Raw genomic sequence first — 57,671 nt, 5'->3', positions numbered from 1 at the left:
TCAAGCAGCTTATTTGGTTTCCACAAATCAAGCATGGGCAGTTGGATCACAGGATTATGATTCATTTTTATTTGGTGCAAAGAAGGTTGTTAGGAATTTATCAATGAATCGAACCAGGAAAATACGTTCTACTGTAGTTTCTGTAGATATTGAATGGTTAAGTTTGGAAAAAATTTTGGTTTCCAATAATCTTAGCAGGGAGCAATTAATTGATATTGGAATTTTAGTTGGTGTAGATTTTTTTCCAGGGATTAAAGGTGTCGGAATAAAAACTGCCTATAAATTAGTTCAACAGCATGGTTCTTTGGATACAATGCTTGAAAAGGATATCGAAATTAGGAAACAAAAAATCTCTAATCTTTTAAGTACAGAAACAGTGCAAGCAGTAAAAAATATTTTTTTAAATCCTGTTATTAATAGAAACATCTCTTCTTTAAAATGGAATACACCTAATTTTGATAAAATTAAAGAAATCCTTGTTGAAAAACACAATTTCAATCGCGAAAGAGTCGAAACTGGTTTAAGTCGATTGAAAAAACGAGGTTCTGCTCGCCAAAAAACACTTTCTGATTTTTTTTAATTTAGTCTTTAATTATATTTTGGAGCCATTAAGAAATTCTTTAAAAATTACACTCAATAAATGGCTTGATCAGAATTTTTTTACGATGGGTATCATTTAAAAGAATGAGTAGAAAAAAATGAGCATGAATGAAGACTCTAGTGGAAATAATCTTGGGAATACAGAATTAAAATTAAAAGTTCAAGAAGCAAGAAAACGTGATATTGGACGTTCTATTATTCGATTAGATTCTAAAACTATGAAGGAATTAAATGTAAATACTGGGGATATTATCCAAATTCGTGGTGATGATCAAATTACAGCTGCTATTGCATGGCCTGCATACCCACAAGATCAAGGATTGGAGATAGTTCGAATCGATAGTAGAGTTCGTAATAATGCTAATGTAGGAATAGACGATTATATTTATATATCTAAAGTTGATGAAATTCATGCAAAATCCGTCGTATTAGCTCCTATTTCTTTAAAAATAAAACCTAATACCCGATTTGAAAGTTTTGTCAAAAGAAAACTCTTAAATTTCCCTGTTGCAAAAGGAGATCTTATTTATATTAATATTGGAATGACAAAAGAAATTGTTTTTCGGATTATATCCATTAAACCAACTGGTATCTGTTTAGTAAAACAATCTACTACGCTTTCTATCAATGAAACCACAATTGATGAAATTTCACCTGGTATTCCCTATATTACTTATGAAGATATTGGTGGTCTTGATCGAGAAATTCAGCAAGTAAGAGAAATGGTTGAACTTCCACTAAAACATCCAGAATTATTCAATCGTCTAGGTATTGATCCTCCCAAAGGTGTCCTTTTACGGGGTCCTCCTGGTTGTGGAAAGACTCTATTGGCAAAAGCAGTAGCGAATGAAAGTCAGGCTCATTTCATCTCCATAAATGGTCCAGAAATAATGAGCAAGTTTTATGGTGAATCTGAAAAAAAATTGCGTGGATTATTCAAAGAAGCAGAAGAAAAATCACCCAGTATTATTTTTATTGACGAAATTGATGCCATTGCACCAAAAAGAGAAAATGTCACTGGTGAAGTAGAACGAAGAGTTGTTGCTCAACTATTAGCATTAATGGATGGTTTGGAAACACGTGGACGAGTTATCATTATAGGTGCAACTAATCGTCCAAATGCAGTTGATCCTGCTTTAAGGCGGCCTGGTCGATTTGATAGAGAATTAGAAATTAAGGTTCCAGGAGAAACAGGACGATTAGAGATACTTCAGATTCACACAAGAAAAATGCCATTGGATGAAGATGTTCAATTACATGAAATTGCTCGAATTACACACGGTTATGTCGGTGCAGATATTGCAAGTTTGGTGCGTGAAACTGGGATGTTTGCATTACGACGTTATCTTCCAGAAATTAATGTAGATGTAGAAGAAATTGATCCAGAATTACTAGATCTGATGTTTGTAAAAAGTATTGATTTTGAGCATGCTTTTAAGGAAATTATACCTTCTGGAATTCGGGAAGTTTTTGTAGAGATTCCCAGTGTTCATTGGAACGATGTTGGTGGATTAGAATATACCAAACAACAATTAATTGAATCTGTAGAATGGCCAATTAAAAATCCAAAAGCATATGAAAGAATGGGTGTTGCACCTCCTTCTGGTGTTTTATTATATGGTCCTCCTGGTTGTGGTAAAACTCTACTTGCTCGTGCTGTGGCTACTGAATCTGAAGCAAATTTCATTTCCATTAAAGGACCTGAATTGATCTCTAAATGGGTTGGAGAAAGCGAAAAAGCAGTTCGCGAAGTGTTTAGAAAGGCAAAATTGGCAGCACCATGTATTATATTCTTTGATGAATTAGATTCCATTGCTCCAAGAAGAGGATCAGGTAATTCAGATGCTGGAGTCACTGAGAGAGTTATTTCTCAACTTCTCACCGAATTAGATGGTATTTCACAATCTCATGATATTATTATGATTGCAGCTACAAATCGCCCAGATATTATGGATCCTGCATTAATTAGGCCTGGGCGCATTGATCGGATGTCTTATGTTCCACCTCCTAATTATCAAGATCGAATCGAAATTTTAAAAATTTTCACTAAGTCCATGCCTTTATCTAAATCTGTGGATTTAGAAGAACTTGCTCGAAAAACAGAATTCTTTTCTGGAGCAGACATAGAATCGCTTTGCCGAGAAGCTGCTATTCGTGCTTTACGTGAAGATATTCGCGCAAAAAAAATTAAACCACAACATTTTAATAAAGCTTTAGAAGAAATGCGTCCCAGTGCAACTAAGGAAGTTTGTGAGTCTTATGAAAAATTTGAAGAATCAATTAAGAGTCGCAAAATTGGTTCTTCTGCTAGTCATCGAGGAACAGATCTTTACACTTGAAAGTAAAATCTTGAACGTAAAATTTTTTAATTTTCATTCTTTATCATTTTATTAGTTAATACATGATTTTTTTTGATGCCTTTTTGGAATTAACTTACTAAAAAGCAATTTTTACACCAAATTAATAGATACATTATAAATTATATTATCCATGGCATCAATTATGAATACAACTGAATATAAATGATAAACAATGGCAAAACTAAAAAAATGGAATTCAGTTCCAATTGAAAACGAAATAATCTCTATTTTGATAAAAAATCGTGGTGAAATTTTAACTTCTGATCTACTTCGACAATTAGGAAATAAATATCAAGATTTCACAAAAGCTGATTTGGATGAATTTCTCTTTAAACTTGAAGTTCGATCATTTATCTTTGTGATTGCTATAAAAAAAGATGTATCTAAAGTTGAAATAAACTCTCGAGGAAACTTCAGTCAACCAGTGCTTCAAGAGATCAGAAAATTTACTCATTAATTACAAAATAACAAATTTCGCAATATTTTCAATATTTTAATTGTTAAATAAAATTCTATCAATTATGTTAATCAAAACAGTAGATTTTATTATCCTTTCTTTAAACTTGAAATTTTTTTTGAAGATACCTCTAAAAATTACTCTCTTTATTAATTTAACTATAACTTCATGAAAATTTAATAAAATAACCGTTTCTATCAATTTAATTATATTCAATTTTAGATCACTCTTTTGTTAAAATCACTTTATTGTGAAATGTATTTTATGAAAAGAATAAATCTCATGCAAGACAACGAAAAAATAATCGAATAAATCTTATTATTTAATGATTCTAAAGTTAAATTTCATCAATATAAAAATCAAGTTGTTCAAATTGATTGTCTCCTTTTAATTGTTCAGGTTTTTCATCAATTTCATTTAATGTTTCCACTAAATTTTCCGTTTTGTATAATTTATTGCCTTTATTGTTTTTTTTTTCATTTCTATTTATATTCGGCATATAAGCAAAAGATTCACTTTCCAAAGTTGTTTCACTGTAAGCTCGTGAGAGTAATCTATGACGAACTTTAAAAAAAATAGGGTAATTTGTTGCACCACCGAGAATTACTGCATTTCCAGTGGGTAAACTCGAAATTACTTTTATAGATTCGCTTGTTAATGCCTCAGTTGAACTTTTAATATGATTAAGGTCATAAGGATTAGTAATTCTCATGATAATATGAGTGTTACATTGTGAAAGTGCTGTTGTACTTAATCTCACAGGGCGTTGAGAAATAAGAACTAACTGAGCAAAGAATTTTCTGCCTTCACGCGCTAGTGTTTCGAAAATTTGTTTAGCAATTGCATGTTTTCCACCCGATTCAGGAAGAAAGTTATGTGCTTCTTCTAAAAATAAAATAAAAGGTGCAATTTTTTTAGATCGACGATAGGAAAAGAGTTGATTAGAAAAGAAATCAACTAAGATTTGCTTTTTTCTCATGGAAAGAATCGAAGAAAAATCAATAATGGTTAATTTTCCTGGTTGAATCAAGTCAAAGATTGAAGGAGATGTTGTTTGTGCGAAAATGTTTAAAAGTGATAAATCTTCCAACCAACCAATAAGAGTTTCTTGAACTTTAGGGTTTATATTAGGATCTGATTGAATTCTTTCACAAAGAGAATTAAGATTCGATAATGGATTTTTGTTTTTTCTATCTTTTAAAATTCGACGTAATTCTCGGATTTGAGGTAATGAGATATTTGGTTGGTATTTTTTAAAATCATAAGCGTTCATATCTTCAATTCCTATCTGCATAAAGGAAGCATTGATAATTTGGATTTTTGATTGGATTTGTTCAATCTTTGATTGAAATATTCCATTATTTTCCAGTTTTTGTTTTAGAAACCGATATTCTCCATGTAAATCGATTATAATTAATCCTGGAGTCCCAACATCAAAAGGGCGAAGAAGTAATTCTTCCAGCATTACTGAAACTAAATATGATTTCCCAGCACCACTTTGAGCCAAGATGGCAACATGCTTATTGAAAAATTTATTCAAATTGAGCGAAACATTCATTGAGTAGTTTTGAAGCGTACCTATATTCAATCCAGAAGAATCAAAACCCAAAAAAGATTGAAGATACTCATTTTTTAGTAAATATACTTCATTTCCTGGTTTAACTGGGAATCCTGCTGGCTGTATATTTCGAAATTCCAATGGATTATGTATTTCTTGAACCTTTTTTCCTGTAGGTATATATCCAAGCACTTTTACTTCAACAATTTGAATTTCCCACTCGTCACTTGGGAAATAATGCTTTAAGTTAAGCTTGGCTAAATTGAAATTCTTGACAGTTTGAAAATCATGAAAGTAACTGTTTATTATATGAATTTGTTCAATAATCCCAACCACATTACCAAGATATGTATCTACAATGCAGTATTGTCCTTGATGCACAACCGTTTCATAATGATTTGGTGAGATCGAAGTTAAAAAAGCAAAATGATGAACTGATGGGGAATTTCCATCCACTTGCGAAATAACAATTCCAACAGAAGTAAATGTAGATGTTTGTTCAATAGTAATGGACATTTTTCTCCCGTTTCCCTAATTAGATAATAGGAAATTAAAAGCCATCTGGTCGCCAATTTTTTGATTTTATTGAAAACTTTTCACTCTTTATAACCTGATTACTTGATTAATTGATCACATTTTATAAGAATATAAGAGCGATCAAGATTTCATGACAATGGAAAGGATAAGCTATGAAAATTTCTGATTTCTTGTTAGAAAGATATTTCAATCGATATGAATTTAAAGCACCTTATCTTTTAAGTTCCAGCGATTGTGAATCAATAAGCATCCGAGATCTTTTAACTTTGGATAATTATAAAGAATCTTTAGAAAAATTACAAAATCTCTGGTTAGGTTATACTGAATCAGAAGGAAATCCTAAACTTCGAGCAGAAATTGCGAAATTGTATTCGTCTATTTCGTCTGAGCAAATTTTATGCTTTTCTGGTGCTGAGGAAGGTATTTTTGTCTTTCTAAATGTATTATTGAATCCAGATGATCATATTATCGTGCAGTATCCTGCTTATCAATCTTTGTTTGAAATTGCAAATTCCATTGGATGTAATGTTAGCAAATGGATTGTAGAAGAAACTGATACCAAATGGCAGTTTAATATTGAAACTATGAAAGATCTCCTTCAAGTGAATACAAAATTAATAATTATCAATCAGCCACATAACCCAACTGGATCCTTAATGTCAAAAGATGATTTTCAATCTATAATTGATATTGCTAAAAAACGGAAAATCTATCTGTTTTCAGATGAAGTTTACCGACTTTTAGAATACTCTCCAGGTTTTAGACTTCCTCCTGCATGTGATCTATATGAGAATGCAATTTCATTAGGTGTTTTATCCAAAGCTTTCGGATTAGCTGGATTGCGAATTGGATGGATTGCTACAAAGAATGCAGAACTTTTAAGGAAAATGGGTGCATTTAAAGACTATACTACTATTTGTAATAGTGCTCCAAGCGAATTTTTAGCCATTCTTGCATTAAAACACAGAAAACATCTAGTACACCGTAATTTAGAAATAATAAAAAAAAATCTGAAATATTTAGATGAATTCTTTATGGATTATAAAGATCTTTTTGAATGGAAAAAACCTCGTGCTGGCTCTATCACTTTAGTAAAACTCAAGAATGATATTTCTTCCGATAATTTTTGTAAAAAAGTAGTGGATGAAGCAGGAATTTTATTATTACCAAGTTCATTATATGAATATGGCCACTCCCATTTTCGACTTGGATTTGGAAGAAAAAATTTGCCTGAAGCTTTAAGTGCATTTAGAAATTTTATTAAACAATATCAAAATGGAAAAGAAAAATGAAAAAATGCTTAAAATTTCTTATTTTACTTAACTATTTTTAAAAATTTCATGTTAAAAATAAAAAAGATTTACTTAATTTATGTTCTTTTTGTTATTTTTACTCCTTTTAATAATTTATTTCTTCTTTATCTTGTTTTTCTTATTTTTGTTCTATATTCATTCGTTTTTGTTTTCTACTTCATTTTCGTTTTTATTTTCTACTTCATTTTCTATTTCATTTTTTGCTTTTTTATTCTTTTTGAAAATAGAATCCCATTTTGCCATTAGAGCAACGATGAACCACATTAAATAAAGCAAAATAATTCCTGCAATACTGCCAGAATCACCTCCACCTTCGCCTAACAAATTCAAAATTGGTTCGATTCCAAGAATTCCTGCCATAACAACCAATAAAAACATACCTACTTTTCCAACATACATCCATAATATTGTTTTTTTTATTGGATATTTAACTAAACCTAAAGGTACTAATAATAAAGAATCTGGTAAAGGTGTTAAACCAAATGCTACAATTATTCCTGGAATTGCTTTTGGTTTCTTAAGTATTCTTTGACTCCATTTATCTGTTAAATCTGGTTGATCTTTTTCCATTACGTGACCTGCACCATTTCCAATAATATAATCTAAGAAATCTCCAATACTATTTCCTAACGCAGCTAAGAAAATTATTCCAATTATTTTCAAATATGGGTAGGAAATTGTTTCTGAATTAAAATAAGCGCTGGCAAAAAGAGCTGCTGGTATAATATATGGAATTGGGATTGGAATTAATGCCCCTAAAAAGCTAACCAAAATAAGAAAACCAATTGCTCCCCAGTAATTTAGTTGTGCGTAGCTTTCTGAACCAAACCAAACAGATACATCAAAATTCTTTGCAAAATCTGGATTAGTTAGGATAATTGGTGTTAATATTATTAAAATAAGTAAAAAAATAATAAGAAACCAATCAATCTTTTTCAATTTATATTTTCCAATATGCATACATTATCATTAGAAAAATTGAATTTAAATATCTCTGTTCTGATAATATTGTGCGAATAAGTTGGTCTTAAATTTGTTTTAATTCTTATTTTGCAATGGGAACAGGAACATTATTCTTTTCTCTATATTTTTGACCACAAATTTCACAAAATGTTTCATTTTTCTTATTTAATAATGTAATCATTAAAGGTGTAAACGGTTTTCCACATTTGGAACAATAATATTTCTGTATGTTATATTTTGGTATTTTTAAAGTAGGTGCCTCTGTTCTAACTGTTTTATTCTTGATTGGTTCGCTAATAATACGGCGTGTTTTCGGAGAAATTGCTGGAGCATCATATGGAAGAATATCCTTTTGTCTTTTTTCTTCATTTTGTTCTTTAAATGTCTTTTTTATTCTTTTTTCTAATTTGGGATAGAAAAGATATACATTTTTCTCAATATTTCTTGCGTAAATTAAGAAACTTTCAGAAATATATTTATGTGATGAAATTAAATCAAGAGGAAGTATTAAGAAGATAAATATCAGCGTATATCCTGTAATAAATAAGCCAATTCCTATTGCTTTAATTGTTTGTACTCCAATCCAATAACCAAATTCGATTAGTTCAACAGTTATATAAAATGCTAAATAAACTGCAAGCACAATGATTATGCAAGATGCGATAATTCCAATTGGATTATCCCACCATAAATATGAGAATATATGATACCATTGATTCATTTATATCAACCAACTTTTACTTCGTTATTTTCTATTAACCATATCAGCTACTTTAAAGATCCAGAAACCATTCGTTATCAAATTAGTAAAAAAATCTTAAGGTTAATTATTAAGAAATTTTGAAAAATAATCCCCTTAATCGAATAATTATATTTCTACTATTGTAGATTAGTGCGAATAAGTTTTTTAAAAAATATCGATGAAAGCAAGGTAGGTCGGATTATGTAAAATTTGGCACCACCAATTCTATTCCTACCCTACAGATTCGCTTCTGCTTCTCCAAATTACAATACTGAAAAAAATATTTTAAATTTATTTAATTTTCACCTAATTAAATCAATAATTAATAAGTCGTTATATATTTAAGAAATATGAATCTAAATTAAATAAAAAGTGATTACATTTATAATATGTTAATTGGTGAACTATTATCGCTGAATTACCAAATGAATCTACAGAACCTGAGGGTGAAGATTTTACAGATAATAATGAATTTAAGGAAAAGTTGGCTGAAATCAATAAAAATTTGCAAAAACTAGGTTCATTTACATTAAATGATTCAAGAATTTATACAACTTTGCTTCTTTTTGGTTTAAGTAGCCCTGCAAAAATATCTGAAAAAAGCCAAGTTGATCGTGCTCGGGTATATGATTCTTTAAAAAGGCTCGTTAAAAGAGGTATTGTTGAAGAAGAACCTGTTCCTCGTGCCCCTCGATATCGTGCAGTACCTCCCGAGGTTGTTTTCGGAAAATTAATCTCAAAATTTAAGAATAAAATTGGTTTGGCTGAGAATTTAGTTCATGATTTGGAAAATCTTACTAAATTTCAACCAATTGAGATGAATTCAGTTTGGACAGTACTGGGAGAAAAAAAAATCAGAAAATTAATTAGAAAATTCATCGAAGAAGCAGAAGAGTATTGTTTCCTAATACTAACACTTGATTTTTCGAATGTTGCTTTACGTGAATTTGAAGCGATTACTCAATGGATATTAGAAAAATTACATAATTCTAAAGTTGAGTTTCGGATTTCAATGAAAATTTCTAAAGATGAAAAACAATTCACACCACTAATTAATCATTTGTATCATGAAGGAGTTAAATTTTATAATTGGAACTCTTCACCTATAATACCATTCGGACTTGTTATTACAGAAAAAGCATATGTTCAAACATATCTTTCAAGTTCTGTTCCTAAACCGACATATGGTTATGGGGTATTCATGGAAAATGCTTCTAAAAGTCAAATCAAAGGTTTGTATACTTTAAGCATGTGGGTTTTTTCGCATTTATGTCAACAAGTTATTTTTGCTAAGAAAAATCAAACAAAGTCAGGAGAGTAATATGGAATATAAAGGAAAAGTGTCTGTAATTGGTTCTGAAGGCACAGGAAAAACCTCATTAATTCTACGATACATTAAAAATACATTCACCGAAGAGTACATTACTACTCTAGGTGCGGATTTCATTGAAAGGTCATACACAAATGTTGATTTACCCGAACTTCGAAATAAGGATATTATGACATTGGTTTACTGGGACATGGCAGGTCAAAATCAGTACCTAGAAGTCACATCAATTTATTGTGAAGGTTCTCTTGGAATAATCATCGTTTTTGATGTCAATGATCGAATTAGTTATGAAAGTTTACCTGAATGGGCGAAATTTGCAGATCATATATGCCCAGATGCTATAAAATTAATTGTGGGAAATAAAACTGATTTAGAGTATAAAGTGAGTATGGATGAAATTTCAGAGATGGAAAAGCGTCTGGGTATACCGATTGAATTAGTTTCAGCTAAAATGGAGTTAGATCATGAACAATCAAATGTAATTAATGTTTTTACAAGAGTTGCATCTAGTATTTTCGATAGATTTCGAGAAATAATAAAAAAAAATTACTAAAATTCAATTAATTTTATTTGTTATTTTTTTCGCTTTTTTCCAATCTTCTTTATAAATGCAGAAACCATCTCTTGAGAAATTTCCAAAATCGCTAAGGTTGGTTCAGGCGTTGCATCATTTTCAAATCCTCGAATTAAGTAAGGAGAATGTCGAGGTTGTGTCAAAGAACCAGGATTAATGATCAAACAATGTTCCTGAGTTTCTTGAATTCTTGGATAATGTGTGTGACCATGTATAAAAACTCTTGGTTTCTCTTCTAATTCAAAGTATACTTGTGGTTCATGAGCAACTACAACATGAACCCCTTCAAATGTCAAATGTAAAACTTTTGGCCATTTTGAAACAAAATCCATGTTCCCACGTACTACACTCGTTGGTGCAATTTTTTCTAAATCACAAATAAATTCTTCAAATAAAACGTCTCCTGCATGAATTATATGATCTACATCTTGAAAATAATATTTAATTACGAAAATTAAATGAGAATATGTTTTTTCGTTTTCAGAATTTCGCGTAAAGTTGATGTGGGTATCTGATAATATTCCAATTTTCACTTTACTTATTGCCTCCAATTATGAAGAGAAAAAAAAAGATAAAATCAATCAAATTTATCTGTTTTTTAAATAAGAGATAGTAATAACCAAAGAATTCCTATTATAAAAAAATCAAATGCCACTGTCTTCCAATCTTTTATCGACTGAGTATACTTCACAATATTATGTTTAATAATGCTTAATAAATGATCAATCTTAAAAATTCTTGTGATATAAAAGATAAGAGCAAGACTTAAAATTGGAATATAAAGGTAAATGAATGTAGATTTCCAAAAAGAATATCCTAATACATACTGTCGCACAACTATAGCAGAAAATGTATTATTTATCCAATGTGCGAAAATTACAGGAAAAATCCTTTGTTTTTCCAAAAAATAAGCCCCAGCAATTAATCCAATTATTAAACCGTTAAGACCCCACCAAATTGGATAAAAGACAGATTTGCCAATATTGTTTGGAACAAAAATATAATTAAAATGAGCTAATCCAAATAAAATTGCACTATATAAGAATACTTTAGATGATTGAAGTTCTTCTTTACCAATTGTTAAGAAAAATTCTCGGTATATGAATTCTTCTCTACTGGCAACTAAAAAATGTATAAATAGAGTAGTAGTTATCATTAAAGGAAAAGTGTAAAGAAAATAATTCATAGGATCATTTAAATCAGAAACTTGTAAGGAATTGACTGAATAATCTAAAACTCCTGGAATAAGATAACTGATAAAATCTAAGGGAATGTAAATACATGTGAAAAGTAAAATACCATCCTTAATTTGAGAAAAAAAGTTTTTTTTTTTAAATCCTGAGAAAAGAATTTTTAAATATAGTTTTTTTTCTTTGTTCTTAAGAGGTAAAGACAATGGATTTTTTAATCTTATCTTCTCCAATTCTTTTGATTGTTGAGTATTTTCAGCTTGATTATTTGGAAAAATTTTGTAAACGAGCCAAACTCCAAATGTCAATGAAAAAAATGTGAAAACAGCCAAACTGATCCAATAAATATATAATTTCAATAATCCATCAGAAAATGATTTATCCAAAATTATTTGAGAAATTAGATAGAAAAAAAAATTCGTTAAGACGCTTAAAAGGAGCAATAATATAAGCCTAGCATAGTTTTCAGAATTGGTCATATTCAGGAATCTCCTTATTTTTCTAATTTTGATGAATATTCAAATTTTCCATGTAAACTTTCAATAGTTAAATAATTCTTATGCTTTTCTGAAGAACGTTCAACGACTCCAATAATTTTCGATTCAACTCCATACTTTCGGGCAGTTTTTATCACGAAATCATTAGCAAAATCTTCAGAGCAAACAATTTCCATTCTATGTCCCATATTAAATACTTGATACATCTCTTTCCACCCTGTTTGAGATGATTCTTGGATTAATTTGAAAAAAGGTGGCTCTACAAATAGATTATTCTTATAATAATGAAGATTTTCGCCAAATTTTAAACATTTTGTTTGACCTCCACCAGTATTGTGGAAAATCGCATGAATTTGTGAGCGATCAATTTTAAATAAATCTAAAAGAATAGGGGTATAAGTTCGAGTGGGTGATAAAATTGCTTGGCCAACAGTCAAGTTTGTCTGAGGTACTTTGTCATGCAGACTGTATTTTCCAAAAAATGTCCAATTTTCATCTAATTCTGGACTGTAACATTCTTGATACTTTTTATAATAGTCATGATGCAATAATCCGTGGCGTGCTAATGTCAATCCATTACTTCCGATACCACTGTTATATTCATTTTCATAATTTGCTTTTCCAAAACTGCTCAATCCGACAATTACATCTCCTGGTTGAATTGATTTTGGATGAATTACATCAGATCTCTTCATTCGTGTAACCAATGTGGAATCAACAATTAAAGTTCTAACTAAATCACCAACATCAGCTGTTTCTCCTCCACATGATGTAATAGGAAGTCCAAATTCTTGTAATCGATGAATAAATTTATCATAAGCTTCGATTATTGTTTTAATTACAGCACCAGAAATTAGTTTTTTATTTCGACCAATTGTATTGGATAATAAGAAATTCGTTCCAGCACCCACACAAAGAACATCATCGACATTCATTACGATACTATCTTGAACAATTCCCTCAAAATAAGAAAGATCTGCTGTTTCACTGAACATCATATAAGCAAGAGATGATTTTGTTCCTGCACCATCTGCATGGACTAAAGAGCAATAAAAAGGATCATCGGCAATATCTGCTATTATCTTGCAAAACGCACCTGGAAATATTCCTTGGTTAAGATTTTTAACCGCCGCATGAACTTCTTCTTTCTGTGATGATACTCCTAACATTTCATAGGTTGGTTTTTTTTGATCCATATCTGTTTCACGTTGAATTGTTCTCAATTATGTAATTTTGTTTTAAAAAGGTTACAGTGCGTTCTACTTGTGTTATAGCTGTACCTAAGTATTGTTCAGGACATAAAAGATTATCAAGTTCTTCTTCAGAAAATCGTGAAGAGATCTTAGATTCCTTCATAAGTATGGATTTCATGGATATTTTCTGCAATCGTGCTTGAATTGCTGCATTTCTTAATATTTCATGCCCTGTTTGTCGTCCAATTCCCTTTTTTACTAATGCGACCATAATTCTTTCTGCCAAAAAAGCGCCATGAGTAAAATTTAGATTACGAGTTATTGCATCTTCATTAAATTCCACACCATCCAAAATTTGAGCAAGCTGATCAAGCATATAATCTAAAAGAATGAAATTCTCTGCAAAAATTATGCGTTCATTAGCTGAGTTAGTTAGATCTCTTTCATCTTCCAGTCCAATATTGTCTATGCCTACAATAATATTCGATTTCAGTATTCTTGTTAAAGAACATAGTCTTTCTGCTTTATGTGGGTTACGTTTATGAGGCATAGTAGAACTTCCAACTTGCTTTTTTGTGAAGGGTTCAAACATTTCTCCAATTTCTGTTCGTTGTAAGATTCGCATTTCTCTGGCAATCTTGTCAATAGTTCCAGCAATTAATGCAGTCAAGTTTAAAACTTCTGCATGTCGATCTCTTTGAATTACTTGATTGGCAACCAAGACAGGTTGAATTGGTATATTATATTCTTTACTAAGAATTTCCATGACTTTACTCTGAATTTGAAATCCTTTTTCACCGAATGATGCCATTGTTCCTACTGCTCCCGACATTTTACCAATTGCGATGCGTGGTAGGATATTATCAATTCGATCGATATGTCTAGCCATTTCAGATGCCCATACTGAAAAACGCATTCCGTATGTAGTTGGTAATGCTTGCTGTCCATGAGTACGTCCCACACACACATGATTTTTATGATTTATTGCAAGATTTGTAAGAAGGATTAGTACTTTTTCAATTGAACCGCGTAATATTTGTAGACCTTGAGATAATTGAATTGCAGTAGCAGTATCTTCGATATCATAAGAAGTGGCACCTAAATGAATGTAATCTCCCGCTTGATCTTCACATTGTTCTGTTAATCCTTTGACCATTGCCATTAAATCATGATGAATCTCACGTTCGATGCTTAAGACTCTGGAAATTTTTACATAATCTAAAGTTGCTTTTTTAGATATTTCATCTGCAGCCTTTTGGGGAATATTGCCTACCAATGCGTGGGCTTGAGCCAGAGCTGATTCCACTCGCAGCCAGCGTGATAATTTTGCACTTTGGGTGAATATTTTGGCCATTTGCTTGGTTTTATACCTTTCTTCAATTGGATGGATGGAATTTTCATTCATAATGTAGTCATGTACAACAATAAATTCAATAATATAGAATTTGTGAAATAAAAAAAAATTCTTCAGAATAAAATAATGCATCAAAAAAGAACAAGAAAATATTAATCTACTGCTGCTAAATAAAAAGTGCCTTCTTTAGGAGTGCTATTTCCTTCTGAAATCTGAATTTTTCCGCTTAATAAAGTTGCTTGTTCATTCATATCTCCAATGAACACAATATCAATCGAGGATGTTTGATTAAAGAAATAGATACTAAATTCAACATGAGTATCTATAGCAAAATATTCCATGTTGTTAAAAATCCTGGTATCATTTCCAATTTGAAGAGTTCCATTTAATTTTCCTTCTCCATTGAATGTAATTTTAAGAGAATATTGTGACTCGTTTGGAATTGAAATTGTACCTGCAAAATCTCCATTCAATTTTTCATTATTAAAGGTATTCAAATTTTTTATCATAGAACCTAAAATTACGAATAAAATGATGAAAACTATTGCAGAAAGTACATAAAAGCCCCGCCTGGAATTCTTTGAAGTTAAAAATTTCATTGATATTTTTATAAAATATTGATCCCAAAAAAAAATACTTTTTATGAATACATACTTTTTAGATATTAAAGTTATTCGTAAAAATTATTATTACAGTGAGTTGATTACCGTTTATTACGTAGTTCGTTGTTCAAATTGTGGAACCCCCCAATATATCCGAGAAACTCAAAAAACTCGCACATGTCCTAAATGTAGAAAAAAAATCAAATGCCAAACGCTGAAGATCTTAGCAAAAGCAGAAAATATTCATGAAGCTTTACAAATTGTTCAAACCATGAAGTCTCCTAACAAGTATGAATTAAAAATTGAAGAATTTAAAGCAAAACTCCAAGGAACTAAAAAAAATCAAGAAATTCTCCTGGGAGATCTTCTATCTGAATTAATATTACTTTTTCCAAATCAGTTACCTAAATCTTATTTAATTGAAAATGCAAAAAATATTGGATTAGATTTAAAAAAACTTGAAGCAAATCTTTTAAAATTAAGTCAAGCGGGCTTAATGTTGATAAATAAAGATTTTCGTCCTGGGTCCACAGATCTTTTACTTAAATTTCCTTCCATTCCATTTACTTTTGGGAAAATTAATATCAGAAAGAAATCCAAAAAATAATCTACTATTACATAATAATTACAGAAATATTGATAAAAATACAGATTTTGATAAAAATGTATGAAAATTCAGAGGGATTCAATATTGATCTTGAGCCAATTTCAATTGATCGGGAAGATTTAGATTTTTTAAGAGACTTAGCAAAAGAGAGAAAAATAGAATATTTTAATATAAGATTGGCTAAAGGAAAAATGACTTCATTCTCTCTATTAAAAAAGATAACAAAATCATCAAGCATTGGAATTGGTAAAGGGTTTTCAATTCAAGCTTTTACTAAGGGAGGATATGGTTTTGCAGTAGGTTATAAATTTAATAAGAAGTCAATTACCGAAACTTTTTATAATGCTGCAGATCTTGCACATTGGAGTGCACAATTTGTAAAATCTCCTTTTTCAATTCAAGAAACTGATGATCATAAAAAGGAGTATATAATTCCTCAAAAAATTTCAATTGGTAATACATCCCCTGATGAAAAGATGCAGATGCTTCTTGAAATCGAAAATGAAGCATATTATGATTCTAGAATCAAATCGACTAATGTTAATTATTCTGATTTAGAAGTTGAAAATATTATATATAACAATTACAATCGCTTTATCCGTTTTAAGAATAGTTGGGTCTTTTTCATACTTCAAGCCATTGCAAGTGATGGATACCGCCAAGAAGGATATCATGTATCCCATGGAAGAATTGGCGGTTTTGAAGCATTATCTGATGCCTACGGACTGGGTCATAAAGCTGCGGAATCAGCAATTGAATTATTGGATTCTAAAATTGCCCCTGGTGGAAAATTCAATATTATCTTAGATCCAATGCTGTGCGGAACTTTTATTCATGAAGCATTTGGTCATACTGCTGAAGCAGATGGTGTTATTAGCGGAGAAAGCATCCTCTCAGAAAAAATAGGACAAAAAATTGGAAATCCAAATGTAAATATTGTTGATAATCCTTTTTTAGAAACCTGGTTTGGATATCTTCCAGTAGATTCTGAAGGAACAAAAACACAAAAAACTCAAATAGTAAAAAACGGAGAATTGATTAATTTTCTCCATTCCCTTGAAACTTCTTCTCGAATGGGGTGTGAACCAACTGGAAATGGAAGAGCAAGTGGTTTTTCTAGATTACCACAAGTCCGAATGACTAATACATACTTAGAACCTGGAGATTCTAATCTCGATGAGATGCTCTCTGAACTTAAAAATGGTTTGCTGTGTGTAAATTGGAAATATGGATATGTCGATCCAATTGAAGGTACTCATCAATTCAAAATGGCAAAAGCATATAAAATAGAAAATGGAGAAAAAACACAAATTTATCGAGATGCTGCGATTTCTGGACTGACTCTCGATGTTCTAAATCGGATTAGCTTAATTGGTGATAAACTTGAATATGATGCAGGTTATTGTTCAAAGGGTGGACAACACGTTCCTGTCGGAAGTGGGGGGCCATATATTATGTTGAAAAATATGATAATTGGGGGGCGATAAATATTTCCCAAACTTCATGTGAAATCACTGAATTATTCGAGGATGGATTCTTTGAAGCTCAATCTAACAAAATTTACTCAATATTAAAGCAGAAATCTTCTATAAAACATATTGAAATTTATGCCACTGCATCAAAATCAACCAATGTTAATTTTGAAGCAGGATTTGTAAAAGATGCTCATCAAAAAACGACTGCAGGTATTGGACTTCGCATCATTGATAATAATGGCAGAGAGGGAATGACTTATACTTCAGATTTTTCTGAATATGCATTACAATTAATTGTGAATTATGCTGAAAAAATGATGAAAGCTGCAACACCTAATCCTTATTTTAAAGATTTAGCTTATCCTTCAAAATCATATCACTTCGTAAGAGATATTTATGATCCAAATTTAGAATTCATTTGTCCTGAAGATATAAATGACATCCTTCAACCAATTTTTAATTTAAAGAAACGAGAACTTGTCCCAAAGGCATTAAGTGGAGGTTTTTCAAGTTTTGTTGGAGGGACTTTTATTTGGAATAATAATGGGATTTCTGTTTGGGAGAAATATTCTACTGCAAATGTAAGTGCTGAAGTAAGTTTAAATCGCTCTAATTTGACAAGTTCTGGTTTTCAATGGCAATCATCTTGTAATTTAAAAGATATTGACACAAACAAAGTTGCGGAAGAAAGTTATCTTATGGCTCTTCGTGGTTTGAAAAAAACTACTGTTGAAACAAAAGAATATCCTGTGGTATTATCTCCATTAGCAACTGCTTATTTTCTTATTGATCCATTAACAACATGCATTAATGCTGAACGCGTTCAGAACCAAATGTCATTTTTAAGTGAATATTTGCATCAAGATTGTTTCTCACATAATCTTTCAATTCGTGATGATCCACATATTCCAGGAAAATTAGGTACTGAATCATTCGATGCAGAGGGAGTGCCAACAAAACCGCTTCTTATTGTAGAAAAAGGTGTGTTGAATACGTTCTATCATAATACTTTTACTGCTGGAAAAGAAAATATCGAATCTAATGGACATGCTAGTAGAAGTGGTTATAACTCTCCTGTTGGAATATCTAGTAATAATATTCTTGTTGATCCTGGAAAACAAGCAAAAGACGATATTATTGCAGATATTAAAGAAGGTATCTATCTGGAATATTCAGGGGATACACCGAATTATATTACAGGGGATTTTTCAGGATTAATAATGACTGGATATGTCATAAAGGACGGTGAATTGGGATCCAGTTTGAGTGAAACAATGATGGGAGTTAATTTATTAGATGCTTTTCGAAACATCGAGGTGTTATCAAGAGAACGAGAGTGGATTGATGAAGCATTAGTTCCATGGACAAAACTACGAAATATAAAAATTTCCAGTCGATAATATAGAACAGATCAATCAATTTTATTGATTCATAGGAAGGACATCAATGCGCAAAGTTAATAGATAATTTGGTAAATAATGCCATGAATCACCTATTTTAATCCACAATTCATAGAGAACTAGTTGATCTGAACCTACTTCTGGAAATGTTATATTGATTTGATTTGAAATCCATTCTTCTTTATTTCCTAAACTGATATTTTGATTATCAATAAGAGTTACATTAGAATTTGTTGCAACACCAATTTGGGGATCTATAAAGGTTTCTGCTTTTCCGCGGTAGCACCTAATTTGAAAATCATGAGATTCTCCCAATAAATTTTGTATGAAAACATATGTTATTATCTTTTCTCCTTGGGTGACATTTGTTGGATAATCTCGAAGAACTCTATTTTCATTTAATAAAAAAAAAAGGACATCTTCTTCTTCTGGAATAGTTAATGTATAGATAATAGCACCAGAAACGCAAATGATTCCAACTACTAAAACTATCCTTGTGATTTTTTCTAAAGAAAGTTCTGGTTGATTTCGCTTATCCGCTGATTTTTTGCGCATAATTGATTACTACTCTCTATTTTTATTTATTGAATGTATCTTTAAACCAGTGGATTGTTTTTAATAATCCATCTCTTAACTCTGTATGTGGTTCCCAGTTCAGAATTGTCTTTGCACGAGTTAAGACGGGTTGTCGCAAAATAGGATCATCGATTGGAAGAGGTTTATGAATAATTTTTGAGTTAGAACCAGTTAATTCTTTGATTAAATGAGCTAAATCTAAAATAGAAATCATTTTATCATTTCCTACGTTAATTGGAATGCCTCTAGCTTCTGGAATATATGCATCACGTAACAATCCCTCAATTTCATCAACAACATAGGTTAGGCATCTTATTTGAGATCCATCTCCAAAAACGGTTATCGGTTCATCATTTAAACATTGATGAATAAAATTAGGAACTACACGTCCAAATTCGTGTCCTGAACGAATTCTCGGGCCGTAAGTGTTGAAAATTCTGACAAAATGGACATTAATATTATGTTGTAATTCATATGCTTTACAAAATGCTTCTCCGGCACGTTTTGATTCATCATAACATGATCGTGGTCCTATTGGATTTACATGTCCCCAATAATCTTCTGAAGTTGGGACTTGTTCTGGTGGAGGGTTTCCATAGCATTCTGATGTTGATGAATAAAATAAGATTGCTTGGTGTGCTGTAGCGATACCTAATGCATTCATAGTTCCCAAAGTATTAGATTTGAGAATTGATATTGCAAAATTCTTAAATTCAAATGGAGATGCACGACTAGCAAGATGCATGACATAATCTAGTTTTTCTGAAATATTTGGATATGATACTGCATTGGGCATTGTTCGTCCAAAGTAAATTGGTATAGAAATATCATGGTGAATGAAGGTAAAGTTTGAATTTGAAGTTAAATGCTTTACATTGTCCCATTGGCCAGAACTAAGATTATCTAAGCATATGATTTTTGCACCCTGCATCAGAAGAGTTTCGCATATCCAAGACCCTAAAAAACCAGCACCACCAGTAATCAAAATATTCTTATCTTTAAATGAAATATTATCTTTCTTCAAACGAGTATTAATTTCATTAAGATCTTGTTCATGATCGTACATTTTTTTAAGACTCCCAAAAGATTTAAACCCGAACTCCTTTTAAACTTTAATTATGAGCTCTGTTGAACTCCCAGATCAAAAATATACAGAGAGAAAACTATCGTTATTTCAAAAGATATCTCCAATGAATAAGATAATTTCAATTCAATTCATAATTTTTTCATTAGCTAGTATATCCTCTTTTCTTTTGGTCTATTATCTCACATACCAAGAATATATTACCGATTTGATTAAAAATAACATATTGCCTTCTCATTTTGAGTGGATGGTATATACAAGTGCTGGACTCTTCCTTGTATGTGTCATTCTCAGTGTTTTTGGCCCTATAAGTGAGAGATTCTTCATCATTCAAGAAATTCTCTTAAAAGAAGAAACTATTTTGGTTGAAGCGGATAATTTAATTAATAAGCTTGAATTTCAACAAGCGCGTGAATTAATAGAATCTTATTTAGATGAACGCTATAAATATAGGTTAAAGAAAAATATAAAAAGTCTTCTTAATACACTAAAAATTGTTCAGAGTAATGAAAGCATGAAAAAATATGTAGATAATCTCACCAAGCTTTATGGAGAAGAAAGAAAATTTGAATTAAAGCGAGAGTACGATACATTATGCAATTATCTTATTTTTTATCCAGAAATTCACCCTAAAATGAAGGAAATTTTGGAAGATCTAAAAATAAAAATAGAAGAAATAAGACTTTAAGAAAAAAACTTATTCGCACATAATTTTAAGTTAAGTTACAAAATCTGCAATTTTTTCCAATGATTTTTTAAATAGAATTCTAATTTCGGATAAAAATTCTAAATTTTCAAGAATTTCAGAAATATCTCGAATTGAAATGAGCAAAATCAGTTTAATGCTTTGTAAATCATTTGGAAATCGATATTGAACTAAGAAATATGAAAAGAGCTTCTCTTTCAGTTCGTATTGATTTGAATATTTTTGATGAATCTGATTTCGAGTTATTTTTTTTGCAATTTTCATTAATAATTCAGATGTCTGATGAGATAAAATAACACCTAACCATAAATTCGATTTTGTGAAAAAAAAGCAAATATTTTTCATCGAAGAAATCTTCGGATTAAGAAGATAGATCCTAGTTATCTTTATTTCTTCATTTTTTCGCAATATTGGTGCAAACTTTCCTGAAATTCTTAATAACGTATATTTATTTTTAACATATCGTCGAATTTCGCTATTTTTCATTTGAAGAACCAACAAATCAGAATAAAATTAGAGATAAAAAAAAAACAAAAAATAAAATATTTATTATAATTCAGTTGAACTGATGGATGCAAGCCCACCAAAAAACAAACCATTAAAAAGTCCAATCAAAATTACGTTTAAATACATTGTTGGTATCCAATTAATCGAAATTCCCGCTTCAGTATGAGTTCGTAACCATAAGGGTATGATATTTTGAGTCAATTCATAGATTCCATTAATCTCAATCGCAAAAATAATTATTAATGGAAGAATTGTTAAAACGAAAATTGCCCAGAATTCGCTCCAAAAACTTTTAGATGGGCGTTCTTGACAAAATATCTTCCCCATGAATATTGCACTTAATAAACCAGGCAACCAAACCCATAAAAATCCAAGAATATCCCATATAATTGAATTTTCACGAGTACCCCAATAATTAATTAAATCCCCGAGATAATAACTCGTTGATGAAAAAATATATCCTGAATGAAGACCACCTCCAGGAATTAATAAGGCCACAACAAATCCGGTAATATCCTTACCAACCATTCCAGTTAAAAAATATCCTATCGGGATTCCATTAAATAATGGAAAAAGGATAATAAAAACAAAATTTAAAAGGATATATATTCCAACAGCTTTACCGAAATTTTTTAACGATGTAGTGAATTCAGACATGGGAATCTCCAATTTTGGTATTTACTATAAGTTAGTATTTCTTCTTAAAATATTTTAAGCTTTTTTTTTTGATTTTTGTTCATAGAATTCCAAAATTAATTTTATGAAAAATAAATAAATATTCTTTGTGAATAAAGATTTCAAGATTCTTAACAAGAAAGAATTTTACGATAGTCATGTAAATTTCTCTGCTCGAACTTTAATCGATTACTTTATTTCTCCAGGAACAAAAGCAAAATTCAATATAATCAAACAACAATTAGGAAATCGTTTCTTCAATGATGCTCTTGATTTAGGATGTAGTGGGAATTCTATATTGCCCTTTTTACCGAATATTCATCGGCGTTTTTACTTAGATATTGCCCGTTCTCCCCTTTTACAGTTCAACAGTCGTCGTAATCAATTTCCTGCAGTAGGAATTCTCCAGCAACTTCCTTATCAAGACGAAACCTTTGACTTTATATCTGCTCTCGATGTAATTGAACATATTAGGGACGATAAGACTGCAGCGGTGGAAATTTACCGAATTTTAAAGCCAGGAGGGATTTTACTTATTACAGTCCCACATCGAATGAAATTTTATTCTTATCAAGATACTATGATTGGACATTATCGAAGATACGAAATTGATGACATAAAAAAACTTTTTCAAGATTATCCTCTTACTCTGCTCAAAATATTTGGAGTGTACGGACAATTTATGAAGGTTCAATTATTTCAAGCAGCTCGGCCTTCAGAAACCGAAAAAGGAATTTTAACACTGAGAGAAAGATATCTTAATAATTCGACATTCAGAAAAATTTGGGATAAAGTAGTAGATTTTGGTAAATTTTGGATGATGCTTGATGCAAAATTTCAACCTTTATCGAAAATAATGAATATTGGATTTTTATTTAAAAAAATGCCAGAGAAAAGTGATAATTGAATTATTCACTAATAGTAGAGAATTAATACAATTAAAAATACCATGACCAGATTTCCCATTATAATTCCTGTATCTTTTATGGATTTTCGTGATTTTTTTGGGTGTCTAAAAGAATATATCGTTCCAGCTGGAATTAATACTAAACCTATTAAAATATAATTTTGCAATAAAATAATTGCTATAAATCCAAAGAAAATTGAAATTAAAGCACTAATAACTACTACTTTTTGTTGTATTTTCAATGAAAATCTACTTATTGCATCTTCATCAATAATTTCATGAACAGTTTGTCCAGATACAGCAAAAAATAAAAGCGCAATCAGGAAGAAAAACTCTCCCCATGAAAGTAGTGGATGAACTAAATTTGCAATAGTTTTTACAATGAGATAGGGTATGATTATATGACTGATTGCAAGTAATACCTGATTTAAGATGGGTATTTTTTTCTTTATGCAATAAATTATTACTAAACTAAATGCTAAAACTGAATAAACACCTATAATTGGAAATGTATATATGATTGGAATGAGCAAAGTCAATCCAAGCGTTCCACTTACTATTGCAATTGCCCATAATTCTTTGTCTTTATAACCTTTCGTTCTATCTTGTGCTTCTAGATCATCTTCTTCTTGACGATCAAAAATATCATTGATTATATTGCCGCTAATTCCAAAAAAGCTAAATGCTAAAATCAAATTCCAATAATTATTCAAATCCAATTTATTTAAGAAAATTGCCATTAAAGTAGGCACGATGACTGCAAATAGATAATCTAAGCGTAATAATTCAATTCTGCGTGAAATCATAATATTATGTTAATTTAGTTCTCAATTCTACTTAAATCTTCAAAAAAGAAATTACTTTTATGGAATAATAAAAGAATGTTAAGGCTTTTTTTAATAATCAATGCCTAAATTTATTATCCTATATAGGTTGTATGGAAAATTTCTAAATTCCTGTAGACAACAAAAGCCTTGCTTCCTTTCTTATTCATTGTCTATTTGTACTTTCAGATTTCAGTAAAAGTTAACCCCACAATCGATCGTCTACGGAAATCCCCCTAATTACATCTATTCAGAATGTGGATTTCATAAATTAATAAACAAAATAGAGTTATTAGAAAAGATTTCTATTTTCAACTCTAATTACTATATGTATCGATGAAATCCTCATTGTAAATCGAAATCTTAAGTGATTTTATTAGGAGAGATTCAGGGCATACAAGTAGCCATTAAAAGTGCTTTAAGAAAAATCCAATTTATTATTCCAAAGAAAAATTTTTTTTCTGATAATATTCCCTATTAAATTTATCTCCTTTTTCCAAGATTAAAGGGGGATCAAAAATAGGATTAATCCGTTTAAAGTTAACAAGAGATAATAAATTTTTATCATTAGTAACAAGAGTAGATACTGAATAAAGATGCATTGTTGCTAAAATTAAACAATCTCTTCCGCCAACACCCTTGAAACGCATTACTTTCAGCATTTGAAGTGCATTTATCATTTCTTTATTAGAGATCTTTGTGATCTTAATATTTTTTTGAGTAATCCATTTGAATATTAGCGATTCTATGTGATCATGAGGAATATTTGGAATTCCATAAAGTGTATGCGCGACTTCAATTGGAATAATCGCATTTAAGATGATTTCTGCATTTTTTAAATTAGAATTCATCCATATGTGCACATTTTGATTTTCTCGAGCATTCGGATCGAAATAATAAATCCATATCTGACTATCAATAGTTATCATTGAAAATTCCTAAGAAATTCTGTTAAAATAGTTTTTCTGTTGATATTGGAGTTTTTCGAACTTTTTGAATTTCTTGCTGAAATTTTTTAATTTCTCTTTGAAATTCATCATAATCACTGGATTTCAATAGAATTATCTTCCCATTTTCAATTGAAAACATAAATTTTTCTCCCGATTCAAAATGAAGAAGCTTTCTGATTTCTAAAGGGATCAAGATCCTACCTTTTGAGTCCATAATAATTTCTTGTTCGCTTTTCATCATGTGTACTAAGTGGGATTTAGATATTATTAATCTATGGATTAATAAAAATTAGTTGTAATTTATTAAAAGAGCAGTGAGATCTTTTTTTATAATAAAATCCTAAAAATAATATTAGCGAAATTTTTGAGATTTATTTGAAATTAAAAGGAAAAATTATAATGAACGATCAAATCGATTTTAATGCGGACTTACCTTGGGTTGAGAAATATAGACCTCGAACATTATCAGAAATCGCTAGTCAATCCATGACTGTTCAAACCTTACAGAAATTTATTGAAAAAGACTGCATTCCTCATCTTATTTTTGCGGGTCCTGCAGGCACAGGAAAAACTTCTACTGCATATGCTTTAATTCACGACGTTTTAGGGACTGATAAAATGCTGGCTGATACAATTTTAGAACGAAATGCCAGTGATAATGTGAGAATGGATACTAGAGATGAAATTAAAAATTTTGTTAATCATACTGGGATGTTCCAACCTAAATATAAATTCGTTATATTAGATGAAGCAGATTTGATTCCCAAAGCAATGCAGGGTGCATTTCGCAGAATTATTGAGATGGCACCTTCAAATGTAAAATTCATATTTATGTGTAATTATATTGAAAATATAATCGATCCTGTTCTTTCAAGATGTGCAATATTTCGTTTTTATCCCCTTCCTTTTCATTTCTTCTCTAAGCAAATTGATAAAATCTGTGAAAATGAGCATGTTTTTATTAATGATGATGTAAAAAATGCAATATTTTATATCTCTCAAGGAGATATGCGGCAGGCAATTAATTTACTTCAAATGGCAGTATCATTGGTTTTTGAAGAAAATCAAAGTAAAAAAAGAGTATTCTTACATCCTGATATTATTTACCAAATATCTGGATTTCTTCCACTAAAAACATTTAAAGAATTTTCTACTGGCTTATATCAAAAAGATATTATAAAAATTAAGAAACTTTTAGCAGAACATCCAAGTTATTCAAGTCGTGGATTATTTCGGCAAACTTTAAGTTGGATCTTAAACCAAAAATTAAAGAATTTCAAAAAAGAAGAGATTATATCAAAAATTGGGGAATATGATTTTCGTTTGACATTAGCTGCTGATCCTACAATACAAATTGATGGATTCATTTCAGAATTAATGATTTTATTGGAGGGAATAAATTGAGTTCATCAACAATTAATATAAAGTCAGAAGAAAATAGTCCGATATGGAGAATAAAATATCGTCCCAGAAAATTAAATGAAATTAAGAATCTTTTTCCAAAATTATATGAACAACTAAATGGTTTTATCCAATCAAATAATTTTCCTCATCTGATGTTAATTGGTCCCCCTGGAAGTGGAAAGACTATGATTGGAGAGTTAATTGCTCGAGAGATTCTGGGGAAAGAATTTATAATAAACAGTAAGATTTTATATGCAGATGATCCAATTGGGAAAGATGAACGGAATGAATCTAAGCGTCAAGGGCGAGTTTCAACAAAAATGCTTGGTTCTGGTGCTGGTTCACAGAAAAATTATCGTCCCTTTATCCAAATTCGCGTTCGACCGTTTGTAAGCACAAAAAAATTCGGAATTTCTCCATTTAAAATATTAATCATTAAGAATTTTCATGATCTAGATGTTGAACAACAAGGATTTAGAAGAATAATGGAAAGATATTCGAGTAACTGCCGGATGATTTTAATAACTGATCGGATTTCAAGTATTATTGATCCAATTGTTTCTCGATGTCAACTTTTGTTAATTCCCTACCTTCCTGATTTTAAATTTAATAGATTGATTAAAACTATTTGTGATCAAGAAAAAATACCTATAAAATTAGATGTAATTGAATACATTCGACATATGAGTGGAAAAAATATTGGAAAGGCACTTGATCTACTTCAAATTACAAGATATAAATATCATGAAATTACGTTGGATTCTCTCTCAAAAGTTTATTCAATGATTAGTGACAGAGGAATTATAAATTTGATTTCATCAACCATACAAGGTGATATAAAATCAATCCGAAGTAAAGTACGTTCTATCTTTCAAAATCAAAATCTTTCTAAAGATGAAATTTTATTTGAGATGAGTAAAAGAATCGCAGATATGCCATTAGAACCTCATGTTCAAGCACTATATTTAGATTTAATTGCAGAAACTGATTTTAATGCAATAGATTCTAAAAGTGATGAAATTCAACTTCTTAATTTACTAATACAAATGAATTTGATAGGAAAAATTAATTTTACATAAAATAAATGAATTATGGGAAAAGTGTTTTAAAAAATGGCAGAAAATAATGCTCCATGGGTCGAAAAATATCGCCCTCAAACATCTAAGGATATGGTTGGTTTTGAAGATGTTATTGTTAAATTGCAAAAATTTATAGAAGATTTCTTAGAATTACGAAAGAAATATCATGTTCTTAAAAAACAGATAAAATCAGCATCAAATGGTCCAATTGATAAAAAGATAGATTTAAAATTTAAATCCATAAAGAGTAAACTTGCTAATAAAACTGCTGCGATGTTAATTGGTCCTCCTGGAATAGGAAAAACAACTATAGTGTATGCTTTAGCTCGTGATTATCATTTAAGCGTTATTGAATTGAACGCATCAGATGTGCGAACAGAAGAAGCAGTTAATGAAAAACTACGTGAAACAGTAAGGAACACGAATTTATTAACTTTCACACAAAAAACAGTTAAAGGAAAATTGATTTTAATCGATGAAGTCGATGGAATTCATGGTAGAAATGATAGAGGGGGTGTGGCGGCAGTTAAGAAAATTATCTCTATTTCCCGTTATCCAGTAATCATGACTTGTAATTTTAAAGATTATAGAAGATTTGGAGATCTTTATAAATTATCTGCTCCACTTTTAGAACTTACTCCCGCAAAACCTGAGCATATTTCCTTAATTTTAAAGAAAATTGTTTTAAAGGAACATATAGAAATTTCTTCTGAGCAAATTAAGAAAATTGCAGAAAGATCTCAAGGTGATTATCGATCTGCCATAAATGATTTGCAAGCTTTAGCTCAAGGAACACTTAAAATTCAAGATGATCAACTTGATACAATTAATATGAGGCGTGATCATGTGGGCCATATTCAAGAAATGATGGTTAATTTCTTCCAACAAGAGACTATAAGAAATGCAAAACGAAATTTAAATGAGATTGAAAGTAAAGATATAACATTTAATAATATAGGGTTGTGGATAAACGAAAACATTTTTAATTTTTTAACAAAAAAAGAAGAACTTTTTCATGGATATCAAAATTTTGCTTTTGCTGATAGAATATTAGGTTATATTGGTAGAACGCAAGATTATGCTCATTTAAGTTATTATTATGATATATTATCAGGAGGTCTTTGTTTTGCAAAAGGGTCTACTAATTTATCATCAAGTTCCTCAAAAGTCAAATCTAGAATACCTCAAAAAATTAAACCTCCTAAATATTTTAGAATTCGAGCAATACCAGATGATGAAGTTTCTTTGATTTTGCAGAAATTATATCGAGCACCATTAAATGAAATAATGCGAGAGATTCGCCCTCGTATTCCATTATTAACCGCTGCAGATAAAGATATTCGTGAATATCTCGCTAAAGAATTGGGAGTAGATATAAAAAAACTTCCTAAAGTATTAAAGTCGTAAATGGTTATAAAATTACAACCTTAAAATTGATTCTTATGGTTGGAAAATCCCAAAAGAATTCCTCTGGTTATACTTCAGTAGTAGGAATTCTCATGAAAGTATCAGATCCTCGTACAATTCAATCTTCTATCCATTTAGGGGTTAGTGATGTATATCTTTTTGGCATGAAAACAATTAATGGTGAGCGAATAATGTTTTCAGCATCTACACGCCAATTAGGATGGTTTGGAGATCAAAAAAATTCAATTGTATATTGGTGGAATGATAGTCGCAAATGCGAGTTAAAAACTTCTATAAAGAATATAGAAAGGTATATTGGAACAAAAATACGTGTAGTAGGTGTATTGGAAACAATCGATGCATCTTCTCAAAAATATCGCCTTATCAATGTTAAAAAAATCGTATTATTTTTAGAATAGTGAATAATTTTGAATTTAGAAAAAATATCCATGAAATACTAAAATTAATGAATTAAAAGTAAATGAAGCGGTTAAAATTCAAATACTTCAAAAAAATATAGAAATTAAACATGGAGAATAAGAAATTTTCCTTTAAGTTCTTTAATTTTTACATTAAAAATACTCCAAAACGGATGAAAAACGAGTGGATGATTCTGCTATGTTTTAGTCTTTCTCTATCTTTAATATCTGGTCTTAATTATTTCTTTGAGGCTGCTCAGAAATATCAATTTCAAGAATCATTTTGGCTTTTTTCTGATATCGATTTAGTTCATTATGATTTATTCAATAATGAAGGTGCTCCAATACCTCATATTAATTACAATTATTATTTTAACCATTCAGATGAAGAAGTTGAACAAATATTAAAAACGACTAATTTAGATCTGCAAGGATATGCACCTTATGCGATATTCGGGATAAATTCTGCATATGTTACCATAGAGAATTATACTTCTGTCATTCCATCAAATTGTACTAGTGAATTTGATTTTTATCATAAAATAAACGCTTCAAGTGTTAATTTTGGTATTTTTAATGATGTTTTTTATAATTCACCAAGATTTAACACTTATTTTAAAATAATAGAAGGTCGTGCTCCAAAAAATGAAAATGAAATATTAGTAGATTATAATTTTGCATTAAAATATAATTATCATATCAATCAATCTTCAAATGTTTCAATAATTATTGGAAATGCCTTTGATTCAAATCCACCAGTTGTAGATTTTCTTCAAGAAAAAATCGAAAATATTACAATTGTTGGAACATATCTATGTACCAATGATTGGTTTCGTATTGTAGACCAACGATATACTTATTCCTATACATATGAAGATTACTTAAACAACAAAACATATATTTTTCCTGAACAATTAGAACACAATCTTGTATTCTGGTATGGAAATTTCAAAGATTTGCGAAATCATCCAATTCAGCAATGGTATTTTCGAGTTGCTCAGCATAAATTATATAAGGCTTATTTGGAAAGTGGAATTATAAAATCTGGTTATCTTTTATTTTACAATAGGGAAAATATTCAATTTGAAAATCTTTATTTTTATCGTACTTCACTTACTCAAAAAAGTAGAAATCTTTCTATTTTTCTTCCATTTGAAGTAGGTCTTATCGATAAATTATCATATCAACTGAAAATAACTCAAGAAAACATACGAAGGTCTTTTTTAACAATTCAAATTCTTTCAATTCCTGTAATTGTGTTTTCATTACTCGTTAGCCGGAATATTAATGACGCTAGAGGAAAAAAAGCGAATGAAGAGTTGATTTTATTAAAACTACGTGGGTTATCAGTTTCACAAATTCAAAGTCAAATTTTTATTGGAGGCGTTGTCAATGGTGTAATTTGTACTGTTTTGGGGTCTATAATTGGATATGGTACATTTTATTTATATCATAGATTATTAGGAGATTTATTTCTAAATACATCAACTATTTTTCTGATTCCTGAAATCACATGGAACAATTTTTTGTATACTTTACTTTTAGGAATTTTAATTAATGCGATTGCATTAATTCCTAAAATAATTATGGTTGGAAAAATTGAATATTTAGATGTTTCGAGTTCAATCCAACAAGTAGAAGAATTATCATTACATTATGATGAACAAGTACTATTTGAAGGTGGCGATAAGAAAAAAACTGTAGACGAAATATTAATTGAAAAGTACATTCAAGATTATAAAAAAATTGAAAAAACTAAATCAGATAATTCAATCAAATTAGGAGAAAAAAGAAAAAGAAATTTTAGAATTTGGAAAAGAAAAAAGAAACCAGAATTTGTATATGAAAATCTATTTGAGATGGAGAAATACTCCATAAAGCCAATTACATGGCTTTTTATAATTGTTGGCATTATTCCTATTATTTTATATTCTTATCTTTTCATTGCCTTTAGATTCAATGTTTCTGACATTGTTATTGATAATCGAGATAAAATTGTTGAAAACATTTATTATTTTCATTTTTTTTCTTTATTTTTCATCGGTTTCTTTGTTACAGGTTTAATTCGGTTATTTCTTATCGAACGACCTTCAAGATTTGCCAGATTTGCAAAACGAATTGCACACATTTTTGCTAAACGACTAGATCATATTGTTAGTTTAGAAATTATTAGAAAAAAGAAATGGGCACGGGTAACAATTTATTTGGCGATATTTTGCACAATGCTTACAATAACTAATTTTGCTTTTAATTCTCAATATCGATACGAAATTTTTGATAAAAAATTTCTATGGGGTTCTGATTTAAATATCGAAATGATTAATAGTAATTTCCATAATCAAGATGAATTTCAAGCTTTTGAGGACAAGTTAACAACCAATTTTTCATCAACATATAAGTTTGAAATTCAAACTTATTCTCATATTTTCGTTTCTAATCGATCTTGGATGAATATATCTAACCTTAACATATCTCAGATACGAGAAATACCGATAGAGACATTTGCAATTGATCCAGTAGACTATCTTTCTGTAATTTCCTCAGATAATAGACCGTATATTTATCCTTCATATCCTCAACAAATTCAAAAATTATTACATAATTCTGATAATATTTCTCCCTTATCTGAAATAAATGTAATTACTACTTCACAATTTCTTTCTTTTACAGGCAGAAAAATTGGGGATCTGTTTAATTACTCCTTATTAGTATATGATTCCCAAACAGATCAATACGTTAATCAAACTTTTTCCTTAAAAATTGTGGATTCTCTTGATTATGCTCCTGGTATGTATCAAACTGATGTTTATGGTTTAATTGCAATTATAATCGATATATCCTCTTTACAAATTCCCCAAACTATGTGGTTTGCTTCTGATGTAATTGAATTGTTGGATATAACACCAAATTCAGAGATAGATTTAGATGAAATAAACATAAAATTTCAACCTTTCATTACTCAATATTGTGAGAAAGCAAAATATCATGCTTTTGATCCAAATTGGAATGATATCGATGTTGCCAGATATTCTTTAATTATTGGATCAAGTGGATTTTATGGTTTGATTAATTTAGACTTTGTTTTAATTGGAATTTTACTTTCGATTGAATTATCCTTAACAATTATTATTATGAATCGTGAAAATGAATATTTCACCAATTTACTATTATTTAGAGGTGTTGGTCGAAATAGAGTGATTTTTATCAATATATTAGAACTTTTTATAGTTTTCTTAATATCAGGTATAATTGGTTGTATAATCGGATACTTTTATTCTTGGTTTATTTGCTATGTTAATCTTCAGATATTGATCAATAATCAACCAAGCAACATTCCAAAAGAAGCATTATTTCAAATTTATGGTCATTGGGAAACAATATTTGTTTCATACGGAGTTATTTTTCTAATTGTTCTTTTTATTAACTATTTTAGCCAATGGTTACATTACAAAAGACATGAAGAGTATTTGAACAAGGAAGCACTCTGATTTTACTGGGAATTTATCAATTTTTTTTATATTTTTTTATATTAATTAATTTTATTATCCTTATCTTGTTAACACTTAAGTTATTACTTGAGTGATTTATCAATATTAAGCCATACAAACAAATTATACTTGTTATCAATCCAACTAAGTGATAAAATTCGAAAGAATCTCCTAAAAAAATAGTTGCTAACACTACAGTAATGATAGGTGATGGAGTTACCAATGCGCTTGCATATGAGATTGAAATTGTTGATATTGAATTATACCAGGAGAAATGCATAAAGAAATATGTAATTCCCATAAAAAAGCTAAATTTTAACATAGAAAATTCAACTAATCGAATCACTGTGCTGGAAAATCCATAAATTATTATTGAAAAGAAGAAAAATATGAGTACCATAATGCCTGTTCTGATTAGTATTATTTGAAAAGGTGAGATTGTTTGTGATTCAAGTAATGGCTTAGTTAACGAATGACCTATGATCCATAGTAATGGAACTAAAAGAAGAACACCAAACCAAATTGAAAATTGGCCAATATACCATGTTCCATTCGTTCCTAAGTAATATAAGCTTGTTAGCATTAGAATTGTAAAGAAAATTTGGGGAAAGGAAATTTTTTCTTTTAAAAAAATTGTGCCTATTATTAATGCATAAATTGGAGATGATTTTAAAGCGATTGAACTGGGAATTGCTCCTGCTTTTTTCATTCCTTCTACATAGAAAAAACCTGCTACTGTAAAAAGAATTCCAATTACTATTAATTTTGAAATTAATCTAAATTTCATTTTATCGTTTAATTCCTTTATTTTAAGAAAATTATTGCTAGATACATTTTTTTTATTTTTTCTTTCAAAAATAACAAAAGGTAGACAAATTATAAATTCCCAAAAAGACATCATTAGCACAAATGGAATTGGTTCTAATGAGGATGGTCGTGAATTATTAATAATTGGATGTATTCCATTCCCAATTAAAACAATTAAAGCATATAGGATGCCAGAAATCTTCTTTGAGAAATTACTTATTTTCATCAGTTTTACATTTCCAATGGTTATTATTCCAATAAAATGAATAATTTTTGATAATATGATAATGTTCTTTTTTTAAGATATAGTGAAAAATGCTTCTTAATATCATTAAAGTTCTTTTATTATGGATCATTTCCACTAGTGCGAACTAGTATGAAGGAACGTGAGCAATTAAATTTTTTTAATAATAAGTATTCATTCTTTACACAATTTGAAGAGCAAATAGATTCAGTTTTTGATGAAAAAGGAAATATAATCTCAGATCTATCCATTATAAAAAATATTGAAAAAAATTTTCCTCCTAAAGATTGGCAACGTTATTTAAAATTTTTAAAGTCAATCCAGACATTTATTGATTCATTAAAAAGGAAACCTAATGAATTTCATTTTATTCCTATTGCACTTTCTATTGAAATGTATCGAATGCAAATATTGCTTGCGAATATTTCTCGTAAAATTAAATCTATAAAGATTAAATTATCAAAATCTAATATTTTTGGAAAAACCACTCAGATATTGCTTGTTTTGATCGAATATTCAGAGGAATTAAGAAACAAATTAAAAGAAATTTGGAATATAGATATTTCTGATGAAAAATCAAAAAAAGATAATTATTCAAAATTATTCTCATTAGGAAATTTAGATACAATCTATAATCATCCTGCTTCCATTTGGTTTGATTTTGTCTCTATTATAAATCCCCTAATTTCTTTATCTGACAAAAAAAACTCTGTTTTTCTCTATTTTTATGAATTTCGATATTTACAGGAATTAATCCACAATTTACAAAATCAAAAAAATTTACCCATTTCATGGGGCAATTTAATGAATTCTTCATTCAATAAAGAAATCGCTATTTTTCAATATAATTCTCTTTTTTGTGAGTTTTGCTTATTTTTAGTTCAAAATCATATTCTTTTTATTGATGACAATACCAACTCAATCTCATCAAAAGAAAAGAAAATGCTTCAAAAGAAGATCGAACAAAAAATATCTTCTTATATTTGTCAATATTTTCAAGATTTATGCAAAATCCATGAGATTGGTATTAATTTCGAAAACCCAAAAGAGTTGGGATTAAAAGAAATTCGACACATAATTAATTCCCACCTACAGGCAAAACAAGAGGAATTTCTTAAAAATTATGAAGGAGATCTTGTAGCAACAAGTGAATCACTTCAAACACTAAGTAATTCCATATTTTTTGTTATAAATAAACTAGAAGATTGGATCTCAGATTACAAGAAATATTTTTTCAAAGCAAATAAATCGGTTGATTCGATTAAAGAGCAGATTGGACAAATTCGAGGGGAAATTGCGCGTACAATTGAAGATTTTGATCAATACACTCAGACTCTTCGCCAAAATAAAAATCAGATTGAATTAGAAAAAAAAATAGAAAATTCGATAACTGAATTAGAATCCTTATTACGTAATTATCAACTTCAGACAATTCCATTTATAGAATCAAATTTGCCCGATTTTGAAAAAATGGTTAATAAAATATCTCAATATAAAGAAAAATTCCTTAATATTCAAGAAAAAATTAATTCTACATTTAAAGAATATCAAGAAAAGGAAATAGATGTTTATTCATTAATGGAAACATGGACTAAAAAGTTTGAAAGTATTATCAATCAAGCAAGTTTTACTATTAGGAACACTTTAACTTCAATATTCAACAAGTATCAATCAGTTCTACAATCTGAACAAGACTTTTTCGAAAATTTATCTGGGTATACAACACCTAATTCTTCTTCAATCATCCAATCATTGGATTTAATCCAACCAGAAAAGATGTCAGAAACCGATTTAAGAAAACAACTCGAAAGAATTGATCTTAAATTACAGAAAATTGACGAAGTAAAATCGAGATATCTTAAAGAGCGAGAGAAATTTTCTAAAAAACTTGAAGAATTACTTAAAGATTCAGGACTAGAATCTAAAAAATGCATTATTTGTCATCAAACTGTTAATGTAGCTGAAGATCATTTTATTAAATGTGAGTTTTGCGGGTCATTAAGCCATTATACTTGTGCTGTATGGTGGATCGAAAAATATAATTCTTGTCCTGTTTGCCATAATAAATATACTATTCCAAACAATGATTTATTCGATCTATCTGAAATGGAAAAATAAATATGAATCATTAAAAAATCATTCTGTTAAAAATCTCATATGTTGAATATATTGTGATTATTTTAAATTAAATTGTAGTGTTTTAATTTTTTCTTGGATTTTTGAGATTTTCTCGTTGGGAAATTGAAGTTCATCATATAATTCTATTAAAAATTTGTATCTTTGGATTGCTCCCTTAAACTTTCCTTGTTTTTCTTTTCTTTGGGCTTTTGCTAAAACAAATTCTGCTTCTTCATATTTTCTTTGCATTTCTGGGGTTAATTTATGTTTTGCTCTTTCTTCTAATTTTCGTTTTTCTTCTTTTTTTGCAATTATTTGAGCAGCTCTTTGTTCATATACTTGTGTTTTTTGTTTTTCTTGTTCTTTAAGTCTATATGTGATTTTTTTATATTCTTCCATCTTTTTTTTCATATTTTCTGCTTCTTTTTCAAGAAGTTTTGCTTGATCAATCCATTGAATTTTATAAAAACAATTTGCTGCTTCTAAGTATTTTTCCCCTGCAGCGATAAACTTTTTTTGATTTGCAAATTTTTTAGCTAAATCTAATAGCTTTTCTGCAGCATCAATTGATTTCTGTTTTTCATTTTCTTGACGCTTTAATTCAGCTAGTTTTTTTAAACGTTCTTCTTTCGAAAGCCGATGCATATTCATTTTTTCTCATTTATTTTTTTTTTATTTTTATATATTCAAATTTGTTAATATTTCTGACCATGAATTACATATAATTTCAAATGAATCTTGAAAATCTTCTGGATTTTTTTGGGAAGTAAACGCTATTGGATAGTAAGAAAAACGATCAAAAATCATTCGATCACTCGGATTTAAACATATCCCGACACCTTTTGGACATACTTCGACTATTTTTTCCATCATTTTTTTCCTATAAATGTATAATTTATCTGTTGGTTTTTTGAAAAATAAAACCATATCATTTAGTGGAAAGCCCAAATTCTGCATTATTTCACGAGTTTTTTCTTCTAATGATTTAGATCTAGATGAAATCACAAAAATTTGATATGAACTTGTAAGTTTATTAATTGATTCAATAGCTCCTTCCCAGGCAACATCTTGTTCCAACATACTTTCTCGATTATAAACTTCATAAAACCTATTTCTCCTAGAACTTGCCGCAAAAGAAACAGATCGTGTGTTAAATGTGGCAATTTGAATAATATTCTCTTTTTTTGATAAATAATCTTGAATAGATGCTTCATCCCATCCTAATTCTAAATATGAATAGAATTTTCGCCAGTAATTATTTAATAAAATATTATCTAAATTTACAACAAATCCTAAATTTGATGGCATTATATAACTCCAAATCACTAATCAGTGATCTCGAATAAGTGCAACGAACCTAAATTTTTTTAGAATGATTTTAGTGAAGATTTTTTATTTCATTATTTTAAGTGCGAATAAGTTTTTTTTTGTTTCAATGGGTGAATATAATGGATGACAAAAATCCGATTATTATGTGGAGAATAATTTTATGTTAATGGGTGAATATAGTGGATGACAAAAATTCGATTATTATGTGGAGAATAATTTTGTGTTAATGGGTGAATATAATGGATGACAAAAATTCGATTATTATATGGAGAATAATTTTGTGTTAATGGGTGAATATAGTGGATGACAAAAATCCGATTATTATATGGAGAATAATTTTGTGTTAATGGATAAATATTCAAAAAAATTTTTGAAAGAACTATGAATATTCAACTTATGCGATCTGATTTAGAAAAATTAACAAAAGAACAATTAATTAATTACTGTGAACTTCTTTCTAAGAATTGGTTGGCCCATGACGGTTTGTGGTTTCAATCTATTGAAAAAGATACTAATATTGAAACAGCTATGAAATATGATATTGCTGCTTGGGAAAAATTTACTCAAATAGAAGCTCGAAGAATTAAAAAATTTCTTAATCTACCTGATAATCCTGGAATACCTGGTCTGGTTGAAGCATTGAAATATCGTCTTTATGCAAATATTAACATACAAGAAACAGTAAATATCACCGAAAATTCGTGTGAATTTCATATGAATGCTTGCAGAGTTCAAACCGCACGAAATCGAAAGAATTTGCCAGATTTTCCTTGCAAGTCTGTAGGAATTGTGGAGTATGGTTTTTTTGCTAAAACTATTGATCCACGCATTGAAACAGAGTGTATTTGTTGCCCACCTGATCCACATCCCATAGAGTATTATTGTGCATGGAGATTTACACTAAAAGAAGAATAATGGAAAAAAAAAATTTGTATTCTTTATTTTTTATTTATTTTGATCTATACTTAAAGCCAATAATTCAATAAAATCTAAAATTTGTGTATCATTTGACTTTATTTCAGTTTGTGCTTTTTGAAATGCATATTCACAAGTAGGGCAAGCTGAAACAATTAAATCACTATTTGTTTCTTGTAATTGATTAAGACGATCAATATGCAGTTTTAATGCATCCGAAGGATTTGACACCGCATATGTTCCGCCCATTCCGCAGCATCTTGTTTCATTTCCATGTAAAAGAGGTTCTTGCAATTTTAAACCTGGAATTAATTTGAAAAGATTTCGAAAATCTGCTACATAATTCTTCACAGATGAATTGCGTGAGATTAAACATGGATCATGAAAACAGATGGTTTTATTTACAGGTTTACCTAGTTTTAACACACCTTGTTGTATTTTTTCTAAGAAAAATTCAATTGAATGAATCACTTTTATTTTAATTGGTGTTTCTAAATTGTCATAAATTTTATTTAAAGTGGCAAAACATCCAGGACAGTTGGTAATCACAGTTTTTCCTGAAAAATTTTTAAGAAGTTGCTGATTTTGAGTCGAAATTTTTTTCGCTTCTTTGCGAAATCCTGCTTTGTACATTGGTCCTCCACAACATTGGCGTTGATCAAGTCTGGTTGCAAAGGGAATTTTCAGATGACGTAATAATTGAATAGTGGCTCTAACAGTTTCTGGTCGATTCTGGATATCCATACAGCCAATGTAATAAAATACTTCAGGATCTGGGTCATTTATATTGAATTCTGAATTCATATGGAAAGGACTTTCTTCAAAGATCGTTCCATTTTTGTTTGCCCTATTCTTTAATACTAAAACTGCTTCTGGGGCTAAGCTTCTTTGATCCAATTCTTGGCGCATTTCTACTAAGAGATCACCTGTTGAAATATCCATTGGACACCATTCACGGCATGCATCGCAAGTAACACATGCATATAATGCATTTTGAGCGCTCTTCTCTTCAAATGGAATATAATTCATACCAAAGAAATAGGCGATTTGAGCCTTTTTTGCTGGAGAATAAGTCTCACGTTTAGTTATTTGAAGAGTTGGGCAATCAAAGCGACACATATTAGGACAGTTTGCACATTTGAGTAAATCTTTTAGATTTGCTTTTATACCTTCCATGGTATAATACTGTTTGCGGTTTTTGTATCCAGTAATAAAATTAGTTCGCTCTGTTTTTTCCATCTTTTTAAAAATATCAACCATCCAGGAATATTTTGCTAATTTTTTAAAAACTTCCATGTTTGTTTTCTCCTTTCTTTGATTGTAATTCATTTTTTTGAGTAATAAAATAACTTAAATTAATTGGTGGTTTAATTTTACCTATTTTTTCTTTTTCTTCTTTTTCTTCTTCAGTGAGATCTGCATAAAGTTTTCCGGGATTCAAAATATTCTTCGGATCAAGCATTTTTTTAATCTTTTTTAACAAAGAGAATTCTGTTCCATGTTCTAAATGCATCCAGCGGGTGCGGTTAATTCCAATTCCATGATGATGTGAGATTGTTCCACCATATTTTAGTGTTGTCTCGCATGTTGTATCCCAACATTGATTGTATAAATCTATAGGTGATTGATTTTCTCGCGGCACTGCAGTAAATGTAAAGTAGAAGCACACTCCAGAAGTATAAAAATGCGATGCATGTCCAGAAGCCATAATTGCACCAGGTACATTCATAATTTGCTCAATTACGGCATTGTACAAGCCATTCGCCTGTTCCCAAGGAATAGCTACTTCTATTGTATCGAATACTAATCCATATGGTGCATATTCAGAAGATTCTTTTACTACAAATCTTGTATCAAACCAATGCTGAACGGGGCCATCTCCACATTCTATACCTTCTTGGGCTAAACAATTCCTGCGAACAACCTTTTCTTCAAGTTCAACTAATTCTGATGGCCCTTCGCAGACAAACACCACCATAAATTTATTTTTCGATCGTTTTTCTGTTTTTCCAAAATGACGTTTTGTTTCCAATTTATCATAAATTCGAATAACAGCAGGATTTATCTGTCCTTGTATCGTTTTTCTTATTGCCTCTAAACTTTGATTTAAATCATTAAAGACGAAAGAAAGACCTATTTGTTTTTCAGGAAAAGGCCAAATTCTACATGTAACTGCTGTCATTATCCCCAATGTACCTTCAGATCCAAGAAATATTCTGTCAATCATTGGACCTACTGCGGCTCGGGGATAAAATTTTGTATTTAAAATTTCTCCAGAAGGTAGAACTAATTCAAAAGATTTCACTATATCTTCGAATTTCCCATATTTGCCGCTAAATTGACCCGCTGCCCTATGAGCAAAGTATCCCCCTATAGTTGAAGTATACAATGATTGAGGGATATGGCCCATCCGAAATCCATGTGCGTTTAAATATCTTTCTAATGTCTTTCCATTTACACCTGCGCCAATTCGAGCTGTCATGTTTATAGGATTGATCTCAATGTGATCAAAATACTTCATATCTACAATAATTCCACCAAATACGGGAAGTGCACCCCCTACTACTCCTGATCCTTCACCATAAGGGATAATTGGAATGGGAGGATTGTGATTTGCCGCGTATTTTACAAGTTGTACGATTTCATCTGTGGTTTTTGGCCATACAATAACATCAGGGTAAGCGGGAATTTGACCATGAAGATTCATCAAAGTGCCAATTAACCAATAATCCTTTCCATAAGCAATTTTATCAGCTAATTCTGAAGATATTCTTTCGTGAGGAAATATCTTTGTTAAATCTTCTTTAATTTTAGGAATATCCAGTTTTATTTTAGATCGATCATGTTTAAAATAGACATTTAGTGGTGTAGATTCTCGTCTAAATTCATCCATGAATTAATTCAAGTTTTTTGATTTAAAAAAAGCACTTCTAACATTTTTCTATTAATTGAAAAAAGTGAAAATTTTTGATATTTTGAATTATTTAAATTTATCAGATAAAAATGTATAGTGTAAATTCGAAAGATATTATTCCAAAATCAGTTCTTGTTATTTGTTTGGGTAACATATGCCGCTCTCCTGTAGCTGAGTATTTATTTAAATATTATATATCTCAAAGCCAAAGTGACCGCATTCAAAAAATTAAAGTGGATTCTGCTGGCTTAAATCCTGTATTAAATCAGATGTCTCCTCATTCTGCTCAATATCTTCATCTTATGAATATTGAAACAATTGGATTTCAACCAAAAAAAATCTCGTTAAGTTTTCTTAATAAACATGATCTTATTCTTGTGATGGAAGAAAACCAAAAAAAGGAAATTCTGAAGATGTATAGTAATTATACTCCAAAATCTTCTCCAAATCAAACTGTTGAAGCACCTAAAATTTTCACATTATCAGAGGCTGCAGGATCAAAAGGTGATATTGATGATCCATATGGTGATTCTTGGGAAGGATATAAAAAAATTTTGGATCAAATTCACAATTACGTGAGATCTCTAATTAATAAATGGGAAAATTTGAATTAATTTGATTTTTCAAAAAATATATATTTTTTAATTAAATATATATTTATTGTTCTTTTTCTTAAATACTATGAATTTATTAAAAAAAAATAATAAAACATTATTAAAATATATATTTTAAGGAATTTTTTATTTGATTCACTATTATATACTCAAATTATTTGCATTTATTTATTTTAATATATATTTTATGTATAAAATATATATTTTATTATATTTAGAATTTTTACTCTTTACACCCAAATAACAATGTCATTAATAAGAAAATTTTTCAATTATATCGTATAGTTCTTTACATGGAAACAGTAATTGTTTTTGATTTTGGCTCACAACTTGCTCACTTAATCGCCCGTAGAGTCCGAGATCTCGGTGTTTATTCTGAAATCGTCCCTTACAATGTTACAAGAGAAAAACTTGAAATTTTTCAACCCATAGGTATTATTTTTTCAGGCGGGCCATCATCAGTTTATGAACATAATGCTCCCAAACCGAATGATCCTGTATGGGAATATATTCATGAGAATCAAATTCCATTATTAGGTCTTTGTTATGGTCATCATCTTATCGCTCAAAAATATGGTGGTTTAGTTGAAGCTAGAGAAGAAAAGGAATTTGGAAAAGCAATTCTTTCTATAACTCGCAACGATTTAATTTTTTCTGATCTTTCCCACAATGAAACTGTATGGATGTCTCACGGAGATCAAGTCGTGGAAGTTCCTCCTGGATTTGAAGTATTTGGCTCGACAGAAACTTGTCCTATTGCCGCTATGGGTGATCCTGTTCAAAATATTTTTTCTTTTCAATTTCATGCTGAAGTTCATCATACTAAAAATGGATCAAAGATGTTTAAGAATTTCTTATTTAACATCTGCCATGCTTCTCAGTCTTGGAAGGTGGAACATTGGATTGAAAAATCTGTTAAAGAAATTCGTTCTGTTGTTCAAGATAAAAGCGTAATTTTAGGCCTTTCTGGGGGGGTAGATTCTTCAGTTGTTTCAATATTATTAAAAAAAGCAATTCAAGATCAGGTGCATTTAATTTTCGTAAATAATGGGCTACTTCGAAAAAATGAAGTGGAACAAGTCTGCGAGTGGTTTCGTGATCGTTTGCATTTTTCAAATTTTCATCTGGTAGATGCTTCTGATTTATTTCTTGAACGATTGAATGAAGTAACTGACCCTGAACAGAAACGAAAAATTATTGGTCACACATTTATCGAAGTATTTGAAAAAAAAGCCAGAGAATTGGAAGAAAATTATCCAAATGTGGAATTTTTAGCTCAAGGTACAATTTATCCCGATCGAGTTGAATCACAAGCTGGAACTGGAGGTAAAAGTTCAAGCAAAATTAAGTCTCATCATAATTTAACTTTACCAGAAAACATGAAATTAAAAATAATAGAGCCGTTACGGGATTTATATAAGGATGAAGTGCGAAAATTAGGCCAAGAATTGGGCTTACCTTCCGAATTGATCCAACGTCATCCATTTCCTGGGCCTGGATTGGCAGTACGGTGCATTGGTGATATTACGAAGGAAAAATTGGATATATTGCGGGAAGCTGATGCAATAGTCATTGAAGAAATAAAGAAAGCGGGTTTATATAATCAAATTTGGCAAGCTTTTGCTGTATATCTCCCCGTAAAATCAGTTGGTGTTATGGGGGATTTTCGTACCTTTGAAAATATTTGTGCAGTAAGAATTGTTGAATCGATTGATGCGATGACAGCTAATTTTGCTAAAATTGACTGGAACGTATTGGAACGAATCAGTTCTCGAATTATCAATGAAGTACGGGGATTTAATCGAGTAGTTTATGACATCTCTAATAAACCTCCTTCAACCATTGAATTTGAATAGCCTCTTTATTAAACTACTTTTTTTTTATTAAAGATCCTTTACACTTTTAAGTTTTAATTCTAATTAGAATTTAAGAAATATTTGAGAATTCTATATAATCAAATCATACTTAGGAACTTCACTACTTAATAACATTCTAATCTTAGTTGGAAAAATCATGGATGAAATTACAATAAATATACTGTTGAGTTTTTTTTTGGGGGGACTGTTAATTCTTTTCATACTTAAAGCAATAAGAACCCAACATCATGTTCCTTTTTTTCCTTTTTCATTTGCAGCAATGTTTATAGGTGCATTTATAAGCTTGATTCTTAATTTTAGTTTTCCCTCAATTCCTTCAGGCAAATTAATTGCACTGGAATTGATGTTTTTTGGTTTATCTTTATTTTTTATCTATCTTTTCCTTGAGAGTTTGCGTACAGTGAATCGAAATTTTACACTATTTGTAATTACATTTATCTTGCTGATTATTCAACAAATCTCCTTAATTTTTATTATTTTTTTACCTGCCTCAGAACAGGCGGTTCATTTTTTTTGGTTTATCGCTGATTTTTCATATAATATTTTAGGTGTAATTGTAAATGTTGGGATTGCAGTTCCTTTTTATTTCAGAAATTTTATTAGATCTCGGAAAAAAACTGCACTTTATTTAGTTTGTACATTTGTAATTATTGCAATTGGATATAGTTCTTTATTATTAGCTGATATTTTCTGGTATTATTCTGTTTTTAACAATTTTCAAGATGTAATCTTTGAATTAGGAAAAGCTCTTCCAATTGTTGGTTTTATTATGATTCTTGCAGTTTACATAATTGATATTCATCATTTTTATCAAGTTCCATCAAATTTATTCATGTTTATGATTTCTGATACCAACGGTAATATTATTTTTAGATCAAAATTTCAAAATATTTATGAGAAAAATAATTCGATTGATAAAAATCTCCCTGCCTTATTGAATACAGTAAATCAAATTTTCACTAGTATTTTTTTAGCTAAAAGTTCTATCAATCTTATAATGTCAGATGATGTATCAATGTTTAGATCAGCAGGTAAATATTATTCTGCTGTAATTGTTACTAATACTGGTTCTAAAATCTTGCAGAGTGCGCTTTCACGCTTTTTAGTTCATTTTGAACTTAAATTTACTTTCCACCCTCCTGAATATTTTAAAAATTCTGAAGTTGTAGAGCAAATTGTTGCATTATTACTGGAAAATTTTCCATTTTTATTACCTGAAATTAATGGTGCACGAAATTCAAAGAAATAATGAAAAAATTCTAAAAAAGTGATGATATCCTACTAACGGTGTCTATATTGCATATCTACTTTACATACCTGCATTACCATGAAATTTCTATCCAATAGGCAGGGTGGTCGGTTTGTGATTGAGGGCTAGGAATATAGTGAGCACTTTCGACTATGAATGTTGGTGAGAGAAAGATATGATCAATTGTTGATTGCATTGAAATCCCTTCGTTATCAATTCCTGTCGGCCATTTTGCGCGCCAAGAATCTTGATAAACTGCAGTTACAGAAGAATAATACGAACTATCCTCACGCCAATTAAAATCTCCCATTAATATCACATTCGTCAAACCATTAACTTGATCTAGTATCATTTCGGTGTGAGCGGCTTTTGTTATGAAATAGATTCCCCCAATAACCAAGAGAAATCCAATTATTAGTCCAAACCCCATTAGAGATATATCTAATGTTGCACCCCAAGTTCTAAATGATATTATAAACAAAGACGCACATGCTAAAGCAAACGAAAGAATTTCTGAGGTTATTTTATCTGGTGATTTTTGCCATTTTTCTTTTTCCTTCCTTGCTTCTTGTTTCTTCTCTGTTTCTTGTTCCTTCTTTGTTTCTTTTCCGTTTTGGGTATTTATTTTTCCTTTTAATACTTCATTAATGAACATATAAGCATATTCATTATAAATTAAATTGAAGTAGAGGGGAAATCCAAGCCAAAAACACCCTACTGCTATTCCTGCGCTAATAATCTTTCCAGTTGGACTCATAAATGGTTCAGCAACACGCGAGATCATCATTATTCCAAAAATTCCTCGAATCCACCAATGTTGATTTCGTTTAGGAATGAGCCAAAGTAGTGCTCCTGTCAGAAAAAAGAGCACTCCTGCTGCTTTGGCATCTAATTGCGTGTTTAATAAATCCAATGTATAGATACCTTCAACTAAATCAGACATCATTTGATAAAAAATCACTAATATTATCATAATTGTGAATCCTTGAAAGTATACTTTTTCTGAAATCTTTTGAATTTCCATAATTATCCTTGCATAGAGAAAGAAAATAAGCTTTTCCACATAATCTAAAAGAACAAGACACATAATTCGCAATTTATACTATTGATAATAATCTTGTATGATCTCTTTCTTTCTTTTTATTATGCTCCATTTCGCTTTTTTTAATTATATATTATTTTATTCACAGAATTTTTATAGGACTTGCTCCCATACTTTAATATACAATCAATGTTGAAATCAAGGTTATTACAGATGCAAAACTCCTTGATAGCGGTATTGATAATGCTTTGATATTCCAACTGAGGATAAAAAAGATGGCTCCTACTGATGAAGAAGAAGAAATAAATGACAATACTTCCCAAATCCCCGTCATGAAAGTCTTTTTTGCAGGGGAAGGTGGCGTAGGTAAGACAACATTTGTTGAGCGATTTGTTACTGGTATGTTTAATCCTAATATGATAATGACAATTGGTGTAAATCATGCAGTAAAAACCCTGAAAACCTCAGATGGAAGAGATGTGACGTTGCAAGTTTGGGATCTTGGAGGAGAGGCTCGTTTTCGATTCGTTGTTCAAAATTATGTGCGAGGTTCGAATGCTGGGGCTGTATGCTTTGATCTTACTCGAATGAGCACTTATATCAATCTCGAAGAGTGGGTAGAAATCATACGTGAGGTGGTACCTGATATTCCAATATATTTGATTGGAATGAAAAAGGATTTAGCAGGTGATGAGATTGAGATTACAACCTATCAAGAATTAATTCAGAAATATCATTTAGAAAAGTTAATTCTTACCAGCAGTATGACTGGTGAGGGTGTGGATGAAACTTTTCTTTCTTTAGCAAATCATTTACCACTAGAACCAGAATTCTTTCGGAAAAGTTGAAAAGAAATATATAAAAGATTGAAAAAAAAGGTTGAAAATTAGATTTTAGTCAAGAAACCATTCCATCATCAATTCATCTTGAAATCTTTCATTAATAAAATATTGATTGTGATAAATTCCTACTGAATGAAATCCGCATTTTTTATAAAGATGAATTGCCATATTATTTGAAGTAAATGTACTAAGAATGAGTTTTTGTTTTCCAATCAGACGGGCTAATTTAGCAGCATATTGAATTAGTTTGTAGCCTATACCTTGATTTCGATAATGATCTTGGACAATAATGCCTAATTGACCTACGTGTGCTGCAGCTTCCCATGGGATATGTTCAATTGTTAATTGACCTATGATATTTTTCGGTGTGCGTATCAATGGATTCTCTGCTACTATACATATATTTCCTTCATCTCGAATATCATGGTACCACGAGATACGCTCCCATTCTGTTTTTACAGGTGTGTAAACTGGTAAATAAATACCTTCTTCTACAACATCATTAAAATTCTGCCATATTCCTTCTAAATCTGTCTTTTTAAATAACCGAATAATGGCGCGTTTTCCATTTTTCAATCTAATTTCTTCAGATGGATATTGTCCATAGGGAACGGGGCGTTTAGATTTTTTCATTATAGAACACTGTCAATCAAGTGAGGTTAAGTATTATTATTTGATTGATTATTATTTGATTGATTATTATTTCTATTTATTATTATCTCGATTGAATTATATTTTGATAATATTTATTTTTTCATTCTGCTGATTTTTCTTTAAATATGTCTCTTCAATAGATTAAGATTTTTCTCTTTATTTAATTTCTTCTTTCGTTTGATTGGCAATTCTATCTATATTTTTCAAATTTAAATTAAGCACTGTTTTCTCTATCTTTATTTTGATTTACGTTATCTTTATTGCTATCTATATTATTCTCTGTATTCTTATCTTTATTATTCTCTGTATTCTTATTTATATTATTTCCCCTTTTTTTTGCACTTTCCCTCATATAAGACAATATATTCGCGAATACAAGCATGGCAACCAGCACACCAAAAATCACAAAGAAAATTATATTAAATTGACTTGATGCTGTAGTGATTTCAGCTTGAGAAAGTTGAGCTATATAACTGGGATCATGTCCTCCAAGTAAATTAATACCTAACAATGAGAAAAATAAAGCTCTTGGGATTGATCCAATTGCAGTGGCTATTGTATAAGGTTTTGCTTTAATATTTGATATACCTGCAGCATAAGATACTGGATCAAACATAATAACTGGCACAGCACGACCAACAATAATTGCCCAAATACCCCATTTTTCAATCCATTCGTCCATTATAACTATCATTCTTTGAGCCATTGACATTTTTTCTCCCGCCACTTCAAGTAAAGTCCTTCCTCCTTGTTTGGATACATAATAGGTAATTGTTCCACTCAAAATAGAGCCAATAACGCCCAAAACAGTCCCCCATAAGAATCCAAAAATCATAGCACCTGATAATAATATTAATTCTGAAGGAATTGGAGCAATTAAACTCTGCATTACCATCAGAAATAAAAAGACAATTGCTGCCCAAGGACCAATTCGCAATAAAGGTAAAATAAAATATTCCCTGATAATTCGAAATAAAAAGGTTTCATCTACAATAACAAAATACATTACAACAACAGATAAAATCAGAATCGCTACAAAAAGAATTGTCATAAGGATTTTTTTCCGAGTCCATTCCATAAAATTCTAAAGCTTCCCACCTAAAATAATTTCATGGTGCAGTAATCAATTCCCATTTTTCTCTTTTCGAAACGTATTTGAAAAGTAAAAATGCACCAGAATCAAAAAATTTTTTTTATATGGCGGATTAATTTATTTACTACATTTTGGATGATATACCGTGAGTCGAACTTTAAAAAGATATGAGGAATATATAGAAGCGGAACGAAAAATTAAAATAGGAAGTATTTTCATAACCAGATATGAACGATCCCGTATTATAGGTGCTCGAGCACTCCAGATCAGCTTCCAAGCAAGTCCATTTACAGAAATCCCTCCAGAATTAACCGATCCAATTGAAATTGCCGCTTATGAACTCGATAATAAGGTACTGCCCATTACAATCCGTCGTAGCATGCCTGATGGTTCTTATCAGATGATCCCGGTCTCATGGCTGGTAAATGAAAATTACTAAGTATTTTTGTAAAAAGAAAAACATGATAATTTATATGTCGCCTCGTTAATTTTTTATGGAATCTCCCATTTTTATTTTCAAAGAAGTTCTATTTTTAGCAACATATCCCTTAGGGATGTAGACTAGTGGTTATTTCGCCACGCTCACACCGTGGAAATCGAGAGTTCGATTCTCTCCATCCCTATTCATATTCTTTTTTAGATAGACCGTCAATCCGTAAATAAACTAAATTTCCTACTTTTTCTGTATTGAGTGTCAATTCAACGTGCTTTCGACCATGTGGTGTTTGAAAATACTGATAAACTTTTACATCGTGCTTAGCTTTTCCAGTTGAAAATGTATAATTTACTGCATTGCGAATACCACAACCGCTGCAATGTTCTGTTTTTCCACAACCACCAGGTAATGTTGCATATGCACATTCAATTACATCTCCTCCTAGTTTTCCTTCAATCTTTGAAATTGGTTTTTTAAGTTCATTTTGAGCTGTTTTGTTTGCAGCTTCAATTTTTCCATTAGCATTTACAATAAAAATGGGAGGTTTTAATGAATCAATCAAATCTTGCAAAGGAATTTTATGATATTCTAAATTATAAATGCATTCTTGGCAGATTCCATGAGAAATTTGTAAGTCTTCTGGATTAGATAAATTTTCTTGAATAATTTTACCACACCAAGCGCATCTTACTTTCATAAATATCTTTTATGTTTAAACTTGAAAAGATTATATTTTTGTAATAAATCCAGAAAATATACAGAAAGTTTTTCAAGATGATACTACAATAATGCTCATCATTTCCAGATCATTTCGAATAAACCATCCTAGTTTTTTATAGAATGCAATTACACCTGCATTTGAACGTTCTACAAATAAATGAACTTTTTCAACATGTTGGGCTTGAAATCGAGTCATTAATTCCTTCATCAAAGTTGATCCAATACCTTGTTTTCGAAAATCAGGATGTACTGCTAGATGATGAACATAACCCCTTCTACCATCGAATGCACCCATAACTACACCAATAACACGATTATTAATGAGCCCAATTAAGAATAAATCGGGATTTTTGGTTGCAAAACGCTGAATATGTTCATGTGTGTCGGACATTCCGAGCGATAATTTTCCCAATTCCCACAATTGATATACTTGATGATAGTATTCCATTGAAAAATTGCGAATTTGCATAAATTAATCACTTCATTAGAAAATGAATGAAAATAATAGAATTTTTTGTAACATTTGTAAATCAATAAAGAAAAAAAAGTGAAAGAATATCTACTAAATGCTTGTAGTTCTTATTGTATTGAGTTACATGATATAAATCTATGCTCGAGTTGCCCAAGTGATATCTTTGGCTGTAATTCGTTTCCTTCGATCATCTTTTACGATTTCAATTGCTTTTTTAGTAGTTTCAACTGCATGTTTTTCTAAAGTTTTAATCAAGATGGCTAAAGCGTCATCACTAACCAATCTTGCGCCTTCTTCACGCATTAATCTACGTATTGGTGCTTTTGAGATGAATGTTTTTGATTGTTTTGCAGATGTGCGTTTCGTTTTTACTTTTGATTTAACTGCTGTTTTAGTTCTGCTTTTAGCAGTTTTTTTTGCAGTTTTTTTTGCAGTCGTTTTTGGCTTAGTTTTTGGATTTTTCTTCATTTTTGTTGTTTTTTTAGCCATTGCATTTAATCCTCCTTTTTGAGAATATCAAGAATTAACCAATCATCTAATAATTTAAATTTTAATTTGATGAGGTTATTACAATACCGTTGGTTAATGCAGTATTTATATTTTTTTAAAAAAGCAGTATCGCCCTATTAAATTAAAAGGTTGAAAAATTAGTGATATTAAGGTCATAATCTTGCTCGCTCCGATACCATCATCAAATACTCAATATGTAAATCATCCTTTATTAAAACCAAATATGGTAATTAAACGGAAATATCAGCAAGCAATATTTGCTACATGTGCCCGTAACAATTGTTTGGTTGTGATTCCGACAGGATTGGGGAAGACTATTATTGCTTTGTTATTAGCTTTGCATCAATGGAAGGATCTTAATACAAAAGTAGTCTTTTTAGCTCCAACGCGCCCGTTAGTTGAACAACATCAGCAATTATTTTGTGATTTGACCATATTTGAGCCCGAACAGCTCCCTCTTATTACTGGATCAATAGCACCTGAAAAACGAGCTTTATTATATCAAATGTCTTCGATACGTGCATTATTCTTAACTCCACAAATTGTCCAGAATGATCTAATTTCAGGAAGATTCTCATTTGAAAATGTTTCTTTAGTAATATTTGATGAAGCACACCGTGCTGTGGGGAATTATGCTTATACTTTCATTGCAAAAAAATACTGGCAAAATACAATTGTTTCAAATCGAAAAATATTAGCTATGACTGCATCACCAGGTAAGAATCGCGAGAAAATAATGGAAGTTATGCAAAATTTATATCTAAATACTGTAGAAATACGGACAGAATCAGATTTAGATGTAAAACCTTACATTCAAAATGTTTCTACTGAATGGATTGAAGTACAACTGCCTGATGAATTAAAGGATATATTAGAGACACTCAATCAGCTGGAAAAACAAATTTTATCTGAATTAAAGAAGAATGGGTTAATTGAATCCCGAGATATATCAAAAATAAATCGAAAAGATCTTCTAAGTGCTGGAAAAGAGCTAGATCTTCTAATAACTCGAAATTACAATCAAGGTGATTTACCTCGATTACTTTATTGTAAAAAATTACTATCGAATGCAATAAGAATATCTCACATGAAAGAATTGATTGAAGCTCAAGGTTTAGGCGCTTTAACTAAATATTTAGAAAAAAACATGCAAAAAGTACAAGCAGGTAAAGGTGGAGTTTCTCTTCGAGAATTATTTACTTCAGAATCAATGAATAAGATTATGCAACATGCACAAGAATTGGAAGAACAGAAGATTTTTCATCCTAAATTCAAAATTCTTAGTTCAATACTACACAATCAATTCAAATCAAGTGATACTTCTCGAATTTTAATATTTTGTCAGTTTCGCGATACAGTAAAAATCTTAGTGGAAAAAATCAATGAGGTACCACTGTTTCGAGCAATGAGATTTGTTGGCCAACAAAGTAAGGGAAAAGAAAAAGGTTTATCCCAAAAAGAGCAAAAACAAATTCTTCAAGATTTTAAAACTGGTATTTACAATATTTTAGTTGCAACTTCAGTGGCTGAAGAAGGACTTGATATTGCAGAATGTGATGTTGTGATTTTTTTTGATGTAATTCCAAGTGAAATTAGATCAATTCAACGCCGTGGAAGGACGGGTCGTAATTCTGCAGGAAAGGTAATCATTCTGAAAACTAAAGGAACAAGAGAAGATGCCTATTATTGGGCAGAACGACATAGGGAGAAAGAAATGAAAAGAATTCTTAAGGATCTCCAATATGAAATGAATAAATTTTCGAATACTAATAAGCAAGATTCAAAGAAATTTAAAAATACAAAGTTAAAGAAAGAGAATAGTCTGTTAAGATACGTACAAAATTCACCTGAACTGCATGATCTTCAAGATTCAATTAACTCTAATGAGAGCATAAAAAATTCGGAAGATCCTTCTTCTTTAATAATTACTCCATCGATACATTTTGAAGAAAATCATACACTAAATCGCCTAAAAGAAAATGGATCAGTTAATATTTCTGATTCAGACACAAATATTCATTCTAAAAATACAGATTTTTCTTTAAAAGAACAAAGAAAAACTCCATATATATTAGTAGATTCTCGTGAAACAGCATCGCCTATCACACGAATTTTATCAGAAATGAATGTAGACATCGATTTACAGACTCTACCTGTGGGGGATTATATTGTTTCTCAACGTTGTGGCATTGAACGTAAATCTATTCAAGATTTTATTGATTCAATTAAAGATGGGCGTTTATTTGATGAAGTCCGTCGTCTTCGTAATCAATTCAGTCATCCTATTCTTCTTTTGGAAGGAAATTATCACAAAATTATAAGTATTAATCGAGCTGCAATCTTAGGCACTTTGACAAGTATTATGCTAAAATTTCAAGTTTTTCTAGTTCAAACTCAAGATGCCCATGATTCAGCTGAAATGATTAGGGCTCTTGCCCTCAAAGAGCAAAAAAGTAATTCGAAATCTTTTTCTATTCGATTTAAAAAAATACCTAAACAATTGGATAAACAATTAGAGCAAATTGTTGCAGGAATTCCTGGGATAAATTTAGCGCGAGCACAAGATTTATTGCGCGAATTTCGGACTCTACGCGCTCTTTTCAATGCTTCACCTGAAGATCTGAAAAAAATCCATCAAATAGGGCCCGTTCTAGCAGAAAAAATTCATAAATATGCAAATTTAGATTATTTCTTAAAAGAAGTTGATGATTATGACACCAACAAATAAAATTTCTCATCGTCCATTTCGTTTATTTGAATCATTAACACCTCAATGGGATCATGATTTACATATTCATACTAATTGGAGCCAAGATAATTTAAATGGTCCTTCTGCACTTAAATGGCTAAATCTATCTGAACGATATAAAATTCATATCGGTTTTGCTGATCATTTTGAAATTGGTTATTACATTCATCGACCTCCAAAATATGCTGATTTGGGTTCTTGGAAATTAAATCTTAACACAATAGATAACTATTTGGAAGAATTTGATGATTTAAAAAGCAAGTTTCAACATTTTTCCTTAGGATTGGAGGTAAGTTATCACCCTAGTATTCAAGATCGTATTTGGGAATTTTTGGATGATTATTATTCACAATTTGATTATATAACTGGAAGTGTTCATGAAATTGAATTGTTTCGTGCAATAACAGTTAAGAAAAACATTCAACCATTAATTCAGAACCAAGTTCAGTTTAAATCTTTAATTGACCGATATTTTAAACTGATTCAAGAGATGATTGACTCTAAACGTTTTGATGTTATTGCACATCCTGACGTTATTTTTCGTTTCGTTTCATTTTCAACATTATCAAAGGAAATTCAAAATAACTATAGACGTTATCTATTCGACATTGCCTGGTTATGCGACAAAACAAAAACCTTTATGGAGATAAATCTCAGCGGATACAGATATCAATGGCAAGATAGTTTTCCAAAGGAATCTTTACTTGCACATTTTCGATTGGAAGATATACCTATGGTAATTGGAAGTGACAGCCATGAAATATCCTACTTTTCATCAATTGTTCCAAAGATCAGGAAACTAAATAATTTGCTAAAAAATAACTGGAAATTTGTATATAAATTTGATCCATCTCAAATTCAATAATAAAATTGAGCGTTAATTTAAGATAAGAACAAATATATGTTAAGAAATTCATAATTGTTACAGAAGATGTCTGATCAGCCTCCTGAATCATTAAACGATCCCAATGGAAAACAATCTTCCAATATTAAAAAGCAAATTGAAGAACAGAAACAAAAGGAAGAATTAAAAGATCTTCTTCATACTATTGATACCGATGGCGCTCCACAATTGAAAAGTAAAATTACCATTATTTCGGAGCCAAAATTAGATGAACTTGATATTAGCCAAATTAAAAAACTTCATCTAAAAGATTCTCCTTTACGTGAAAAAGATTCCATTCCTGCTAATGAACGTCCAACTGGAAATTTGTGGCGAGATTTAGAAATCTTTTTCATACAACTTGGCCGTGCATATGAAAATCGCTATGCTTTATGGGAATCTACGTTTGTCTCAATAATGAAAAACCTTAGAAAAATGAGAAAATACAACGAAACACAATCTAAAATATTAATCAATACTATTCAAGAATTAGAAGTACAAATAAAAAATGGATTGAAAGATTTTCAAATTAGACGGGATGAAATGGAGCGATTTTCAGATATTGACTATAAAACTATTACATTGAATTTTAAAAAGGTTCTTGAATTATTAAACTTGCAAATTAGAGAAATTCAACTTCGCCAAGAGATTGATCAGTTATATCAAATTTATTGCTCTTAATATTTTTGAGCAATAATTTATATCGACTTAAGATCATAGTAGTACTAAGTATCTCAATTGTAATTTTCTTTATGAATATCAATAATTTAAAATAGGAGATTTATGAAAGACTATGTCCTTAATAAAAGCAGAAAATATTAGATTAAAAAAGAAAGTCGAAGATTTAGAAAACAGATTGATAAATTTAGTTGGTGCTATCAAGATATTCGCAACTGGTATGTCAGATAATGAATTAGAAATGAACAACCATATTGCTGAGATTATTTCGAGTAGTTCAGAACTTAAAATTGTAGCACCTTATATTTCAGAAGAATATGCTATTTTATTACAAGATCGATCAAATTCTGGAATAAAGATGCAAATTGTGGTAAATGATCGCAGGTTATGGCCAAAAAATCATCAAGTTATTTATGATAAATTAAAAAATACATCAACAATCGATGTAATTAATAATCCGAATGTGCATTACTTAATGGTTTGGAGTCCAGAAGCCACTATTTTTACCAGTGGGCCTTTATCTAAAGAACATTTGATGAAATCAATATTAATCGGAACAATTATTACTGAACCTGCGAAGAATCGAGATATGTTGAAAATCTTCAATCTTATGCTTCCATCATTTATGCGACAAAATTTCAATTAAATATTCAATAAATCAACAAATAATTGAGTAAATATGAATAATCCAGTTGAAGATTTTTCTTTTAATTCAGAAAAAGAACCACTAGATAAGGTTTTTGATTTTTTAATGAAGATTTACTTTTATCTTGGTCTTGTGGGTTATCTTCCTTACTTTTTAATTCATAGTTTATATTTTTTCCCTGTTAATTCAACATTACCTACTTTAACTATTATCATTTTTTTAGCAATTGGAGAATTACTTCTTCTTTTTTTCATGGATATGATTGGGATGCAATCGACTTATTTAGATCGAATTAGTCGATTAGTTCCCCTAATAGCTGTCACCATAGGTGCTGCTGCTTTAATTTATCAATCAATACTTATTTCTTTTGGTTGGATCGAGCAATATCCCATGATTTTAATTACAGGAATTATAATCTTAGGTGTTTTTGGCATTTTAGGCTGGTATTTTATACGACAAGAATATGGATTGACTAAACAAAACTATTTTCCTTCGCTTAATGACTCAATGATTGGGTTATTGTTTAGTGGAATCCTGTATTTTTTTGAATTTTTTATACAAAGTGCTTTATTAATTGGAATAAGTCTTAGTTTCATTGCTTATCCATTTATCATTATAATTTGGGGGCATCCAAAGGTAGTCCCTAGAATAAAACCGCGTAAATTAGTTAACCCTTATAAAAGAGTAACTTTTTCAAATTTTATACTTGATGTAATGAAATCTCTTGCAATTGCAGGCACTATTTTAATTGTACTATATGATGGCTCTGTATTATTATTTCCAGACCATGAATCAAGTTTTGATTCAATATGGATTCGGAATCTTGCTTTAGTATCCTTTTGTGCTGCACTCGCTATGTATCTATATTGGCAAAACTCTCAAAAAGTATATGGCCTATTTGTAGTATTTTTGTTATACATTTTAACTTTTATTCATTTTGTAATCGTTGTTGGGTTTAATCTTAACACATGGTGGTTAATTGCTCCTTTGAATGGATTTACTCTTGCTGGTGTTTATTTCTTTATTGAACAAAAAATCTATAAAAGTGATAATGTCAGAGTAATGTCAGGTTCATATTACACAGTAGTTTTAATTCTTGTAACAGGGGCAATATTATTTCGTGAAAATTCTCAACTAGATGTTCTAATTAATTATGGTAGATTGGTTGTTTCTGTAATTGGGATTGCTTATTTGATCGGTTATTTGCGCGAATCACCGTCAACCAGATATAATAATCATTATAAATAAAGGATATTTTGATGAAATCGGATAAAATTTATCAAGTAAAGAACAATAAATCTAAATTTCCATTGAAAGTATTAATAACTGGGGCATCTGGTGGTATTGGTTATGCAATTGCAAAAAAATTAGCACAATCACCTGAAAAATATGAAGTATATGGAACATCTCGCTTTCCTAAAAAGATCCCTCAAGAACTTCATATTCTAAATCTTAACTTTCATTCTTTAGATTTAACACAACCCTCTTCAATTGAGTCATTGCTTACAATATTACCACATGTGGATATTCTCATTAATAATGCAGGTTGCTCACACAATGGACCAGTTGAAGAAATTCCTATGGAACATGTGCGTGAGTATTTTGAATTAAACTTTTTTGGTTTAGTGTCTTTAATTCGCGGATATTTACCAAATATGCGCGCTCAGAAATTTGGATATATCATTAATATATCTTCAATGGCGAGCTTATCCCCTGTTCCATTTTCAAGTTTTTATGCTGCATCTAAAGCAGCCGTTAATGCGCTCACATTTGGATTAGCGAATGAAATTTACAATTTTGGGATAAAAGCAATAGTTGTTGCTCCTTTTGAAATAAATACCAATTTACCTCAAGATTTTCAAACAAAAAAATCTTCACAATATTATTCTAATTCAAAAGCTGTGAAAAATTCTCGAGATCATGGACTTTTACACGGGCCATCTCCTATAGTCGTTGCTGATACAATTTGGAAGATTTTAAATAGCCGAAATCCAAAATTATTTTATCCTGTTGGAAAAAATGCTAAATTAAAATATTTCTTGATCAAGCATTTGCCTCAGTGGATAATATCAAATTCAACTCGCAAAATATTCAATATTTA

General features: G+C 30.1%; 55 protein-coding genes and 1 tRNA gene (2 of these 56 running past the window's edge). 30 read left to right on the top strand and 26 right to left on the bottom strand.

Features of this window, described 5'->3' with window-relative positions:
* The 3 genes from fen to ACXLDF_RS06810 form a co-directional block, all read left to right on the top strand.
* Window positions 1-580 carry the 3' portion of a flap endonuclease-1 gene (gene fen / locus ACXLDF_RS06820; protein ID WP_457557752.1) on the top strand. It extends 470 nt beyond the left edge of the window, so only the last 580 of its 1,050 coding nucleotides appear in the window; the start codon falls outside the window, past its left edge; it ends in the stop codon at window positions 578-580.
* A 118-nt stretch (window positions 581-698) separates the two neighbouring features.
* On the top strand, window positions 699-2,939 hold the full coding sequence (locus tag ACXLDF_RS06815) for a CDC48 family AAA ATPase (RefSeq protein ID WP_457557751.1): 2,241 nt from the start codon (window positions 699-701) through the stop codon (window positions 2,937-2,939).
* Between the two features lie 193 nt (window positions 2,940-3,132).
* A complete protein-coding gene (locus tag ACXLDF_RS06810) occupies window positions 3,133-3,417 on the top strand; it encodes a hypothetical protein (RefSeq protein WP_457557750.1) in 285 nt (94 codons plus the stop codon).
* A 337-nt stretch (window positions 3,418-3,754) separates the two neighbouring features.
* Here ACXLDF_RS06810 and ACXLDF_RS06805 read toward each other — a convergent pair whose 3' ends face one another.
* Window positions 3,755-5,491, bottom strand: coding sequence for an ATP-binding protein (locus tag ACXLDF_RS06805; protein ID WP_457557749.1), 1,737 nt, complete (start codon window positions 5,489-5,491; stop codon window positions 3,755-3,757).
* Between the two features lie 173 nt (window positions 5,492-5,664).
* Here ACXLDF_RS06805 and ACXLDF_RS06800 point away from each other — a divergent pair, with 173 nt between their 5' ends.
* Entirely contained in the window at window positions 5,665-6,804 is a 1,140-nt protein-coding gene (locus ACXLDF_RS06800; RefSeq protein WP_457557748.1) for an aminotransferase class I/II-fold pyridoxal phosphate-dependent enzyme, read from the top strand.
* A gap of 156 nt (window positions 6,805-6,960) precedes the next feature.
* Here the strand turns inward: ACXLDF_RS06800 and ACXLDF_RS06795 are convergent, their stop codons facing one another.
* Window positions 6,961-7,785, bottom strand: coding sequence for a VTT domain-containing protein (locus ACXLDF_RS06795; protein ID WP_457557747.1), 825 nt, complete (start codon window positions 7,783-7,785; stop codon window positions 6,961-6,963).
* 85 nt (window positions 7,786-7,870) lie between these two features.
* Window positions 7,871-8,509 (bottom strand): hypothetical protein, encoded by a 639-nt coding sequence (locus ACXLDF_RS06790; protein ID WP_457557746.1) that lies wholly within the window; start codon window positions 8,507-8,509, stop codon window positions 7,871-7,873.
* A 505-nt stretch (window positions 8,510-9,014) separates the two neighbouring features.
* On the opposite strand from ACXLDF_RS06790, the gene ACXLDF_RS06785 reads away from it, so the two are divergent.
* On the top strand, window positions 9,015-9,851 hold the full coding sequence (locus tag ACXLDF_RS06785; RefSeq protein ID WP_457557745.1) for a TrmB family transcriptional regulator: 837 nt from the start codon (window positions 9,015-9,017) through the stop codon (window positions 9,849-9,851).
* A gap of 1 nt (window position 9,852) precedes the next feature.
* Window positions 9,853-10,413, top strand: a complete 561-nt coding sequence (locus ACXLDF_RS06780; RefSeq protein ID WP_457557744.1) for a Rab family GTPase — start codon at window positions 9,853-9,855, stop codon at window positions 10,411-10,413.
* Window positions 10,414-10,433: 20 nt separating this feature from the next.
* On the opposite strand, the gene ACXLDF_RS06775 is transcribed toward ACXLDF_RS06780, so the two are convergent.
* From ACXLDF_RS06775 to ACXLDF_RS06755, 5 genes are all read right to left on the bottom strand, one after another.
* Window positions 10,434-10,967 (bottom strand): metallophosphoesterase family protein, encoded by a 534-nt coding sequence (locus tag ACXLDF_RS06775; RefSeq protein WP_457557743.1) that lies wholly within the window; start codon window positions 10,965-10,967, stop codon window positions 10,434-10,436.
* Window positions 10,968-11,032: 65 nt separating this feature from the next.
* Window positions 11,033-12,103, bottom strand: coding sequence for a CPBP family intramembrane glutamic endopeptidase (locus ACXLDF_RS06770; RefSeq protein ID WP_457557742.1), 1,071 nt, complete (start codon window positions 12,101-12,103; stop codon window positions 11,033-11,035).
* A 14-nt stretch (window positions 12,104-12,117) separates the two neighbouring features.
* Window positions 12,118-13,317 carry an AIR synthase-related protein gene (locus ACXLDF_RS06765; RefSeq protein WP_457557741.1) on the bottom strand — a complete coding sequence of 400 codons (1,200 nt, stop codon included), beginning with the start codon at window positions 13,315-13,317 and terminating at the stop codon, window positions 12,118-12,120.
* 7 nt (window positions 13,318-13,324) lie between these two features.
* Window positions 13,325-14,719 carry an adenylosuccinate lyase gene (gene purB / locus ACXLDF_RS06760; protein ID WP_457557739.1) on the bottom strand — a complete coding sequence of 465 codons (1,395 nt, stop codon included), beginning with the start codon at window positions 14,717-14,719 and terminating at the stop codon, window positions 13,325-13,327.
* Between the two features lie 101 nt (window positions 14,720-14,820).
* Window positions 14,821-15,267, bottom strand: a complete 447-nt coding sequence (locus ACXLDF_RS06755; protein ID WP_457557738.1) for a hypothetical protein — start codon at window positions 15,265-15,267, stop codon at window positions 14,821-14,823.
* Between the two features lie 43 nt (window positions 15,268-15,310).
* Here ACXLDF_RS06755 and ACXLDF_RS06750 point away from each other — a divergent pair, with 43 nt between their 5' ends.
* From ACXLDF_RS06750 to ACXLDF_RS06740, 3 genes are read left to right on the top strand one after another with little or no spacing between them, the layout of a single operon-like run.
* On the top strand, window positions 15,311-15,877 hold the full coding sequence (locus ACXLDF_RS06750; protein WP_457557737.1) for a DUF1922 domain-containing protein: 567 nt from the start codon (window positions 15,311-15,313) through the stop codon (window positions 15,875-15,877).
* A gap of 56 nt (window positions 15,878-15,933) precedes the next feature.
* A complete protein-coding gene (locus ACXLDF_RS06745) occupies window positions 15,934-17,364 on the top strand; it encodes a TldD/PmbA family protein (RefSeq protein WP_457557736.1) in 1,431 nt (476 codons plus the stop codon).
* Window positions 17,280-18,752, top strand: coding sequence for a TldD/PmbA family protein (locus ACXLDF_RS06740; protein WP_457557735.1), 1,473 nt, complete (start codon window positions 17,280-17,282; stop codon window positions 18,750-18,752). Before ACXLDF_RS06745 ends, ACXLDF_RS06740 begins: the two co-directional genes overlap by 85 nt.
* Window positions 18,753-18,773: 21 nt before the next feature.
* On the opposite strand, the gene ACXLDF_RS06735 is transcribed toward ACXLDF_RS06740, so the two are convergent.
* Both ACXLDF_RS06735 and ACXLDF_RS06730 read right to left on the bottom strand, forming a co-directional pair.
* Window positions 18,774-19,307 (bottom strand): DUF1616 domain-containing protein, encoded by a 534-nt coding sequence (locus ACXLDF_RS06735; protein ID WP_457557734.1) that lies wholly within the window; start codon window positions 19,305-19,307, stop codon window positions 18,774-18,776.
* 22 nt (window positions 19,308-19,329) lie between these two features.
* Window positions 19,330-20,394 (bottom strand): NAD-dependent epimerase/dehydratase family protein, encoded by a 1,065-nt coding sequence (locus ACXLDF_RS06730; protein ID WP_457557733.1) that lies wholly within the window; start codon window positions 20,392-20,394, stop codon window positions 19,330-19,332.
* A 52-nt stretch (window positions 20,395-20,446) separates the two neighbouring features.
* Between ACXLDF_RS06730 and ACXLDF_RS06725 the strand changes: the two genes are divergently transcribed.
* Window positions 20,447-21,100: a hypothetical protein gene (locus ACXLDF_RS06725; RefSeq protein WP_457557732.1), complete on the top strand. Its 654-nt coding sequence runs from the start codon at window positions 20,447-20,449 to the stop codon at window positions 21,098-21,100.
* A 30-nt stretch (window positions 21,101-21,130) separates the two neighbouring features.
* Here the strand turns inward: ACXLDF_RS06725 and ACXLDF_RS06720 are convergent, their stop codons facing one another.
* Together ACXLDF_RS06720 and ACXLDF_RS06715 are read right to left on the bottom strand one after the other, a co-directional pair.
* A complete protein-coding gene (locus ACXLDF_RS06720; RefSeq protein WP_457557731.1) occupies window positions 21,131-21,604 on the bottom strand; it encodes a hypothetical protein in 474 nt (157 codons plus the stop codon).
* A gap of 63 nt (window positions 21,605-21,667) precedes the next feature.
* Window positions 21,668-22,282, bottom strand: a complete 615-nt coding sequence (locus tag ACXLDF_RS06715; protein ID WP_457557730.1) for a hypothetical protein — start codon at window positions 22,280-22,282, stop codon at window positions 21,668-21,670.
* Window positions 22,283-22,409: 127 nt separating this feature from the next.
* Here ACXLDF_RS06715 and ACXLDF_RS06710 point away from each other — a divergent pair, with 127 nt between their 5' ends.
* A complete protein-coding gene (locus ACXLDF_RS06710) occupies window positions 22,410-23,207 on the top strand; it encodes a class I SAM-dependent methyltransferase (protein ID WP_457557729.1) in 798 nt (265 codons plus the stop codon).
* Between the two features lie 8 nt (window positions 23,208-23,215).
* Here the strand turns inward: ACXLDF_RS06710 and ACXLDF_RS06705 are convergent, their stop codons facing one another.
* The 3 genes from ACXLDF_RS06705 to ACXLDF_RS06695 form a co-directional block, all read right to left on the bottom strand.
* The gene (locus ACXLDF_RS06705; RefSeq protein WP_457557728.1) at window positions 23,216-24,013 is read right to left on the bottom strand and encodes a UbiA family prenyltransferase; all 798 of its coding nucleotides are present in this window, start codon (window positions 24,011-24,013) and stop codon (window positions 23,216-23,218) included.
* Window positions 24,014-24,468: 455 nt separating this feature from the next.
* On the bottom strand, window positions 24,469-24,960 hold the full coding sequence (locus tag ACXLDF_RS06700) for a type II toxin-antitoxin system VapC family toxin (RefSeq protein ID WP_457557727.1): 492 nt from the start codon (window positions 24,958-24,960) through the stop codon (window positions 24,469-24,471).
* A 22-nt stretch (window positions 24,961-24,982) separates the two neighbouring features.
* Window positions 24,983-25,195: an AbrB/MazE/SpoVT family DNA-binding domain-containing protein gene (locus tag ACXLDF_RS06695; protein ID WP_457557769.1), complete on the bottom strand. Its 213-nt coding sequence runs from the start codon at window positions 25,193-25,195 to the stop codon at window positions 24,983-24,985.
* A gap of 185 nt (window positions 25,196-25,380) precedes the next feature.
* Between ACXLDF_RS06695 and ACXLDF_RS06690 the strand changes: the two genes are divergently transcribed.
* The 5 genes from ACXLDF_RS06690 to ACXLDF_RS06670 all read left to right on the top strand — a co-directional run bounded on the left by ACXLDF_RS06690 (window position 25,381) and on the right by ACXLDF_RS06670 (window position 32,778).
* Entirely contained in the window at window positions 25,381-26,385 is a 1,005-nt protein-coding gene (locus tag ACXLDF_RS06690; protein WP_457557726.1) for an AAA family ATPase, read from the top strand.
* Window positions 26,382-27,464, top strand: coding sequence for an AAA family ATPase (locus ACXLDF_RS06685; RefSeq protein WP_457557725.1), 1,083 nt, complete (start codon window positions 26,382-26,384; stop codon window positions 27,462-27,464). The genes ACXLDF_RS06690 and ACXLDF_RS06685 overlap by 4 nt, the downstream gene beginning before the upstream one ends.
* 33 nt (window positions 27,465-27,497) lie before the next feature.
* Window positions 27,498-28,871 (top strand): AAA family ATPase, encoded by a 1,374-nt coding sequence (locus ACXLDF_RS06680; protein ID WP_457557724.1) that lies wholly within the window; start codon window positions 27,498-27,500, stop codon window positions 28,869-28,871.
* Between the two features lie 35 nt (window positions 28,872-28,906).
* Window positions 28,907-29,290, top strand: coding sequence for a hypothetical protein (locus ACXLDF_RS06675; protein ID WP_457557723.1), 384 nt, complete (start codon window positions 28,907-28,909; stop codon window positions 29,288-29,290).
* Between the two features lie 173 nt (window positions 29,291-29,463).
* Complete coding sequence (locus ACXLDF_RS06670) at window positions 29,464-32,778, top strand: FtsX-like permease family protein (RefSeq protein ID WP_457557722.1); 3,315 nt, start codon at window positions 29,464-29,466, stop codon at window positions 32,776-32,778.
* 16 nt (window positions 32,779-32,794) lie between these two features.
* Here the strand turns inward: ACXLDF_RS06670 and ACXLDF_RS06665 are convergent, their stop codons facing one another.
* Window positions 32,795-33,811 carry an EamA family transporter gene (locus ACXLDF_RS06665; RefSeq protein WP_457557721.1) on the bottom strand — a complete coding sequence of 339 codons (1,017 nt, stop codon included), beginning with the start codon at window positions 33,809-33,811 and terminating at the stop codon, window positions 32,795-32,797.
* 150 nt (window positions 33,812-33,961) lie between these two features.
* On the opposite strand from ACXLDF_RS06665, the gene ACXLDF_RS06660 reads away from it, so the two are divergent.
* A complete protein-coding gene (locus tag ACXLDF_RS06660; RefSeq protein WP_457557720.1) occupies window positions 33,962-35,947 on the top strand; it encodes an RING finger protein in 1,986 nt (661 codons plus the stop codon).
* A gap of 57 nt (window positions 35,948-36,004) precedes the next feature.
* Here ACXLDF_RS06660 and ACXLDF_RS06655 read toward each other — a convergent pair whose 3' ends face one another.
* Together ACXLDF_RS06655 and ACXLDF_RS06650 are read right to left on the bottom strand one after the other, a co-directional pair.
* Entirely contained in the window at window positions 36,005-36,592 is a 588-nt protein-coding gene (locus tag ACXLDF_RS06655) for a hypothetical protein (protein WP_457557719.1), read from the bottom strand.
* A gap of 33 nt (window positions 36,593-36,625) precedes the next feature.
* Window positions 36,626-37,255 (bottom strand): HAD family hydrolase, encoded by a 630-nt coding sequence (locus ACXLDF_RS06650; protein WP_457557718.1) that lies wholly within the window; start codon window positions 37,253-37,255, stop codon window positions 36,626-36,628.
* A gap of 417 nt (window positions 37,256-37,672) precedes the next feature.
* On the opposite strand from ACXLDF_RS06650, the gene ACXLDF_RS06645 reads away from it, so the two are divergent.
* Window positions 37,673-38,191: a DUF6125 family protein gene (locus ACXLDF_RS06645; RefSeq protein WP_457557717.1), complete on the top strand. Its 519-nt coding sequence runs from the start codon at window positions 37,673-37,675 to the stop codon at window positions 38,189-38,191.
* Between the two features lie 30 nt (window positions 38,192-38,221).
* Here the strand turns inward: ACXLDF_RS06645 and ACXLDF_RS06640 are convergent, their stop codons facing one another.
* Together ACXLDF_RS06640 and ACXLDF_RS06635 are read right to left on the bottom strand one after the other, a co-directional pair.
* Window positions 38,222-39,487 (bottom strand): (Fe-S)-binding protein, encoded by a 1,266-nt coding sequence (locus ACXLDF_RS06640; RefSeq protein WP_457557716.1) that lies wholly within the window; start codon window positions 39,485-39,487, stop codon window positions 38,222-38,224.
* Complete coding sequence (locus ACXLDF_RS06635; RefSeq protein WP_457557715.1) at window positions 39,474-41,084, bottom strand: FAD-binding oxidoreductase; 1,611 nt, start codon at window positions 41,082-41,084, stop codon at window positions 39,474-39,476. The genes ACXLDF_RS06640 and ACXLDF_RS06635 overlap by 14 nt, the downstream gene beginning before the upstream one ends.
* 110 nt (window positions 41,085-41,194) lie before the next feature.
* Between ACXLDF_RS06635 and ACXLDF_RS06630 the strand changes: the two genes are divergently transcribed.
* The 3 genes from ACXLDF_RS06630 to ACXLDF_RS06620 all read left to right on the top strand — a co-directional run bounded on the left by ACXLDF_RS06630 (window position 41,195) and on the right by ACXLDF_RS06620 (window position 44,845).
* A complete protein-coding gene (locus ACXLDF_RS06630; protein WP_457557714.1) occupies window positions 41,195-41,719 on the top strand; it encodes an arsenate reductase/protein-tyrosine-phosphatase family protein in 525 nt (174 codons plus the stop codon).
* A gap of 293 nt (window positions 41,720-42,012) precedes the next feature.
* Entirely contained in the window at window positions 42,013-43,575 is a 1,563-nt protein-coding gene (guaA, locus tag ACXLDF_RS06625; protein WP_457557713.1) for a glutamine-hydrolyzing GMP synthase, read from the top strand.
* A gap of 157 nt (window positions 43,576-43,732) precedes the next feature.
* Window positions 43,733-44,845 carry a hypothetical protein gene (locus tag ACXLDF_RS06620; protein WP_457557712.1) on the top strand — a complete coding sequence of 371 codons (1,113 nt, stop codon included), beginning with the start codon at window positions 43,733-43,735 and terminating at the stop codon, window positions 44,843-44,845.
* 73 nt (window positions 44,846-44,918) lie between these two features.
* On the opposite strand, the gene ACXLDF_RS06615 is transcribed toward ACXLDF_RS06620, so the two are convergent.
* Entirely contained in the window at window positions 44,919-45,869 is a 951-nt protein-coding gene (locus ACXLDF_RS06615) for an endonuclease/exonuclease/phosphatase family protein (RefSeq protein ID WP_457557711.1), read from the bottom strand.
* A 293-nt stretch (window positions 45,870-46,162) separates the two neighbouring features.
* On the opposite strand from ACXLDF_RS06615, the gene ACXLDF_RS06610 reads away from it, so the two are divergent.
* Window positions 46,163-46,735, top strand: a complete 573-nt coding sequence (locus tag ACXLDF_RS06610; protein ID WP_457557710.1) for a Rab family GTPase — start codon at window positions 46,163-46,165, stop codon at window positions 46,733-46,735.
* 45 nt (window positions 46,736-46,780) lie between these two features.
* On the opposite strand, the gene ACXLDF_RS06605 is transcribed toward ACXLDF_RS06610, so the two are convergent.
* Complete coding sequence (locus ACXLDF_RS06605) at window positions 46,781-47,362, bottom strand: GNAT family N-acetyltransferase (protein ID WP_457557709.1); 582 nt, start codon at window positions 47,360-47,362, stop codon at window positions 46,781-46,783.
* A gap of 235 nt (window positions 47,363-47,597) precedes the next feature.
* The gene (locus ACXLDF_RS06600) at window positions 47,598-48,461 is read right to left on the bottom strand and encodes a TVP38/TMEM64 family protein (RefSeq protein WP_457557708.1); all 864 of its coding nucleotides are present in this window, start codon (window positions 48,459-48,461) and stop codon (window positions 47,598-47,600) included.
* Between the two features lie 160 nt (window positions 48,462-48,621).
* Between ACXLDF_RS06600 and ACXLDF_RS06595 the strand changes: the two genes are divergently transcribed.
* Entirely contained in the window at window positions 48,622-48,915 is a 294-nt protein-coding gene (locus ACXLDF_RS06595; protein WP_457557707.1) for a DNA-directed RNA polymerase subunit K, read from the top strand.
* 111 nt (window positions 48,916-49,026) lie between these two features.
* Window positions 49,027-49,099 (top strand) — tRNA-Val (locus tag ACXLDF_RS06590).
* On the opposite strand, the gene ACXLDF_RS06585 is transcribed toward ACXLDF_RS06590, so the two are convergent.
* The 3 genes from ACXLDF_RS06585 to ACXLDF_RS06575 form a co-directional block, all read right to left on the bottom strand.
* Window positions 49,097-49,609 carry a hypothetical protein gene (locus ACXLDF_RS06585; RefSeq protein WP_457557706.1) on the bottom strand — a complete coding sequence of 171 codons (513 nt, stop codon included), beginning with the start codon at window positions 49,607-49,609 and terminating at the stop codon, window positions 49,097-49,099. The genes ACXLDF_RS06590 and ACXLDF_RS06585 overlap by 3 nt on opposite strands.
* Window positions 49,610-49,681: 72 nt before the next feature.
* The gene (locus ACXLDF_RS06580) at window positions 49,682-50,101 is read right to left on the bottom strand and encodes a GNAT family N-acetyltransferase (protein ID WP_457557705.1); all 420 of its coding nucleotides are present in this window, start codon (window positions 50,099-50,101) and stop codon (window positions 49,682-49,684) included.
* A gap of 138 nt (window positions 50,102-50,239) precedes the next feature.
* Window positions 50,240-50,593: a histone gene (locus ACXLDF_RS06575; RefSeq protein WP_457557704.1), complete on the bottom strand. Its 354-nt coding sequence runs from the start codon at window positions 50,591-50,593 to the stop codon at window positions 50,240-50,242.
* A 181-nt stretch (window positions 50,594-50,774) separates the two neighbouring features.
* Between ACXLDF_RS06575 and ACXLDF_RS06570 the strand changes: the two genes are divergently transcribed.
* The 6 genes from ACXLDF_RS06570 to ACXLDF_RS06545 form a co-directional block, all read left to right on the top strand.
* A complete protein-coding gene (locus ACXLDF_RS06570; RefSeq protein WP_457557703.1) occupies window positions 50,775-53,342 on the top strand; it encodes a DEAD/DEAH box helicase in 2,568 nt (855 codons plus the stop codon).
* Window positions 53,326-54,228: a histidinol-phosphatase HisJ family protein gene (locus ACXLDF_RS06565; RefSeq protein ID WP_457557702.1), complete on the top strand. Its 903-nt coding sequence runs from the start codon at window positions 53,326-53,328 to the stop codon at window positions 54,226-54,228. Before ACXLDF_RS06570 ends, ACXLDF_RS06565 begins: the two co-directional genes overlap by 17 nt.
* A gap of 66 nt (window positions 54,229-54,294) precedes the next feature.
* On the top strand, window positions 54,295-54,927 hold the full coding sequence (locus ACXLDF_RS06560; RefSeq protein ID WP_457557701.1) for a hypothetical protein: 633 nt from the start codon (window positions 54,295-54,297) through the stop codon (window positions 54,925-54,927).
* Window positions 54,928-55,039: 112 nt separating this feature from the next.
* Window positions 55,040-55,570: a hypothetical protein gene (locus ACXLDF_RS06555; RefSeq protein ID WP_457557700.1), complete on the top strand. Its 531-nt coding sequence runs from the start codon at window positions 55,040-55,042 to the stop codon at window positions 55,568-55,570.
* A gap of 33 nt (window positions 55,571-55,603) precedes the next feature.
* A complete protein-coding gene (locus ACXLDF_RS06550) occupies window positions 55,604-56,818 on the top strand; it encodes a hypothetical protein (RefSeq protein WP_457557699.1) in 1,215 nt (404 codons plus the stop codon).
* Between the two features lie 11 nt (window positions 56,819-56,829).
* Window positions 56,830-57,671, top strand: the 5' portion of a protein-coding gene (locus ACXLDF_RS06545) for an SDR family oxidoreductase (RefSeq protein WP_457557698.1). Its footprint extends 4 nt past the window's final position; only the first 842 of its 846 coding nucleotides appear in the window; it begins with the start codon at window positions 56,830-56,832; the stop codon falls past the right edge of the window.

It is taken from the genome of Candidatus Harpocratesius sp. (genome assembly GCF_054039255.1).
This window is presented reverse-complemented; position numbering and strand designations above follow the sequence as displayed.

Excerpts from the sequence above, each read along its gene's own strand:
- ACXLDF_RS06645 (WP_457557717.1), top strand. The coding sequence starts at position 37,673 with ATGCGATCTGATTTAGAAAAATTAACAAAAGAACAATTAATTAATTAC.
- ACXLDF_RS06580 (WP_457557705.1), bottom strand. The coding sequence starts at position 50,101 with ATGCAAATTCGCAATTTTTCAATGGAATACTATCATCAAGTATATCAA.
- ACXLDF_RS06585 (WP_457557706.1), bottom strand. The coding sequence starts at position 49,609 with ATGAAAGTAAGATGCGCTTGGTGTGGTAAAATTATTCAAGAAAATTTA.
- ACXLDF_RS06790 (WP_457557746.1), bottom strand. The coding sequence starts at position 8,509 with ATGAATCAATGGTATCATATATTCTCATATTTATGGTGGGATAATCCA.
- purB (WP_457557739.1), bottom strand. The coding sequence starts at position 14,719 with ATGAATGAAAATTCCATCCATCCAATTGAAGAAAGGTATAAAACCAAG.
- ACXLDF_RS06750 (WP_457557737.1), top strand. The coding sequence starts at position 15,311 with ATGAATACATACTTTTTAGATATTAAAGTTATTCGTAAAAATTATTAT.
- ACXLDF_RS06650 (WP_457557718.1), bottom strand. The coding sequence starts at position 37,255 with ATGCCATCAAATTTAGGATTTGTTGTAAATTTAGATAATATTTTATTA.
- ACXLDF_RS06725 (WP_457557732.1), top strand. The coding sequence starts at position 20,447 with ATGAGCTCTGTTGAACTCCCAGATCAAAAATATACAGAGAGAAAACTA.
- ACXLDF_RS06735 (WP_457557734.1), bottom strand. The coding sequence starts at position 19,307 with ATGCGCAAAAAATCAGCGGATAAGCGAAATCAACCAGAACTTTCTTTA.
- ACXLDF_RS06800 (WP_457557748.1), top strand. The coding sequence starts at position 5,665 with ATGAAAATTTCTGATTTCTTGTTAGAAAGATATTTCAATCGATATGAA.
- ACXLDF_RS06555 (WP_457557700.1), top strand. The coding sequence starts at position 55,040 with ATGTCCTTAATAAAAGCAGAAAATATTAGATTAAAAAAGAAAGTCGAA.
- ACXLDF_RS06695 (WP_457557769.1), bottom strand. The coding sequence starts at position 25,195 with ATGGACTCAAAAGGTAGGATCTTGATCCCTTTAGAAATCAGAAAGCTT.
- ACXLDF_RS06550 (WP_457557699.1), top strand. The coding sequence starts at position 55,604 with ATGAATAATCCAGTTGAAGATTTTTCTTTTAATTCAGAAAAAGAACCA.
- ACXLDF_RS06610 (WP_457557710.1), top strand. The coding sequence starts at position 46,163 with ATGGCTCCTACTGATGAAGAAGAAGAAATAAATGACAATACTTCCCAA.
- ACXLDF_RS06765 (WP_457557741.1), bottom strand. The coding sequence starts at position 13,317 with ATGGATCAAAAAAAACCAACCTATGAAATGTTAGGAGTATCATCACAG.
- ACXLDF_RS06605 (WP_457557709.1), bottom strand. The coding sequence starts at position 47,362 with ATGAAAAAATCTAAACGCCCCGTTCCCTATGGACAATATCCATCTGAA.
- ACXLDF_RS06700 (WP_457557727.1), bottom strand. The coding sequence starts at position 24,960 with ATGATAACTATTGATAGTCAGATATGGATTTATTATTTCGATCCGAAT.
- ACXLDF_RS06705 (WP_457557728.1), bottom strand. The coding sequence starts at position 24,013 with ATGATTTCACGCAGAATTGAATTATTACGCTTAGATTATCTATTTGCA.
- ACXLDF_RS06745 (WP_457557736.1), top strand. The coding sequence starts at position 15,934 with ATGTATGAAAATTCAGAGGGATTCAATATTGATCTTGAGCCAATTTCA.
- ACXLDF_RS06560 (WP_457557701.1), top strand. The coding sequence starts at position 54,295 with ATGTCTGATCAGCCTCCTGAATCATTAAACGATCCCAATGGAAAACAA.
- ACXLDF_RS06680 (WP_457557724.1), top strand. The coding sequence starts at position 27,498 with ATGGCAGAAAATAATGCTCCATGGGTCGAAAAATATCGCCCTCAAACA.
- ACXLDF_RS06655 (WP_457557719.1), bottom strand. The coding sequence starts at position 36,592 with ATGCATCGGCTTTCGAAAGAAGAACGTTTAAAAAAACTAGCTGAATTA.
- ACXLDF_RS06810 (WP_457557750.1), top strand. The coding sequence starts at position 3,133 with ATGGCAAAACTAAAAAAATGGAATTCAGTTCCAATTGAAAACGAAATA.
- ACXLDF_RS06675 (WP_457557723.1), top strand. The coding sequence starts at position 28,907 with ATGGTTGGAAAATCCCAAAAGAATTCCTCTGGTTATACTTCAGTAGTA.
- ACXLDF_RS06630 (WP_457557714.1), top strand. The coding sequence starts at position 41,195 with ATGTATAGTGTAAATTCGAAAGATATTATTCCAAAATCAGTTCTTGTT.
- ACXLDF_RS06730 (WP_457557733.1), bottom strand. The coding sequence starts at position 20,394 with ATGTACGATCATGAACAAGATCTTAATGAAATTAATACTCGTTTGAAG.
- ACXLDF_RS06720 (WP_457557731.1), bottom strand. The coding sequence starts at position 21,604 with ATGAAAAATAGCGAAATTCGACGATATGTTAAAAATAAATATACGTTA.
- ACXLDF_RS06635 (WP_457557715.1), bottom strand. The coding sequence starts at position 41,084 with ATGGATGAATTTAGACGAGAATCTACACCACTAAATGTCTATTTTAAA.
- ACXLDF_RS06815 (WP_457557751.1), top strand. The coding sequence starts at position 699 with ATGAGCATGAATGAAGACTCTAGTGGAAATAATCTTGGGAATACAGAA.
- guaA (WP_457557713.1), top strand. The coding sequence starts at position 42,013 with ATGGAAACAGTAATTGTTTTTGATTTTGGCTCACAACTTGCTCACTTA.
- ACXLDF_RS06620 (WP_457557712.1), top strand. The coding sequence starts at position 43,733 with ATGGATGAAATTACAATAAATATACTGTTGAGTTTTTTTTTGGGGGGA.
- ACXLDF_RS06660 (WP_457557720.1), top strand. The coding sequence starts at position 33,962 with ATGAAGGAACGTGAGCAATTAAATTTTTTTAATAATAAGTATTCATTC.
- ACXLDF_RS06690 (WP_457557726.1), top strand. The coding sequence starts at position 25,381 with ATGAACGATCAAATCGATTTTAATGCGGACTTACCTTGGGTTGAGAAA.
- ACXLDF_RS06755 (WP_457557738.1), bottom strand. The coding sequence starts at position 15,267 with ATGAAATTTTTAACTTCAAAGAATTCCAGGCGGGGCTTTTATGTACTT.
- ACXLDF_RS06600 (WP_457557708.1), bottom strand. The coding sequence starts at position 48,461 with ATGGAATGGACTCGGAAAAAAATCCTTATGACAATTCTTTTTGTAGCG.
- ACXLDF_RS06575 (WP_457557704.1), bottom strand. The coding sequence starts at position 50,593 with ATGGCTAAAAAAACAACAAAAATGAAGAAAAATCCAAAAACTAAGCCA.
- ACXLDF_RS06715 (WP_457557730.1), bottom strand. The coding sequence starts at position 22,282 with ATGTCTGAATTCACTACATCGTTAAAAAATTTCGGTAAAGCTGTTGGA.
- ACXLDF_RS06795 (WP_457557747.1), bottom strand. The coding sequence starts at position 7,785 with ATGCATATTGGAAAATATAAATTGAAAAAGATTGATTGGTTTCTTATT.
- ACXLDF_RS06565 (WP_457557702.1), top strand. The coding sequence starts at position 53,326 with ATGACACCAACAAATAAAATTTCTCATCGTCCATTTCGTTTATTTGAA.
- ACXLDF_RS06780 (WP_457557744.1), top strand. The coding sequence starts at position 9,853 with ATGGAATATAAAGGAAAAGTGTCTGTAATTGGTTCTGAAGGCACAGGA.
- ACXLDF_RS06670 (WP_457557722.1), top strand. The coding sequence starts at position 29,464 with ATGAAAAACGAGTGGATGATTCTGCTATGTTTTAGTCTTTCTCTATCT.
- ACXLDF_RS06615 (WP_457557711.1), bottom strand. The coding sequence starts at position 45,869 with ATGGAAATTCAAAAGATTTCAGAAAAAGTATACTTTCAAGGATTCACA.
- ACXLDF_RS06805 (WP_457557749.1), bottom strand. The coding sequence starts at position 5,491 with ATGTCCATTACTATTGAACAAACATCTACATTTACTTCTGTTGGAATT.
- ACXLDF_RS06640 (WP_457557716.1), bottom strand. The coding sequence starts at position 39,487 with ATGGAAGTTTTTAAAAAATTAGCAAAATATTCCTGGATGGTTGATATT.
- ACXLDF_RS06665 (WP_457557721.1), bottom strand. The coding sequence starts at position 33,811 with ATGAAAATAAGTAATTTCTCAAAGAAGATTTCTGGCATCCTATATGCT.
- ACXLDF_RS06770 (WP_457557742.1), bottom strand. The coding sequence starts at position 12,103 with ATGACCAATTCTGAAAACTATGCTAGGCTTATATTATTGCTCCTTTTA.